Source organism: Thalassiella azotivora (assembly GCF_054781695.1).
Map to the genome: position 1 here is coordinate 57,672 of NZ_BAAGTX010000001.1, position 57,041 is coordinate 114,712.

Here is a 57,041-nt window from a genome sequence, read left to right on the forward strand (position 1 = left end):
AGTGAGCCCACGCACCCTGCGCCGCGGTATGAACCTCTGGCCGCCGTTCCTGTTCAGCGGCGTCCGCGTCGACCACATCGCCGACGACTGGACCAGCGCCTCGGTCTCCCTGCGCCTGCGCCGGTTCAACCGCAACTACGTCGGCACCCACTTCGGTGGGTCGCTGTTCGCGATGACGGACCCGTTCTGGATGCTGCTGCTCATGCACCGCCTCGGCCCGACCCACCTCGTGTGGGACCAGCGCGCCGAGATCGAGTTCCGCCGTCCCGGCCGGGGGACGGTCCGCACCCGGTTCGAGCTGGACGACGCGCGCGTGCAGGAGGCGGTCGACCTCACCGCCGGCGGCGAGAAGGCCCTCCTGTGGTTCGCCAACGACGTGGTCGACGCCGCGGGGGAGGTCGTCGCCACCGTCCGCAAGCAGGTCTACGTGCGGCGCAAACCCGACCGGCGCGCCCCGGTCACGACCGGGGCGTAGGCCGCGCGGCGGGCGGGCGGGCGGGGACGGGCGGGGGGCCCGTGGCGGACCCACGCGCTCAAGGGGGACGGGTCACCTGCCGAGGGTGTGTGAACGCACCCGCCTCCCGGCACGGTGCGCCCACCGATCCGTGGAGGGGCCGATGCCCGCCGACGCGCGCACCGCACCGCAGCGACCCGAGCCCGCAGGCACCGCCGACGGCCCGCACGCCGGTCAGACCGCTGGCCCGACGGCTGCGCTCGTCGCGGCCGGTGCGCTGGCGCTGGTCGCCGGTGGCCTCGCCGCCCGGTCCGGCGTCCCGCTCGTCGCGGCGGTGGTGCTGCTCGCCGGCGCCCTGACGCTCGGCGGGGTGTGGTGGCTGCGCCGGACCGTCCTGGTCCCGCTGCGGGGTCTGCAGGGTGCGGCCGAGCGCCTCGCCGCCGGTGACCTCACCGTCGACCCGGAGCGGGACGCCCACCTGGTCCAGGCCGCCGGACCCGTCCTGCGGCCGCTGGCCCTGTCGCTACGGGCTGCCGCCGACCGCACGCGCGACGTCGTCCGGGTGGTCACCGACTCCGGGGCGTCCCTGGGCTCCTCCGCCGAGCAGCTCGCCGCCGCCAGCGGCGAGATGGCCGAGGGGTTCGCCCGCACCAGCGCCCGCACCGCGGGCATGAGCGCGAGCGCCCAGCAGGTCTCCGAGCACGTCGGCGCCGTGTCGGCGGCGTCGCACCAGCTCGACGCGTCCGTCGCGGAGGTGGCGCGCAGCACCCACGAGGCGGCGAGCGTCGCCCAGGAGGCGGTCACCGCGGCACGGGACACCGCCGACGTCGTCCGCCGCCTCGGCCGCTCGTCCGCCGAGATCAGCGACGTCGTCCGGCTCATCACCTCCATCGCCGAGCAGACGAACCTGCTGGCGCTCAACGCCACCATCGAGGCGGCGAGGGCGGGGGAGGCGGGCAAGGGCTTCGCGGTCGTCGCCGGTGAGGTCAAGGACCTCGCCCAGGAGACGGCACGCGCCACCGACGACATCACCCGTCGGATCACCGCGATCCAGGCCGACACCAGCGGCGCCACCGGCGCGATCGACCGGATCCAGGAGGTCATCGGCCGGATCGCCGGGCACCAGGGCACCATCGCCGGGGCCGTGGAGGAGCAGTCCAGCACCACCGCGGCGATGAGCCGCAGTCTCACCGAGGCCGCCGCGGGGTCGGCTGAGATCGCCGGGCACGTCGACTCGGTCGCCGGCGCGTCCGACGCGGCCCGCGCGCAGGTCGACCGGACCCGGGGCGCCGCCTCGGAGATCGCCACCCTCGCCCGGGGGCTGCGCGGTGCCGTCGAGGGCTTCCGGCTCCCGCAGCCGCAGGTGCTCCGCCACGAGCCGGGCCCGCAGGGCGGCGTCGTGCTCGACGTCCCCGGGGTCGTCAGCGTGACGTGGGCCCCCGCCGTCAACGCGGTGGTGGTCCGCTGGCTGCGCTACGACGACTTCGCCGTCAAGCCGGCGCTGACCGAGCAGCTGCAGCAGATCCGCCGGCACGGCCTGACCGCCGTGATCGTGGACTCGCGGGAGGCCGTGGGCTCCTACTCCCCGGAGATGACCCGCTGGATCGGCGAGGACTTCGTCCCCCGGATGTCGGGGACGCGGGTCCGGCGCCTGGTGACGGTCGTGCCCCGCAGCTCCCTGGCCGCCCTGTCGAACCAGGAGTGGCAGGACGGCGGGGCGCGCTCCGGGCTGCAGATGCTCGAGGTCGCGTCCGTCGCGGAGGCCGAGCGGCTCGCGGCCGAGGTGGCACCCGCCAGGAGCCGCGCGAGCACCTGACCGGGCAGGTGCCGCGTCCCGGCCCGTGCGGGCCCCCCGCGCGGCCGCCGTGGACTGACCGCGTCGAGCCCTGGTGCGGTCGCGGCCGGGGTGGTAGACCGGTTCGGTCCGATTCGCACCGATCGGCGTGCCGGTCGGCTGGATCCCGGAGGCCGCCGTGGCCCGACGTCCCGTCCGACACCCGCAGCCCGCCACGCGGCTGACGCTCGCCGCCGCTGCGCTGGCGCCGGCCCTCGCCCTGGGGCTGCTGGCCACCGCGCCGAGCGCCCAGGCCGCCCCGAGGCAGACGGAGAAGGTGCCGCTGGCCACCGGCACCGGGGGAGCGGTCTCCACGGTCGACCCGGAGGCGACCAGGATCGGCCTGGACGTGCTGCGCCGGGGCGGCAACGCGGTGGACGCCGCGGTCGCCGCCGCCGCCACGCTCGGGGTGACCGAGCCGTACTCGGCGGGCATCGGCGGGGGAGGGTTCATGGTGGTCTACGAGGCCGCCACCGGTCAGGTGCACACGCTCGACGGGCGGGAGACCGCACCGGCGGCGATGGGCCCGGACGCGTTCGTCGAGGACGGCGAGCCGATCCCGTTCGGGGAGGCGGTGACCTCGGGTCTGTCGGTCGGCGTCCCCGGCACGGCGCGGACCTGGGAGGTCGCCCTGGAGGAGTGGGGCACGATCGACCTGCGTCGGGCCCTGGCCGGGGCGACCCGGGTGGCGCGCCGCGGTTTCGTCGTCGACCAGACGTACCACGACCAGACCGCCGCCAACGCCGAGCGGTTCGCCGCCTTCACCTCCACCCGCGACCTGTTCCTGCCCGACGGGGCCCCGCCGCCGGTGGGCTCGGTCGTGCGCAACCGGGACCTGGCCGAGACGTACTCGCTGATCACCCGTTACGGCGCGGACGTCCTGTACACCGGCGAGGTCGGCGACGACGTCGTGGCCACCGTCCAGGAGCCCCCGGTCGTCCCCGGCACCGAGCGGGTGGTGCGTCCGGGGCTGATGACCTCCGCGGACCTGGCCGCCTACGAGGCGCCGCTGCGCGAACCGACCCGTGTCGGCTACCGGGGTCTGGACGTGTACGGCATGGCGCCGCCGTCGTCGGGCGGGACGACCGTGGGCGAGGCCCTGAACGTCCTCGAGACGTTCGACGTGCCCGGTGCGGACGACACCACGGCGGCGCACCTGTACCTGGAGGCCAGTGCGCTGGCTTTCGCCGACCGCAACCGGTACGTCGGGGACCCCGACGTCGTCGACGTCCCGGTCGAGTGGCTGCTGTCCGACGAGCTCGCCGCCCACCGCGCCTGCGAGATCGACGTGGACCAGGCGCTGAGCAAGCCGGTCGCGCCCGCCGAGCCGGGGGCGACCGGTGGGTGCTCGTCGGCGTCGGGCCCGCCCACGACGGACGGCGGGGTGTCCACCACGCACCTGACCACGGCGGACCGCTGGGGCAACGTCGTGGCGTACACGCTGACGATCGAGCAGACCGGCGGCTCGGGCATCGTGGTGCCCGGCCGGGGCTTCCTGCTCAACAACGAGCTGACCGACTTCAGCTTCACCGACACCCAGGGCGGTGAGGACCCGAACCTGCCGGGGCCGGGCAAGCGCCCCCGCAGCTCGATGGCCCCCACCATCGTCCTGGACGACGGCCGGCCGGTCCTCGCGCTGGGGTCACCGGGCGGCTCGACCATCATCACCACCGTGCTGCAGGTCCTGGTCGCCCACCTGGACCGCGGGCTGCCGCTGCTGGACGCCGTGGCCGCTCCACGGGCGACGCAGCGCAACACCCCCGCCGTGGTCGCGGAGGACGGCTTCCCGCGAGCGGACCTCGAGGCCCTCGGGCACCGGTTCACCGCGACGGGGGAGATCGGCGCCGTGGCGGCGGTCAGGGTGCTGCCCGGCGGGCTCCTGCAGGCGGTGGCGGAGCCCGAGCGTCGCGGCGGGGGCAGCGCGGGCGTGGTGCGACCGGTGCCGTGAGCACCGGCCGGTCGCGGGCCGGGACGGCTCAGGTGAGCGGCTCGAACGTGGCGACGAAGACGGGACGTCCGCTGCGGGTGCGGTCGACCTCGATCCGCATCCGGCAGGGCAGCTCGCGCCCCGACGCATGCAGCGCGGGCAGCTCGACGGTGCGCCCGAGGATGCGCCGACGGCCGTTGACGAGGTGCTGCGTGAAGCCGGCGACGTGCGCCTCGCGCAGCCGGTCGGGGACCAGGGCGACGACCCGCCGGCCGACGAGGTCCTCGACCGCCCACCCGAGGAGGCGGGCCGCACCGGCGCTGACGGCGACCAGCCGGTTGCGCTCGTCGGCGGCGACGACCGCGGCCGGGGACTCGCTCACCGCGGTGGCGTCCCACTCGGTGGTGACGTCGACGGCCAGCTCCTCACCGCAGCCGACGCCCTCCCACGCCTTCGCCGGCACCCCCTGCACCTGCGCCACCACCTGACCGCAGCACCAGTCGCGCAGGGCGACGACCTCCGGCAGGCCGGGCAACGCCAGCAGGTCCCCGTCCTCGGCGAGCCGCTCGGCCTGGTCCAGCACGTCCTGCAGCACGGCGATCCCGGGCAGGGTCCGCACGTCCGCCACCAGGTGCACGTCGACCACGTCGGCGCCCGGCTCGGCCGCCACCGCGTCGTCCACGGCCGTGACGAGGAGCGTCAACGCGGTGTCCGCCTCGGCCAGGTCGTCGTGCGGACGCAGCGGCTCCGCGGCGAGCGCCTCCATCCGGTGCAGCAGCAGCTCGCGCAGCATCGTGTCGGCGTGCTGCTGGGCGGCGGCCCACAGGCGAACCGGCAGGTCCCGCAGCACGACGGGGACGCCGGGCTCCTCGGGCTGCTGCGGGACCGTCCAGGCGGCGCGGGACCGGGGGCAGCCCTGGTCGTCCGGGTCGTCGGGGTCATCGGAGTCCGGTCGCAGCTCGAACCACAGGGTCTTGCCGTCCTCGCCGTGCGGCTCGACCCCCACGGCGTGCGCGAGGTCGGCGACCAGCTGCAGGCCGCGTCCGGTGGACGCGAGCGCCTCGTACGCCTTCGGCACCGGGGGAGCGGGGTTGTCGTCGCGCACGCAGATGCGGGCGCCTGCCCCCAGGGGCCGCACGCTGACCTCGACACCGCTGCGGCTGTGCACGAGCGCGTTGGTCACGAGCTCGCTGACGGCGAGCTCCGCGGCGTCGACCAGCCCCGGGCAGCCCAGGTCCGTCAGGACCGCGGCGACGAAGCGGCGGGCGCGCGAGGCGCTGGCCGGCTCGGCGGGCAGGGTCGTCGCGCTCGCCGCCTGCCGCTCGGACATCCGGTCCCCGCCCCTCGTCGCGCCTGCGCGGCCGCTCCGGTCGCGCACGGCTCGGTCACTGTCCGTCACAGCCATGATGACTCCCCGTGGTCACACTGTGCAGACCGGGGACCTCCGCGTCCATGACGCGCGCCGGGCGGACGAATTCTCGCGCCCCCGCCACGGACGGCGGCGCCCACCCGGACGGGGGTGGGTCGCCCGCCGCCGAGCGGTCGCGGACCGCGGTGCCAGGCAGTAGACAGGGGCCGTGCGCCACCGCCCGGGTGGCCTCGACGAGCGGAGGACCTCGTGAGCGACACGACCGACCCCCAGCAGCACGGTCCGATGGACGGCGGCGCCGGTGACGGCGGCGCCGACGGTGGCGCCGACGGTGGCGCCGACTCGGGTGCCCACGGTCCGGCGGACGGCGGTGCCGGCGGTCAGGCCGGCGAGCACGACGGTGGTGCTGACGGCGGTGCTGACGGCGGTGCTGACGGCGGTGCTGACGGTGGTGCTGACGGTGGCGCTGACGGTGGCGCAGACGGCGGTGCCGACGGCGGCGCTGACGGCGGTGCAGACGGTGGCGCCGACGGTGGCGCTGACGGCGGCGCCGACCGCGGGGCCGGGATCTGAGTGACCGCCCCCCTGACGGAACGGGTGCCCGGCGGCGACGCCGGGCACCCGGCCCCGGGTCCCGCGCCGCACGCGCCGGCTCTGCGCCGCTGCGTCGGGGACGACCTGGACCGGTTCGCGACCGAGCACTGGGGACGCCGCGCCCACCTCGCCCGCTCCGAGGACCTGCCCCGCGACTTCACCGACCTCCTCGACGCGGACGCCGTCGACGAGCTGGTGTCCCGCCGCGGTCTGCGGACACCGTTCCTGCGCGTGGCCCGTGACGGCTCGACCCTCGGGGAGCGTGCGTTCACCAGCGGGGCGGGCGTCGGCGCGACCATCACCGACCAGCTCGACGACGACAAGCTGCTCGGCCTGTTCGCGGGTGGCGCCACCCTCGTCCTGCAGGCCCTGCACCGCACCTGGCCGCCGCTGACGGACTTCTCCCAGGCCCTCGCGGCAGAGCTCGGGCACCCCGTCCAGGTCAACGCCTACGTGACGCCGCCGCAGTCGCAGGGCTTCAGCGCCCACTACGACGTCCACGACGTGTTCGTCCTGCAGGTGCAGGGGGAGAAGCGGTGGGTCGTCCACGAGCCCGTGCACCCGAGCCCCCTGCGCGACCAGGTCTGGACCGACCGCCGCGCCCAGGTCGCCCGGGCCGCCGACGCGGCGCCGGTCCTCGACGTCGTCCTGCGCCCCGGGGACAGCCTGTACCTGCCGCGCGGCTACCTGCACGCCGCGACCGCCCTGGGGCAGGTCAGCACGCACGTGACCGTCGGCATCCACACCTGGACCGAGCACGCCCTGGCCGCCACGGTGCTGGACGCCGCGCTCGACCGGCTGGCCGAGGACCCCACCCTGCGCGCGTCGCTGCCGCTGGGCGTGGACGTCGGCGCACCCGAGGACCTCGAGCCGCACCTCGGCGCGGTCGTCGAGGCGCTGACCCGGGCCGCCCGGGACGTCGGTGCCGGCGACGTGGCCGCCCGCCTCGGCCGCCAGGCCGACCGCTCCCAGCGCCCCGCCCCCGTCGGTCCGCTGCGCCAGCTCGCCGCCGCCGCGGACCTCGCCCCCACCAGCCGCGTCGTGCTCCGCCGGCACCTGCGAGCCCGGCTCGAGGAGGACGCGAACGGGACCGGGCTGCGCACCCGCGGCACACGCCTCGCCCTGGACCCCGGTGAGGCCGACGCCGTCCGCACCGTGCTGGCCGGCCGCCCCGTCCAGGTCGACCGGCTCGGCCTGCCCGACGACGTCGCCCTCGACCTGGTGCGCCGGCTCCTGCGCGCGGGGATCGTGGAGCCGCCTGCGTGACGGTGGACGCCGCGAGCGGACCGGTCAGGGACCACGCCACGCATGAGGTGCCGCCGGGGAGGTGCCGCCGGTGAGGTGCTCCGACGCCGCGCGGCTGCGGGCGGACGCCCTCGCCGGAACCGCCGCACCCGCACGGGTGTGGCTGCTGGTCGAGCACCCGGGGCCGTGGGCGCGCGACGCGTGGGCCGGTTCCGGGGTGGCCCCGGCCGTCCGGTCGCGCCTGGACGACGCGCTGGCGGCGGCCGGGGGCCGGGTCGTGCTCGTCCGGCGCCACGGCCGGCAGGACGCCGCCCGCCAGCACCACGGGCCCTCGCACCGGGACGCCCCTGGCCCGCGTTCCTGGGCGGTGGTCGGCACCGGTGACCGCGGAGCGGTCTGGGGAGGGTGGCGGCACGACCGCGAGCTGCTGGACGCCCTCCCGCTGCTGGAGGACCCCGGCCTGCTCCCCACCGCCACGGGCCGTCCCGACGAGCTGGTGCTCCTCGTCTGCGCCCACGGCCGCCACGACGCCTGCTGCGCGGTCCGCGGCCGCCCCGTCGCCGCAGCCCTGAGCCGGCGGTGGGCCCGCCAGACCTGGGAGTGCTCCCACCTCGGCGGCGACCGGTTCGCCGCCAACGTGGTCGTCCTGCCCGGCGGGGCCTGCTACGGCCGGCTGGACGGGGAGGACGCCGTGCACGTCGTCGCCGAGCACCTCGCCGGGCGCGTCCCCGCCGAGCACCTGCGCGGCACGAGCGACCTGCCGGTGCTCGCCCAGGCCGCCCTGGTGACCGCCCACCGCGTCCGCGGTCCGGCACCCGTCGACGCCCTCGTGCCGCGCGAGCCGGAGCGCGTGGCGCCGCGGCCGGGTGCCGGACCGACCTACCAGGTCCTGGTCGACGGGCCCGGTGACCAGCCGCCCCTGGCGGTCACCCTCACCCGCCGCCGGCTGCCACCGGCCAGGCTGACCTGCCAGGCCCCCGCGGACACCCAGGCGGTGACCTGGGATGCCGTCGACGTCAGGGACGCGGTCGACGTCAGGGACGACCCCGGTCCCGGGCAGCCCGGTCGGGCAGCGGCGCCGGGCGGGTGACGGGGTGCCGGACCCCCGGGTGCCCGGGGGGCAGCGACCGCACCAGCACCCACCAGCTGACGGCGGTGCACGCCGCCACCAGCGGCCACGTCAGCGCCACGCGGGCCACGGCCAGGGTGAGCACCTCGCCGGTCAGGTAGAGCGGGACCAGCACCGCCAGCCGCAGCCCGTACTGGGCCACCCACACCCAGCTGGCCCTGCCGTAGCCGCGCAGCAGGGCGGGGTCGCGCCGCCACCGCGCCCCCTGCCCGAGCAGCGCGCCGACCACGACACCGAGGAGCGGCCACCGCACGAGCAGGCTCAGCACCCAGGTCAGGGCGCTCGCCGCGTTCGCGAGCAGCTGCAGCAGGAAGAAGTCCTGGCCGCGACCGGTCCACACCGCGACGAGCCCCGCCACGACGACGGCCAGGACGGAGGCGACCGCGGCCCTCGGTCTGACGCCCCGCCGCAGACGCCACAGCGACACGACGGCCCCGCCGGCGACCGCGGCGCCGACCGACCAGCCCACCATGCCGTCGGAGACCCACCAGACGGCCGCGAACAGGACCGGCGGGACGGTCGCGTCGACGGCGGACCGGCGCCCGCCCAGGACGTCGGCGAGGCTCTCCGTGCGGTGGGCGCGGGTGGCGGCGTCCCCGACCCTGCTGGCGGACGGCTCCCCGTCGGCGGACCCCACCCCCCGAGCCTACGCACCGGGTTGCGAGCCGCGTCGTCGCTGGCACGCTTCTCGCCATGAGCGATGACACCGTCGACGGCACCGTCACCGTCCCCCGGCCCGACTCCGGCGACGTGGTCGAGCTGATCCTGGCCGACCACCGCCTGTTCGAGGACCTGATGCGCCGCATGCGCGACGACACCCAGGACCGGGCGGCGCTGCTGGCGACGTTCTCCGACGTCCTGGTCGCCCACGGCGAGGCCGAGGAGCGGCACGTCTACAACGCGCTGGTCCGCAAGGACGCCATCGACGACGAGGACGCCGAGCACGGCGAGCACGAGCACCACGAGCTCAACGAGGCCCTCCTCGCGCTGCTCGAGGTGGACGACGTCGACTCCGAGGACTTCGGCGAGGCGCTGGAGGAGGTCACCAAGGCCCTCGCCCACCACGTCGACGAGGAGGAGCGCACGATCCTCAACCCCGCCCGCAGCGAGGTCGACGAGGGCACCAGGGACCGGCTCGGGCGGGCCTTCGCGGTCGAGCGGGCGAAGCTGCTCGACGACAACGTGGGCTCCGTCGAGTCCGTGCGGCGGATCGTGTCCTCCGGCGCCGGCCAGGACTGACCCGTGCCGGTCGAGCTCGACGAGGAGACCCTCGCCTACGCCCACCGCGTGCTCGACCTCGCGCGGCACGGGGCGGCGGCCGAGCTCGCGGCCGAGCTGGACGCCGGGCTGCCCGCCAACCTGACCAACGACCGGGGCGACACCCTGCTGCTGCTCGGCGCGTACCACAAGCACCCGGACGTCGTCCGGACGCTGCTGGACCACGGGGCCGACCACGGCCGGGTGAACGACCGCGGCCAGACGGCGCTGGGCGCCGCGGTGTTCCGCCAGGACGCGCGGACCGTGCGGATGCTGCTGGACGCAGGAGCCGACCCCCACGCGGGGAACCCGTCGGCGACCGCCGTGGCGCGGTTCTTCGACCTGCCAGCGATGGCCGGGCTGCTGGAGGGGCTGCTGGAGGGGCTGCCGGAGGAGCAGCCGGGAGAGCGGCCGGACGGGCAGCACGTCGGCCGCTGAGCGCGCTGCGCCCGCGGGGCCACGGGCCCGCCGGCGGGCGCGACGGCGGGCTCGTGGCAGTGTGGTGCCGTGCCCGACGCAGACGCCACCACCGGTGCGGCCCCCGCCTCCGCGCTCGACTCCGACAACCCCTTCGCCGCTCCCAGCGGGCTCGAGCACGAGCTGCCGCCGTTCGACCGGATCCGCGAGGAGCACTACCTGCCCGCGTTCGAGGCGGGGATGGCCGAGCAGGTCGCGGAGGTCGCCGCGATCACCGCCGGCGACGACGTCCCCACGTTCTCCGACACCATCGAGGCGCTGGAGCGCTCCGGGGAGCTGCTGGAGCGCGTCTCGGCGGTCTTCTCCAACCTCACCGCGACCGACTCGACCGAGGGGCTCCGCCGGCTGCAGGCCGAGCTGGCGCCGAGGCTGGCCGCGCACCGCGACGCGATCCTGCTCGACCGCCGGCTGTTCGAGCGGGTCGAGGCGGTGCACGCGACCCGCCACGACGGCGGCCTGGACGCCGAGCAGGTCCGCCTCGTGGAGCGGTACCGGACCGACTTCGTGCGCGCCGGTGCGGGGCTGTCGCCGACCGACCAGGACCGGCTGCGGCGCCTCAACGGGGAGCTGTCCGAGCTCACCACGCGGTTCGGGACCGAGCTGCTCGTGGAGACCAACGAGTCGGCCGTGCACGTCCTCGACCGCGCCCGGCTCGACGGGCTGTCCGACGACGCCGTGTCCGCCGCCGAGCAGGCCGCCCGCGCCCGAGGGCTGGACGGGTACCTGCTGACCCTCGGGCTCAGCACCGCGCAGCCGGTGCTGGCGTCGCTGCGCGACCGGGGGCTGCGCGAGCAGGTGCACCGGGCGTCCGTGGAGCGCGGTGCCCGCGGCGGCGAGCACGACACCCGCGAGGTCCTGGTGCGGATCGCGGCGCTGCGCGCCGAACGGGCCGGGCTCCTCGGCCACCGCGACCACGCGTCGTGGGTGGTGGCCGACCAGACGGCCGGGTCCGTCGACGCCGTGACCGAGCTGCTGCACCGCCTCGTCCCGCCGGCCGTCGCCAACGCGCACACCGAGGCCGTCAGGCTGGAGGAGGCGCTGGTCGCCGACGGGCTCGAGGCCCCGCTGCAGCCCTGGGACTGGGCGTACTACGCGGAGCGCGTCAAGGCCGACACCTACCAGGTGGACGCCGCCGCGCTGCGCCCCTACCTGCCGCTGGACCGGGTGGTCCGCGACGGCGTGATGCGGGCCGCGACCGCGCTGTACGGGCTGACGTTCACCCGCCGGGAGGACCTGACCGGGTACCACCCGGACGTGGAGGTGCACGAGGTCCACGACGAGGCCGGCGACTCCCGCGGGCTGCTGCTGGCCGACTGGTACAGCCGCGACTCCAAGCGCGGTGGGGCGTGGATGAGCTCGTTCGTGACCCAGTCCCGGCTCACGGGACGGCGTCCGGTGGTCGTGCTGAACCTCAACGTGCCCCGGCCCGCCGGCGGCGAGCCGGCCCTGCTCACCGCCGACGAGGTGCGCACCGCCTTCCACGAGTTCGGGCACGTCCTGCACGGGCTGCTCTCCGACGTCACCTACCCACGGCTGTCGATGACGAGCGTCCCGCGGGACTTCGTCGAGTACCCCTCGCAGGTCAACGAGATGTGGGCGTGGTGGCCGCAGGTGCTGGCCGGCTACGCGGCGCACCACCGCACCGGCGAGCCGCTGTCGCAGGAGGTCGTCGACCGCCTGGAGGCGTCCCGCGCGTTCGGTCAGGGCTTCGCGACCACCGAGTACCTCGCCGCCGCGGTGATCGACCTCGAGTGGCACCTGCTGCCCGTGGACGGCGCACCCGTCGCGCCGCAGGAGGTCGCGACCTTCGAGCAGGCGGTGCTGGAGAAGTGGGGGCTGACGGTGGCCGCCGTCCCACCCCGGTACCGCAGCACGTACTTCGCGCACTCGTTCACCAACGGGTACGACGCCGGGTACTACTCCTACATCTGGAGCGAGGTCCTCGACGCCGACACCGTCGACTGGTTCACCGAGAACGGCGGGCTGCGGCGGGAGAACGGCGAGGTCTTCGCCCGCGAGCTGCTGTCCCGCGGCGGCAGCGTCGACCCCATCGCGGCCTTCGAGGCCGTCCGCGGACGTCCGAAGGACGTGGCCCCGCTGCTGCGGCGCCGCGATCTCGACGGGGCCTGAGGACCCCGTGGCGCACGCGTGGCGGCCCCACGACGGGGACGCGCCCGGCACGGCCGGTCTCGTCGCCCTGCTCGCGGGCGGGCGGGTGGCCGTCCTGACCGGCGCGGGGATCTCGACGGAGTCGGGGATCCCCGACTACCGGGGCCCGACCGGTGCGCGCACCCGCTCCGGCCCGCCGATGACGTACCAGGAGTTCGTCGGCGGGCCCGCCGCGCGCCGGCGGTACTGGGCGCGCAGCTTCGTCGGCTGGCGGGCCATCACCCGCGCCGAACCGAACGACGGGCACCGGGCCGTCGCCCGCCTGCAGCGCGCCGGACTCGTCACCGGGCTGGTCACCCAGAACGTCGACGGCCTGCACCAGGCCGCGGGCTCGGGCGACGTCGTCGAGCTGCACGGGGCGCTGGACCGCGTGGTCTGCCTGGGCTGCTCCCGCAGGTCGCCGCGCGAGGAGCTGCACGACCGGCTGGCGGCCGCCAACCCGCGGTTCACCGCGGTCGGCGCCACCCGGGTCAACCCCGACGGGGACGTCGAGCTCGACGAGGACCTGGTGGCCGGCTTCCGGGTGGTCGACTGCACGGCGTGCGGCGGCCTGCTGAAGCCGGACGTCGTGTTCTTCGGCGAGAACGTCCCCCGGGACCGGGTGGAGCGCTGCTACGGGATCGTCGACGCCGCCCGGGCGCTGCTCGTCCTCGGCTCGAGCCTGACGGTCATGTCGGGGCTGCGCTTCGTGCGCCACGCCGCCCGCCACGGCATCCCCGTCGCCGTGGTGAACCAGGGCCCGACGCGCGGTGACGACCTCGTGAGCGTGCGCGTCGACGCCCCGCTGGGCGAGGTGCTCCCGCGGGTCGCGCAGGCACTGGACGCCGGCTCCCTCGGGTCGGCCGGGTCGTCCGGGTCGTCAGGGTCGGCGGACTCAGCGCACGTGGTCGCGGAGGAACTCGACCGCGCGTGACCACGCCAGCGCGGCCTGGTGCCGGTCGTAGGACGGGCGGGTGTCGTTGAGGAAGGCGTGCCCCGCCGGGTACCAGTGCACGTGCGCCTCCACCCCCGCCTCGAGGCGCAGGTTCGTGGTCAGCGCCACCACGTCCTCCCGGCTCACCGACCGGTCCCGCTCGGCGAAGTGCCCCTGGACCTGCGCGCGCACGCCCGACAGGTCCGACCCCTGCGGCGGCACCCCGTAGAACGGCACCGCCGCGGACACCCGCTCGCCCTGGTCCGCCGCGAGCAGCAGCACGAACCCGCCGCCCATGCAGAACCCGATGACCCCCACCGTCGTGGACGTCACCGCCTCGTGGGCGAGCAGGTGGTCCACCGCACCGCCCAGGTCGCGCACGGCCCGCTGCACGGGCAGCGCGCGGCGCATCCGGGCCGCGTCGTCCCGCTCGTGCGCGACCCGCCCGCCGTACAGGTCGGGTGCCAGCGCGACGAACCCCTCGGCCGCCAGCCGGCGCACCAGGTCGGCGACGTGGTCGTCCAGGCCCCACCACTCCTGCACCACCACCACACCCGGGCCGGAGCCGGACGGCGGCAGCTGCAGGTAGCCGTGCGCGGTCGCGTCCCCGCTGGCGAAGGTCACGTTCTGCCACGCCGGCCCGTCGCCGGCGCCGGACTCGGGGGCGGGGTCGCGAGGGCCTGCGGCGTCGTCGCTCATGACGGCCACCGTAGGCGAGCGCACCCGTCCGGGCACGGCTCCGGCACGACGCGCGGGCCGCCACCGCGCGTCGTACGTTGGGACGACCGCCGCGGCGCCCACGGCGCGCGGCCGACCAGCCCACCCGCCGACCCGTTCGGAGGACGCCTGATGAACCTCACGTGGCTCCAGCCCGCCGTCACCGGCAAGGGCCCCTTCACCACCGTCCACCTCGACGTCACCCGCACCGGGGCGACGTCGCCGCACGACATCGAGGTGCGCTGGCAGGGGGTCCGCGACGAGCTCGCCTCCGGCGGTGTGCCCAAGGAGCTGCTGGACGACGTCGCGAGGATCGTGCTGGAACCCACCGGCCGGGCCGGTGAGCACGGCCGCAGCGTCGTCGCCGGGCCCGACGGCGTCGTCCTCGACCGCGTGCTGTCCCGTGCCCCGCTGCGCACGAGCTGCCACCACGGGCTCGTCGCCCACCTGATGCCGCTGGTCCGGGCCATGGACGGCGCGGTCCGGTACGTCCTCGTCGAGGTCGACCGCGCCGGCGCCGACGTCCACGTCGTCGACCCGCTGGCCGACACCCGCGAGGACCACTCGGTCGAGGGGGGCCACGACGTGCTGCACCCGGTGCCGGGCGGCGGCATGTCCCACCGCCGTTTCCGCAGCCGCGTCCACGACTCGTGGGAGCGCAACGCCGAGGCCGTCGCCAAGGACGTCGACAAGGTCGTCGCCGAGCACCAGCCGGAGGTCGTCCTGGTCAGCGGGGACCCGAAGGCCCTCGCGGAGCTGACCGGCCGCCTCGGCCAGCCCGCCCGCGAGCGCCTGTCCGTCGTCGACGGCGGCGGCCGCTCCGAGGGCGTGGACGACGCCGCCTTCGCCCATCGGGTCGCCGACTCGCTCCGCAAGCACCGGCAGGTGCGCATGGGCGACGCCGTCGCCCGCTACGAGCAGGCCGCCGGCCAGGACTCCGGGGCAGCGGCCGGCCTGGCGGCCACGGTGGAGGCGCTGCGCGCCGGTGCCGTGGAGGTCCTGCTGCTGCACGACGACCCCAGCTCCACGCTCACCCTGTGGGCGGGGGAGGACCCCCTGCACCTCGGCACCAGCCGGGAGGACGTCCAGGCCCTCGGCGCCGAGCGCGTCGAGGAGGACCGTGCCGACGCGGTCCTGCTGCGCGCCCTCGTCGCCCAGCACGGCGACGTCGAGCTCGTCGACACACCTGACGTGCTGCCCGGTGGCGTCGGCGCGGTGCTGCGCTTCGACGTGCGCCCCGCCGTGCCGGGTGCCGGCGCCTGACGAGGGCGTGACCGACGGGCGAACCGGTCCCGCGGGCACCCGGCCGCAGGTGCGGGTCGGCACCTCCGGCTGGGTGTACGCGGGCTGGCGGGGGGACTTCTACCCCAGGGGGCTGGTGCAGCGCCGCGAGCTGGAGCACCTGGCCACCCGGATGCGCACGGTCGAGCTGAACGGGTCGTTCTACTCCCTGCAGCGCCCCGAGCGGTACCGGGCGTGGGCGGCGGCGACCCCCGAGGACTTCGTCTTCGCCGTCAAGGGCGGCCGGTTCATCACCCACCTGAAGAAGCTCGTCGGGGTCGACACGGCGCTGGCCAACTTCCTCGCCTCGGGCGTCCTGGCCCTGGGGCACCGGCTCGGTCCGCTGCTGTGGCAGCTGCCGGAGCGGCTGGCCTACGACCGGTCCCGGCTCGAGCCGTTCCTGGACCTGCTGCCCCGCAGCACCACCGAGGCCGCGGCCCTCGCCGCCCGCCACGACGAGAAGGTCGAGGGCCGGGCCTGGACGACCACCGACGCCGACCGGCCCCTGCGGCACGCGCTGGAGGTCCGGCACCGCTCCTTCCTCGACCCCGAGCCGTTGGCGCTGCTGCGCGCGCACGGCGTCGCGCTCGTCGTCGCCGACACGGCGGGCCGCTGGCCGTTCGCCGACGAGCGCACCGCGGACTTCGCCTACGCCAGGCTGCACGGCGACACCGAGCTCTACACCAGCGGCTACTCGCCGCAGGCGCTCGAGCAGTGGGCCGAGCGGGTCCGCCGGTGGGCCGACGACGGCCGCGACGTCTACGTCTACCTCGACAACGACGCCAAGGGCTTCGCCCCCCACGACGCCGTGGCGCTGGCCGACCTGCTGGGCGCGGGACCCAGGCAGCCCGCTCAGGCCGGCGGGTAGGGGGAGGCCCTGAGCAGCCGGGCCAGGTGCGCGGCGTTCGTCGCCAGCGTCCGGGTCGTCGTGGCCGTCATCTCCGGGACCTCGTCGAGGTCCTGGTAGTCGGTCGAGCCCATCGCCTCGCCGACCCAGTACGTGCCGCCGCCCGCGGGGATCGTGAACCCGACGTCGTCCAGCGCCTGGAACAGCTCGGCGTGCACGTGGTGCGCGCCGTCCTCGTTGCCGACGACCGCGACGACCGCCACCTTGCCCTGGGTGAGCATCCGCCCCTCGTCGTCCCGCTCGCTGATCTCGGCGTCGAGCCGCTCCAGGACGCGCTGGGCGACGCTGGAGGGGTGCCCGAGCCAGATCGGGGTGGCCAGGACGAGGACGTCGGCCTCGAGCACCTTGGCGCGGATCTGCGGCCACGCGTCGCCGTCGCCCATGTCGGTCTTCACGCCGGGCCGCACGTCGTGGTCGACCACGCGCACCACCTCGCCGGTGACGTCGTGCTCGGCCAGGGCGTCCAGCACGTGCCGGGCCATCAGGTCGCTGGACGACCGGTCGGGGGAGGGGGTCAGCGTGCAGACCAGGGCGAGGGCGCGCAGCGTCGTCTCGGGCATCCGCCCACTGTGCCCCGGCGGGCAGGACCCCACCACCGGACGGGCCGCCAGCTAGCTGCCGGGACGGCGGTGCGCGCGCCGGCGCGCGATCGCCTCCCGGATCGGCGGGACGACGACCCCGGCGGCGGCCATCCGCCGGCGCACCTTGCGCCGGGCGACGACCACGCCGGTCACGCCGACGGCCCACATGAGGAACTGCACCGACATGGCCACGCGGAAGTCGTCGAGGTCGTAGCCGGGCGCGCCGCCGGTGCGCAGGTCCAGGACGAGCCCGACGAGGAAGATCGTGACGAGGGAGGCGACGAACCCGCCCACGTTGACGATGCCGGTCGCCGTGCCGAGCCGGTTGGGCGGGTTGAACGTCCGCGCGAAGTCGAACCCGATCATGGACCCCGGCCCGGACGTCGCCAGCGCCAGGACGAGCAGCGCCAGCAGCCACACCGGCGCGGGACCGGGCCAGGCGAGCACCGCCGTCCACACGGCGGCGTTCACCCCCACGACGCCGAGCACCAGCCACGACCGGCGCAGCGGGTGGCGGGACACGAGCACCCCGAGCACCGGGCCGACGACGATCCCCGCCCCGACCAGCAGGCTCAGCACGAGGCTGGCCTGACCCGCGCTCAGGCCCTGCCCGGACACCAGGAACGGGTACCCCCACAGCAGCGCGAACACGGTGCCGGAGAACTGGGTGGTGAAGTGCGTCCACATCCCCAGCCGGGTCCCCGGGTGCAGCCAGGCGCTGCGCACGTCGGCAACGACCGAGGAGATGGGGGCGGGCGGCCCGGACAGCGACCCGGTGTCGGGGGTGTCCCGCAGCAGGGCACCCGCGAGGACGCCGACGAGCACGCCGAGCGCCGCGGCGGCGCTGAACGCGGCGGTCCAGCCCTCGAGCTGCAGGATCGCCACCAGCGGCACCGCGGACAGGATCTGCCCGAGCTGGCCGGTCAGCCCGGTGACCTGGGTGAGCACGGGGACGCGGCGGGCGGGGAACCACGCGGGGACGAGCCGCAGCACGGCCACGAACGTCATCGCGTCGCCGGTGCCGACCAGGACGCGGGCGGCCATCGCGGCGGGCACGGTCTCGGCGAGCGCCAGGAGCAGCTGCCCGACGGCCATCGTGAACGCGCCGACGGTCACCAGGGCGCGGGACCCGAACCGGTCGAGCAGCACGCCGATCGGGATCTGCATCGCGGCGTAGACGAGCAGCTGCAGGACGGCGAAGGACGCGACGACGCTGGCCCCCGCGTCGAACCGGTCGGCCGCGGCGATCCCGGCGACACCGAGGGAGGTGCGGTGCAGGACGGCGACGACGTACGCGGCGATGCCGACGCCCCACACGAGGTAGGCGCGTCGCCTCGGGGCGGGCGCGTCGGTCACGCCAGCGATCCTCCCAGCGGCCGGCCGCCGGCGCGCTCCCGACGCGCTCAGGCGGGGTAGGTGCGGACCTCGGTGGCCTTGACCGCGGCCCACACCCGCCGGCCGGGGACGAGGTCCAGCTCGGCCACGGCGGACGCCGTGACGTCGGCCAGGACGGGCGGCTCACCGGTGAGGGCGACGCGGACCGTCCCGCCGTGGCGCTCGACGGACTCCACGGCCACCGGCCACGTGTTGCGCGGGGACCCGTCGGGCCGGGTCCGGTGCAGCGCGACGGCGGCCGGCGGGTAGGCGACCAGGACGTCACCGTCCGGTGCCCCGGGGACCGGGATCCCGGTGAGCCGACCACCGCCGGCGAGGTCGACGACCCCGCCGCGCGAGCGTCCCCGGTGCAGGTTGAGCCCGACAAGCTCGGCGACGTAGTCGGTGCGGGGGTGCGCCGCGACGTGGGCGGGGGTCCCGTCCTGGACCACCTGCCCGTCCTCGAGCACGACGATCCGGTCGGCGAGGACCATCGCGTCCAGCGGGTCGTGCGTCACCAGGACGGTGCACCCGGCGTACCCGGCCAGGTGGGTGCGCAGCTCGCTGCGCACCCGGGTGCGGGTCCCGGCGTCCAGGGCGGCGAGCGGCTCGTCCAGGAGCAGCAGGTCGGGGCCGGTGACGAGCGCCCGGGCGAGCGCGACCCGCTGGGCCTGGCCGCCGGACAGGTCGCGGGGACGGCGCCGCGCGAGGTCGCCGACGCCCACCCGCTCCAACCAGCCGGACGCCGCACGTCGCGCCGCCGCGCGCGGGACGCCGCCGGCCCGCAGCCCGAAGGCGACGTTCTCCAGCACGTCGAGGTGCTGGAACAGCAGCCCGTCCTGGAAGACGACCCCGGTGCGCCGCCGTTCCGGCGGGACCAGCACGCCCCGCCCGGGGTCGTCGAGGACCCGCCCGCCCCACCGGACGAGGCCCGCGTCCACCGGCTGCAGGCCGGCGAGGACCCGCAGCGTGGTGGTCTTGCCCGCCCCGTTGGGCCCGAGCAGCGCGACGACCTCACCGGGCCGGACGTCCAGCCGCAGGTCGAGGCGGAACCGTCCGCGAGCGACGACGACGTCCGCCCTCAGCCCGTCGGGGCCCGTGGGCACCGGCACGGCACCGCGCCGCTCACGCACCGCCGCCCCCGGTCAGCCAGCGCCCGCGCAGCGCCGTCAGCACGAGCACGGCGACCACGAGCAGGACCAGGGCCAGGGCGACGGCGGCGTCCGGGTCGGTCTCCAGGGCGAGATAGACCTCCAGCGGCATGGTGCGGGTCGTGCCGGGGAAGCTGCCGGCGAAGGTGATCGTGGCCCCGAACTCGCCGAGCGCGCGGGCGAAGCACAGCACGGACCCGGCGACCACGCCCGGCGCGACGGCGGGCAGCGTCACCCGGCGCGCGACCGTCCACCGCGACGCCCCCAGCGTGCGCGCCGCCTCCTCGTAGCGCCGGTCCACCGACCGCAGCGCCCCCTCCACGGAGACCACGAGGAACGGCAGGGCCACGAACGTCTCGGCGAGGACGACCGCTGTCGTGGTGAACGGGATCGTGACGCCGAACCAGGCGTCGAGGTGCTGGCCGAGCACGCCCCGCCGGCCCAGCAGCAGCAGCAGCGCGAGCCCGCCGACGACGGGGGGCAGGACCAGGGGCACGGTGACGAGCGCCCGCACCAGCGGGGCGACGCGCGAGGTGGACCGTGCGAGCGCCCAGGCCAGGGGCACACCGAGGACGAGGCACAGCCCCGTCGCCGTCGTCGCCGTCAGCAGCGACAGCCGCAGCGCCTGCCGCACGACGGGAGCGGCCAGCAGGTCCGGCAGTCCCGCCCACGGCGTGCGCAGCAGCAGGGCGCCGAGCGGCAGCACCAGCAGCGCCAGGCCGACCGCGGCCGGGGCCAGCAGCGCACGGGGGACCCCGCCGCCGGGGACCCTCCGGGCCGGCGCCGCACGGTCCTTCGCGCGGTGCCCGGCACGGCCAGGGGCACGGTCAGGGGACGCGGAAGCCTGCACGGGTCAGGACCTCCCGCCCTGCTGGGGACAGCAACCCCTCGACGACGGCGGCGGCGCCGGCACGGTTCGGCGCGTCGGCCAGGACGGCGGCGGGGTAGCGGGTCGTCCCCTTCCCGGCCACGGCCACGGGCAGGTCGACGGTCTCCACCGTCCCTGCGGAGGCGACGACGTCGGTGCGGTAGACCAGCCCGGCGTCCACCTCGCCCAGGCGCAGCCGGGTCAGGACGGCGCGCACGTCGCTCTCCAGGGTGTCGGGACGGGCGACCACCCCCGCCGCGTCGAGCACCGCGCGGCCCGCGGCTCCGCAGGGCACCTGCTCGGCGCACAGGGCGACGTCCAGCTCCTCGCGCGCCAGGTCGGCCGGGCCGCCGACACCGGCCGGGTTGCCCGCGGGCACGGCGAGGACGACCTCGTTCTCGGCGATCACCACCGGCTTCCCGGCGACGGCGCCCGCCTCGACGGCCGGCGCCATCGCGGCCTCGCTGGCGGTGACGAGCACGTCCGCCGGTGCTCCGGCCAGCACCTGCTGGACCAGCTCGGCGCTGCCGGCGTAGGACGTGACCACCGTCAGGCCCGGGTGCTCGGCCTGCACGTCGTCCGCCACCCGGGTGACCGCGTCGGTCAACGAGGCCGCCGCGAGCACGGTGACGGTGCCCGCGGCGTCCGAGGGGCTCTCGTTCGCGGCGCCGTCTCCGGCGCCACCCGCGCCGGCGCAGGCCGCGGTCAGCCCGAGGACCAGGACGACGGCGTGGACCCGCGCGCGAGCGCGGCTCACCGGTCAGCGTCCAGCTCGACGACGACGTTGGTGGCCTTCACGCTGGCCACCGCCACGGTCCCCACCTGCAGGTCCAGCTCGTCGGCGGCCTCGCGGCTCATCAGGGACACCACCCGGTACGGCCCGGCCTGCAGCTCGACCTGCGCCATCACCGTGTCCCGGGTGACGGCCGTGACGACACCGCGCAGCCGGTTGCGTGCCGAGGCCCGACCTGCGCGGGCGTCGTCGTGCGCGGCCTGCCGTGCGCGCTCCTGCGCCAGGGCCGCGAGGTCGGCCCCGTCGACCGTCGCCGGGCCGTGCCCGTCCCGATGGGCCGCCAGCCGGCCCTGGTCGACCCACCGGCGCACCGTGTCGTCGCTGACCCCGAGCAGACCCGCCGCGTCGCTGATCCGCAGCCTCGACGTCGTCATACCGGGACGCTACCGCAGGTACGGAGATGAGCCGGGCCGGTCACCCGCATCCGCGGACGGTTTCCGTCGCAGCGCAGAGGGCCGGTCGGCGGGCACGCGCCCGGGGCGGGCGGCAGGATGACGACCATGACGTACACCGCGAGCGAGGACCGCTACGAGCAGCTGCCCTACCGCCGGTGCGGGGACAGCGGCCTGGACCTGCCCGTGGTCTCCCTGGGGTTGTGGCACAACTTCGGCGGGGACCGGCCGCTGGAGACCCAGCGGGAGATCGTGCGCCGCGCGTTCGACCTCGGGGTGACGCACTTCGACCTGGCGAACAACTACGGCCCGCCGTACGGCGGCGCGGAGGAGAACTTCGGCACCCTGCTGCGGCAGGACCTCGCGCCGTACCGGGACGAGCTCGTCATCTCGACGAAGGCCGGCTACGACATGTGGCCCGGGCCGTACGGCCAGGGCGGCGGGTCGCGCAAGTACCTGCTGGCCAGCCTGGACCAGTCCCTGCGCCGGATGGGCCTGGAGTACGTGGACGTCTTCTACAGCCACCGGTTCGACCCCACCACCCCGCTCGAGGAGACGATGGGGGCCCTCGACACCGCCGTCCGCTCGGGCCGGGCGCTGTACGCGGGGATCTCCTCCTACGGGCCGGAGCGCACCCGTGAGGCCGCGCGGATCCTGCGCGACCTGGGCACGCCCCTGCTGATCCACCAGCCGTCGTACTCGATGCTCAACCGCTGGATCGAGGAGGAGCTGCTCGACGTGCTGGAGGAGACCGGCACGGGCTGCATCGCGTTCTCGCCGCTGGCGCAGGGGATGCTCACCGACAAGTACCTGGACGGCGTGCCCGAGGGCTCGCGGGCCTCCCGCGACTCCTCGCTGTCGCCGGAGCTGCTGACACCGCAGGCCCTCGACCACGTGCGCGCGCTGAACGCGATGGCGTCCGAGCGCGGGCAGTCCCTGGCGCAGATGGCGCTCGCCTGGGCGCTGCGCGACCCGCGCGTCACGTCCGTCCTCGTCGGGGCGAGCAGCGTCCGCCAGCTCGAGGACAACCTGGCCTGCACCCGCGACCTGGAGTTCAGCGACGCCGAGCTGGCCGCGATCGACGCCCACGCCGTGGAGGCGGGCGTCAACCTGTGGGCACCGTCGCACCAGGCCTGAGCCCGGCCGGTCAGCCCGCCACCGCCAGCGCCAGCGGGAGGACGGCGTCCGCCCCGGCGAGACGCAGCGCGCGTCCCGCGACCGTCACCGTCCACCGCGAGTCGACGACGTCGTCGACGAGCAGCACCGGGCCGCGCAGGCCGTCCAGCGCCTGCCGCTGCTCGTCGGTGACGTCGAGCCGCTCCCACAGGTTGGCGAGCCGGAAGGCGCTGTTACCGCCCGGCGAGCCCGTGGGCCCGCCGTGCACCGCCGCCATCGGGCCCAGGTGCCGCAGCCGGCCCAGCTCGGCGAGCCGCTCGGCCAGGGAGGACACCAGCAGCGGACGACGCCGGGACGGGACGCTCGCCACGGCGACCGGCCGCTGCTGCCAGCCCCAGGTCGCGAGGACCTGCACGCACGCGCGCACGACGTCCTCGGGCACGGCCCGGTCGGGGGCCTGCTCGCCGAGCAGCTCGCGCAGCCGCTGCCCCCACCCCAGGTCGGTCAGCCGGGCCAGGGCACGACCGGGGGACACCTGCTCGTCGGCCGGGATCCGCCCGCGCACGGGCACACCCAGCCGGTCCGCGCCGGTCGGCCACTGGGCCCGCGGCGCGACCTCGACGCCCGCCCGGCGCAGCCGGTCGCCGGCGCTGCTCACGGCGTCCTCGGGGACCGCGGTCGGGTACCAGGGGCCGGCGCAGACGTCGCAGCGTCCGCACGGCTCGGCGGTCGGGTCGTCGAGCGCCTCCTGGAGGAAGGCCATCCGGCACGTGGTCCCGCGCTGGTACTCGCGCATGGCGTCCTGCTCGTGGCGGCGCGCCGCGTCCACGCGCGCGTAGCGCTCCGCGTCGTACTCCCACGGACGGCCGGTGACCCGCCAGCCCCCACCGACCCGCTCGACCGCCCCGTCGACGGCGAGGACCTTCAGGAGCAGCTCGAGGCGGGTGCGCCGGACGTCCGCGACGGTCTCCAGCGCCGCGGTGGACAGCGGCTTGGCGCTGCGGCCGAGCGCGTCCAGGACCGCCTCGGCCGCGTCCTCCCGCGGCATGGACGCGGTGGCGAAGTACCGCCAGATCTCGGCGTCCTCGCGGCCGGGGAGCAGCAGCACGTCGGCGCGGTCGACGGCGCGTCCGGCGCGTCCGACCTGCTGGTAGTAGGACACCGGCGAGGACGGCGCGCCCAGGTGGACGACGAAGCCCAGGTCCGGCTTGTCGAAGCCCATCCCCAGCGCGGACGTCGCGACCAGGGCCTTGACCTCGTTGCGTCGCAGCGCGTCCTCGGCGTCCCGGCGCTCGGCGTCGTCGGTGCGCCCGGTGTAGGCGCGCACCTCGTGCCCCGCCTCGCGCAGGACCGCGGCGGCGTCCTCGGCAGCGCTGACCGTCAGCGCGTAGACGATGCCGCTCCCGGGCAGGGCGGGAAGGTGCGCGGCGAGCCAGGCGATCCGCTGGGTGGCGTCGGGCAGGTCCAGGACGCCGAGCCGCAGCGAGTCGCGCGCCAGCGGCCCGCGCACCGTGGTGACGGGGACCCCGCCGGCGCCGAGCTGCTCCTCGACGTCGTGGACGACCCGGCTGTTCGCGGTGGCGGTGGTGGCCAGCACCGGGGTGCCGCCGGGCAGCGTGGTCAGCAGGTCGCGGATGCGCCGGTAGTCGGGGCGGAAGTCGTGGCCCCAGTCGGACACGCAGTGCGCCTCGTCGACGACGAGCAGCCCGCACCGCTCGACGAGGGTGGGCAGCAGCTCGTCCGCGAACCGCGGGTTGGTCAGCCGCTCGGGGGAGACGAGGAGCACGTCGACCTCGTCCGCGAGCACGGCCGCGGTGACGTCGGCCCACTCGGTCGGGTTGGACGAGCTCATCTCCACCGCGCGCACACCGGCCCGCTGGGCGGCTGCGATCTGGTCGCGCATCAGCGCCAGCAGCGGGGAGACGAGCAGCGTCGGACCGCCCCCCTGGCGGCGGCGCAGGGCCGTCGCCACGAAGTAGACCGCTGACTTGCCCCAGCCGGTGCGCTGCACGACCAGGACGCGGGCCCGGTCGGCGACCAGGGCGCGCACGGCCTCCCACTGGCCGTCGCGGAAGGCCGGTGACGGCCCGCCGGCCGGGGCGGCGACGAGCTCGGCGAGCACGCGCTGGGCCTCGGGCAGGAGCTCGTCGTCAGCCGGGGTCGCGGTCGCGGGCACGGGCGTCGGTGTCGTCACCCGGGTGACGGTACGTGGCGGGCCCGACGGTCGCCGAGGCGACCGCCGGGCCCGGGGGGCGCTCCGCGGTGGCGGCGGATCAGCCCTTGACCCCGCCCGCGAGCAGGCCGCGGACGAAGTACTTCTGCAGGGCCAGGAAGACGACGAGCGGGACGACCATCGCGATGAACGCCCCGGCGGACAGCAGGTGCCACTCCGACCCGCGCGTCCCGGACAGCTCGGCGAGCCGGACCGTGAGGGGAGCCACCTCCTGCGCCCCGCCGGCGAACGTCAGGGCCACCAGCAGGTCGTTCCAGACCCAGAGGAACTGGAAGATCGCGAAGGCGGCGATGGCCGGCACGAGGAGCGGCATCAGCACCTGGAAGAAGATCTTGACGTGCCCGGCGCCGTCGACCCGCGCCGCCTCGACCAGCGAGCGCGGGATGTCCTTCATGAAGTTGTGCAGCAGGAACGTCGCCAGCGGCAGCGCGAAGATCGAGTGCGAGAGCCACACCGTCCAGAACGACCCGGACAGGCCCCAGTCGACGTACGTCTTCAGCAGCGGGATCAGGGTGATCTGGATGGGCACGATCTGCAGGGCGAAGACGGCGACGAAGAGCAGGTCGCGTCCCCGGAAGTCGATCCAGGCGAACGCGTACGCGGCCAGCAGGGCCAGGGTGATCGGGATGACCACCGACGGCAGCGTGATGACGATCGAGTTGACGAAGAACGTGGCGAAGTTCGTCGAGCTGCCGTACAGCGCCTCCTCGTAGTTCGACAGGGTCACCTGCGGGTCGGTGAAGAACGTCCACCACCCGCTGCGCCGGATGTCCAGCTCGGGCCGGAAGGAGGTGACGAGCAGCCCGAACGTCGGGATCGTCCACAGCACGGCGATGACGACGGCCAGCAGCGACGCCCAGGGGGACGTCAGCTTGGTCTTGGCGTCGGCGGCCCGCCGCTCCGCCTTGCTGAGCTTGCGGGCCTGGCCGCGCTCGGCGGTCGTCACCGTCGCCGGGGGAGTGGGGGTGGTGGTCATCGCACGTCCTCCGAGAGCCGCATCTGCCGGATGTTGTAGACGACGATCGGGATGACCAGGACGAAGAGCAGCACCGCCAGCGACGCCCCGAGGCCGAAGTTGAACTGCCGGAAGCCCTGCACGTAGAACTCGTTGGCGACGACGCTGGTCTGGAAGTTGCCGCCGGTCATGGTGCGGACGATGTCGAACACCTTGAGCGTCGTGATCGCGATCGTCGTCAGCACCACGACCATGGCCGGGCGGATGCTCGGGACGGTGACGTACCAGAACATCCGCACGCCCCCGACGCCGTCGAGCCGCGCCGCCTCGATGATGTCGTCCGGGATCGCCTTGATGGCGGCCGACAGCACCGTCATCGCGAAGCCCGCCTGGATCCAGATCATCACCACGATGAGGAACACGGTGTTCCACGGGGCGCTGATGATGAACTGGTACGGCTCCAGGCCGAGCCAGACGAGGACCTGGTTGGCCAGCCCGATCTGGTTCACGCCCGGCTGGTCGGGCTTGAACTCGTAGATGAACTTCCAGATGATCCCGGCGCCCACCATCGAGATCGACATGGGGAGGAAGACCAGCCCCTTGGCGAGGGCCTCGAACCGGGTGCGGTCGACGAGCACCGCGTACAGCAGGCCGATGCCTGTCGCGACGACCGGCACCAGCAGCACCCAGATCGCGGTGTTGCGCAGGACGATCTGGAACTCGTCCTGGGTGAAGACCTGCACGTAGTTGTCGAACCCGATGAAGTTCTCGCCCGTGCGGTCGAGGAAGGACTCCCGCGCCGTCCGCACCGCGGGGTACACCAGGCCGAAGGCCAGCATCGCCAGCGCCGGGCCGATGAAGGCCAGCACGACGACCCACTGCGGGACCCGCTTGGGGCGGTCCACGGCCAGCAGGATCGCGCCCATCACGACCACGAAGAGCATGATCGCGAACCCCATGACGAGGAACTTCTCGCCGGTGGTGCTCGCGTCCCTGAGCCAGTCCATCCGTCCTCCTCCGTCAGCCTGCCGACCCCCGCGAGGTCGGCGCCCCCCGGGCAGGGGCGTGCCGTGCGGGCGGCGGTGCCGGGAGCACCCCCGTGAGGGCGTGCTCCCGGCACCGCGGGTGGTCCCTCAGGACCGGTGCCTCGTCATGCCGGCGTCAGGACGCCGGCCAGGACGACTCGATGCTGTCGAGGACCGCCTGGTCATCCTTGTCGTTGGCGATCCAGTTGGTCATCTCGGTCCAGAAGCTCCCGGCACCCACAGCACCCGGCATCAGGTCGGAGGCGTCGAAGCGGAAGACCGACGTCTCGTCCTGGAGGATCTCCGCGGACAGCTGGTCGATCGGGGACTCCAGGTTCTCCGGGTCGAGACCGGTGTTGGCGCTCACCCAGCCGGGTCCGGTGACCCGGGCCTTCTCGTTGGCCCAGTCGGGCGAGGCCAGGTACTGCTGGAAGGCCTGCACCTCGGGCCGGTCGGAGAAGGCGGCCACGAACTCGCCGCCACCGAGCACCGGGCGCTCGTCACCCTCGATCGGCGGCAGGTAGAAGGCGAAGACGTCGCCGTCCTCGGCCACGGTCACGCCCTCCGGCCAGTTCGCCTGGTAGAAGGACGCCTGGCGGTGCATCCAGCAGGCCCCGTCGATGATCGGGATGCCGCCCTCCTGGAACTCGGTGGAGGCGATGGACTGCACCCCGCCCAGGCCGCCGTTGACGTAGTCCTCGTTCTTGAGGATGTCCCCGACCGTGGCGAGGGCCTCCGCGACCTGCGGGTCGTTGAACGGGATCTCGTGGTTCAGCCACTGGTCGTACGCCTCCGGACCGGCGGTGCGGAGCATGACGTCCTCGAGCCAGTCGGTGGCGGGCCAGCCGGTGGCGTCACCGGAGCCGATGCCGGCGCACCACGGCTTGCCGCCGTCCGCGACGATCTGGTCGGAGATCTCGATCATCTCGTCCCAGGTCTGCGGGATCTCGTAGCCGGCCTCCTCGAACATGGCGGGCGAGTACCAGACGAACGACTTGACGTTCGCGCCGAGCGGCGCGGCGTAGAACGTGCCGTCGACGGTGCCGTAGCCCTTCCACTCCTCGCTGAAGTGCTCGTCGACCATCTGCGTGACGCCCTCGGGCGCGGGCACGACGGCGTCGGTGTCGCGCACCAGCGTCTGCAGCAGGCCCGGCTGGGGGATGTAGGCGATGTCCGGCGCGTTGCCCGACTGGATCTTCACGACCAGCTGCGCCTCGAACTCCTTGGAGCCCTCGTACTCGACCGTCGCGCCGGTGCACTCCTCGAACGGCTTGTAGGAGTCGATGTGGGGCTGGTCCTCGGGCGCGACGATCGAGGTGTAGACCGAGACGGTCGTGCCGCTCAGGTCGCCGTACTCGTCGAACGCCGAGCAGTCGATGTCGCTACCGCCGCCACCCGCGGCCGCGTCGCCGGAGTCGTCGTCCCCACCGCAGGCGGTGAGGGCGAGGAGCAGCGCAGCGCCGCCGGCGACCGCCGAGGCCGAGCGCTTCCTTCGGGTGAGTCCCATCGTGCGTCCCTCCGTGAACCTCGTGTCGTGGCGGGCGTCGCCCGCCTCGTGCCTGGATGAAAACGCTTACGGCGGGGTCGGGGCAAGGACTTCACGCAACGTGCCGGTAACGATCGCGTCACGCGCCTCGGCCGGCGGGCGCGCGGCGGCCCGGGGGACCACCTCTCACGGGTCGTCACCGCGGTTCGACCGAACGGGTCATCGACAGTGGTGAGGGTCACAGTCGGCGACCCCCGTCTCGGCGGGGGCCACCGCGGCCCGGCACCTAGAATCGGACGGGTACACGGCAGCCCGTCCAGCGCAGGAGCGGGGTCGTGGAGTGACGTTCGAGCTGAGAGGGGACCAGCATGTCGAACCCGACGGGCAGCGAGATCGCGGACGACCGCGAGAGCACGCCCACCCTGTCGACCCTGGCGAACCCGCGCCGGGTGCGGTGGACGAGCCTGCAGCAGTCCGACCGCCAGGAGTGACACCACCGCCCGGAGTGACACGGCGGTAGCACGGCTCCCCAGAGCTCGGACCCCGCAGGGCACCGCCCTGCGGGGTCCACGTGCGTCCGGGCCCGGTCGCCGGGCGCCCGGACGCGGCGCCGCGTCCCGGCTGGCAGGCTGACCGGGTGCGCGCCGTCCTCGTCGAGACCTTCGGGCACCCAGCGCGGGTGGCCGACGTCCCGGACCCCGTCCCGGCCCCGCACGGCGCGGTGGTCGCCGTCCACGCCACCGGCCTGTGCCGCAGCGACTGGCACGCCTGGGCGGGCCACGACGAGGGGGTGACCCTCCCCCTGGTCCCCGGCCACGAGCTGGCCGGGGAGGTGGTCGCCGTCGGGCGCGACGTCGGCCGGTGGCGACCCGGCCAGCGGGTCACGGTCCCGTTCGTGTGCGGGTGCGGGGACTGTCCCGACTGCCGTCGCGGCGACTCGCAGGTGTGCCCGCGCCAGACCCAGCCCGGGTTCACCGGGTGGGGGTCCTTCGCCGAGCTCGTCGCCCTCGACCACGCCGACCACAACCTGGTCGCGCTGCCACCCGCCGTCGGCGACGTGCCGGCCGCGGCACTGGGCTGCCGGGTCGCCACCGCCTTCAGGGCGCTGGTCGACCGGGCCGGCCTGCGCGCGGGGGAGTGGGTCGTCGTCCTCGGCTGCGGCGGGCTGGGCCTGGCCGCCGTGCAGGTGGCCCGCGCCGTCGGTGCCCGCGTCGTGGTAACCGACCCCGGCGGGCCGGCGCGCGAACGGGCCCGCACCCTGGGCGCCGAGCACGTCCTGGACCCCGGGACCGTGGACGTGCCGGACGCCGTCCACGACCTCACCGGCGGCGCGCACGTCGCCGTGGACGCCGTCGGCTCCCACCAGACCAGCCGTGACGGGGTGCTCAGCCTGCGCCGCCGGGGCCGGCACGTGCAGGTCGGGCTCCTGCCCTCCGCCCTCGGACCACCGACGGTGCCGCTCGACCGCGTCATCGCCTGGGAGCTCGACCTGCTGGGCAGCCACGGGATGGCCGCCCGCGACTACCCCCGGCTGCTCGAGCTGGTCGCCAGCGGGACCCTGGACCCCGCCGCCCTGGTCGGCCGGACGGTCGGGCTGGACGAGGCGGCGGCGCTGCTCCCGGCCCTGGGTGAGCGACCCGCCGACGGCGTGGTGGTGCTCGACCCGCGGCGCTGACACCGGCCCGGACCGGGCGCCCGCCGGTGTTTGGATGGGCGCATGACGACACCCGACCCCCGCGGCGGCGACCCCGCCCAGCCTGACGCCGTCCGACCTGACGCCCACCCCGCCACGCCGCGCGCCCTCGCCGACTCCTACGTCCACGAGCTGGCACGGCTCGACCCGAGCGTCTCCACCGCGCTCGGGCTCGACCCGGAGGAGGACGGCCTGCCCGACCTGTCGCCGGCCGGCCTGGACGCGCTGGCCGACCTCGACCGGCGCACCCTGCGCGCCCTGGACGGGCTGGCCGCCGACGGGGACGACGAGCGACGTTGCGCGGCCCTGCTGCGCGAGCGCCTCGGCAGCCGCCTGCAGGTCCACGAGACCGGCGAGGACCTGCGGGCGGTGCGCAACATCTTCTCGCCGGTCCACGCCGTCCGGCAGCTGTTCTCGATGATGCCGACAACCACCGCGGACGAGTGGGACGTCGTGCGCCGCCGGATGGCCCGCGTGCCCACCGCGTACGCGCAGTTCCGCGAGCGGCTCGAGGAGGGGCACCGCCGCGGCCTGCACGCGGCACCGCGCCAGGTCCGGACGGTGGCCGGCCAGCTCGACGAGTGGCTGTCCGGGCCGTCACCGTGGTTCCGCTCCTTCGCCGCCGACGCCCCCACCGGCGGCCCGGACCTGACCTCGCAGGCGCAGGCCGCCGACGAGGCCGTCGCCGACCTGCGCGACTACCTGCGCGGCACCTACCTGACCCGCACCGAGGGCACCCCCGACGCGGTCGGCGCCGAGCGGTACGCCGTCGCCGCGCGCGCCAGCACCGGCGCGGCGATGGGCCCCGACGAGCTGCGGGAGGCGTACGCGTGGGGGTGGGAGCAGTTCCTCGACCTGCGCGAGCAGATGACCGCCGAGGCGCAGCGGGTGCTGCCCGGTGCCGGGCCGGTCAAGGCGATGCGCCACCTGGACACCCACGGCGAGGCGGTCGAGGGCGTCGAGGAGGTCCGGGTCCGCCTGCAGGCGATGATGGACGACGCGATCCGCGACCTGGACGGCACCCACTTCGACCTCGACGACCGGATCCGCGTCGTGGAGGCCCGGATCGCCCCGCCGGGCAGCGCGGCGGCCCCCTACTACACGCGGCCGTCGCTGGACTTCTCCCGCCCGGGCCGCACGTGGCTGCCCACGCTCGGGCAGACCCGGTTCCCGCTGTGGAACCTCGTCAGCACCTGGTACCACGAGGGCGTCCCCGGCCACCACCTCCAGCTCGCCCAGTGGGCGCTGGTCGCCCCGCGGCTGTCGGTGTACCAGACGACGATCGGCTCGGTGTCCGCCACCACCGAGGGCTGGGCGCTGTACGCCGAGCGGCTGATGGACGAGCTGGGGTACCTGTCCGACCCCGGTGCCCGGCTGGGGTACCTCGACGCGCAGATGATGCGCGCCGTCCGCGTCGTCATCGACATCGGGATGCACCTCGGCCTGCCCGTCCCCTCCGGCTCCGACCTCGAACCGGGGGAGCCCTGGACGCCCGAGAGCGCCCGGACCTTCTTCGGCGCGCACAGCGGGCGGGACGCGGCGTTCCTCGACAGCGAGGTCGTGCGCTACCTCGGCTGGCCGGGGCAGGCGATCAGCTACAAGCTCGGTGAGCGGGCCTGGCTGGAGGGCCGCGAACGCGCCCGGTCCGCGGCCGGCGAGGGCTTCGACCTCAAGCGGTGGCACATGGCGGCGCTGTCGCTGGGCTCGCTGGGGCTGGACGACCTGGCCGGTGAGCTCGCCCGCCTGTGACCGCACGGAGACGGGGCGGGGTGACCATGCCGGTCAACCCCGCCCCGTCGTCGGGTCCTGCGGGCAGCCCCCGCTCGTCACATGCGGGCGTACCGGGCCCGCGCGAACGAGTACACCCCGTAGGCGACGAACCCCACGCCCACGGCGACGAGCAGCGCCGTCCCGAAGGGCTGGGCGGCCAGGGTCCTCAGCGCACCGTCCAGACCCCGCGCCTCGCTGGGGTCGGCCTGCCACGCCGCCAGGACGAACAGGAACCCCGTCACGGCCAGCGCCACGCCCTTGGCGCAGTACCCGGCGACACCCAGCCACGTGACGGCGTCGCCCACGGCGCCGGGACCGGTGGTGCGCAGGTCCTCGAGGAACTTCTTCGTCACGCCCTTGTAGACGTGGTAGGCGCCGACGGCGACGATCCCGACCCCGACGAGGCCGACGAGCACCCGACCCGCGGTGCTCTGCATCACCTGGGCCGTGACGTCGCTCGTCCGGCTGCCACCCGAGCCGCCGGAACCGCCGGAGCCGGTGGCGTACGTGACCGTCAGACCCGCCAGCACCAGGTACGTCACGCCCTTGGCCGCGGCCTTGACCCGCTCGGCGGTGCGCTCGTCGGCGGCCACCCGGCGGCCTCCGACGGCAGCCTCGGTGAGCTGGTAGAGGCCCAGGGCGGCCAGCGCCGCCGCGGCCACCCACAGCGCGGCCTGGCCGAACGGCGCGGAGGCCACCTGCTGCAGCGCCCCGCTCTGGTCGGGCGAGCTGCCCGAGGTGCCCAGGGCAACCTGGACGGCGATGACGCCGATGATCAGGTGCAACCCACCGCTGACCGCGTAGCCCACGCGCGCGACCACCTCCAGCGCGTGGCTCTCACCGACCTGCTGTGCCTTCTGGGAGACGTCCACGCCGCAGATCATGGCGCGACCGGCCGTCCGGCGCCCGCCGAGCGCCCGGCCCTCGCTCGGCGGAGGCCGACGGTCACGGGTCGGTGCGCGGCGGGGTGCGGCCCACGAGGCCGTCGACGTCGTCCTCGGCGACGACCCGGGCCGGCACGGCGCCGGCCGCGACCCGGCGGGTCAGCCCCCCGACCGGCAGCGGTGCGTCGGACGCGGCGACGACCGCGTTGGCGTACCGCCGTCCCCGCAGCATCGCCGTCTCGGCGACGACGGCGACGTGCGGCAGGACGTCCCGCACGGCCGCGACCTCGCCGCGCAGCCCCTCCAGCGGGGGGCGGTCGGCGACGTTGGCCAGGTACAGGCCGCCGGGCCGCATCACCCTGGCGACGTCGCGCACGAACTCCACGGTCGTGACGTGCGAGGGTGTGCTGTCGCCGGCGAAGACGTCGCGGACCACGACGTCCGCCGACGCGGCGCGGCGGGCGGCCAGGCGCTCCCGGGCGTCCCCGACCTGGATCCGCAGCGCGGGCGAGCGTGGCAGGTCGAACCACTCCCGCACGAGCCGGGCCAGGGCGGCGTCGACCTCGACGACCACCTGCCGGGACCCCGGGCGGACGGCGTGCACGTACCGGGGGAGCGCGCAGCCGGCCCCGCCCAGGTGCAGGACGTCCAGGGGGTGGTCCGCCGGGGCGTGCAGGTCCAGCGCGTCGGCCATCCAGCGCAGGTACTCGAAGTCGAGCAGCGTCGGGTCGTCCAGGTGGACGCTGGAGCTCGGGACGCCGTTGAGCAGCAGCGTCCACAGCCGCGGGTCCCCGGTGTCGGGGACGAGCTCGACGGTCCCGGTGTCGACCTCGTGCCGGCCCTCGGGTGGCGTGGGCGCCGGCCGCCCACCGGCGGGCCGGCCCGGGCGACGTCCGGCGCGGCCGCTCACGCGGCGCCCCGCCGCGCGAGCTGGTCGGCGACCCAGCCGTCGATGCGGGCCCACCACTCGTACAGCCAGCGGACCTGCTCCTCGCGCCCGGTGGGCACCTGGTCGCCGGGTACGTGGAACCACCGCATGGTGATCGGCACGTCCATCGGCAGCGCCCGCCACACGTCGGCCACCCCGAGGAGGTCCTCCACGCCGCTGTGGGCGACCCACACGACGTCGGCGCCCGGCGCGGCGTCCAGCGCGGCGACGACGCCGCCGGGCCGGGGCGCCAGGACGTGCCGCATCCGCTCGGCCTTCTCGGCCTCGCCGAGCAGCCCCTTCTCGCGCAGCCGGGTGATGGACCGGGCGCGACGCTGCTCGGTGAAGTTGCCCCCCTCGGGGAAGATCACGAACGCGTCGTCGTCGTCCAGGCCCGTCGCGAGCGCCCGGACGTGCTCCTCGGTCCCGACCCGGCCGTCGCGTGCGCCGCCCCCACCGCCGGGGCGGATGAACCGGTTCGGCAGCCGGTTGAGCAGCACGTCGATCGCCGGGTCCCACTGCAGGGTGTCCTTGAGCACGATCCGGGGCTCGCGGTCGTACCAGGACAGCAGGGCGTGCACGAGCAGGAACGAGTCCCCAGGGCCCGCGTGCCGGCTGAACACCAGCAGCGGGCGGCCCGTGGCGGCGGTGGGCTCGGGGCCCTCGACCCGCACGTCGACCTTCAGCACCCGGACGGCCTCGGTGTACAGGACCCGCAGGATCGTCAGGACCAGGTCGTAGTGGGTGCGCTCGAACGCGGGCGTGCGGATCCGCCGTCCGAAGCCCGAGGCCACCCACAGGGCGAACAGCGCGACGAGCGCGGCCGACTCCAGCATCAGGTAGAGCGCGACCATCCACAGCAGCCGCAGCGGCCGCCAGCGTCCGGGGATGAGCGGGGACAGCAGGGCGGCCGCGAGCAGCCACAGGGGGCAGGTGACCAGCAGCAGCGTCGTCAGCAGCAGGACGGCGGGGGCGAGCACGACCCGGCGCACCCACCGCGGGGGCAGCCTCACGACCCCTCCCGCGGCACGGGCCGTCGCCGCAGGGGACGACTCACGAGGGCACCCCCGCCGACTCCAGGTACCGGGCGGAGGCGGCGTGGGCGCGGGCGATGCGCGCGCGCGCCGACCCGGTGTCGCGGTAGCGCAGGTTCGCGATCGGTGCCGGCTCGTCCCCGGACGGCAGGACGTGCACCCGCACGCCCTCGGGCACCGCGGACATGTCGCGGGTGAACCGGTGCCGGCGGGCCACCTCGAAGGCGACGAGAGCCACCTCCCAGGGCCGGCGCGGGGCGGTGAGCTGCCGCTCGATCCGCCCGACCTGCAGGACGAAGACCTCGGTGGCGCCCGAGGCGACCGCCCGGCCCACGGGGACGGAGTTGACCAGCCCACCGTCGAGGTAGTGCTCGCCGTCCACGGCGACCGCGGGGAAGAGCCCGGGCACCGCGCAGGACGCCAGGACGGCGGGCAGCAGCGGACCGGAGTCGAACCAGTGCTCCTCGGCGCGTTCGATGCTGGCCGCGCAGCACTGGAACGGCACTGCCAGGTCCTCGATCCGCGGCTCGCCGAGGTGCTCGGCCAGGACCCGTCGCAGCGGCTCGTTGGAGTGGAACGCCGTCCGGGTGCGCGCGAACGTGCGGACGCGCTCCACCGGCGAGGTGCTCCACACGCCGGACGCCGAGGACGTCCAGACCTCGGTGAGCTGCTGGACCGCGGCCCAGCCGGGGTCCGCCGCCACCACGGCGCCGTTGACGGCGCCGACGCTCGTGCCCACGACGAGGTCCGGCACGACCCCCGCCTCCACCAGGGCGCGCAGCATCCCGACCTCGGCCGACCCGAGCACGCCGCCGCCGCCGAGGACGAACGCCGTGCGCGGGGCGCCGGCGGGCGGGGGACCGGTCGCCGGCCGGCCGGGGGAGGAGGGGGTCACGCCCCGATCGTGCCGCACCGAGCGGCTCGCGGCCCGGTCCGCCCCGGGTCGGCCCCGGTCCGCCCGCGTCAGTCGGTAGGCGGACGGCGCAGGCGCTTGGTCGCGCCCCGGTGCTTCTTGGCGTCCACCCGGCGCCGCTGCGACGCCCGGGTCGGGCGGGTCGGCCGGCGCGACGGGCCGGGCGGCGCCAGCGCGTCGTCCAGCAGCCGGGCCAGCCGGGCCAGCGCCGCCTGCCGGTTGCGCAGCTGGGCCCGGTGCTCGGCGGCGGTGACCGTGAGGACGCCCCCGACCAGACGCCCCGACAGGGCGGCGAGCACCCGGTCCCGCTGGCTGTCGCCGAGCACCCGGGACGCGGCCACGTCCCACGACAGCTCGACCCGCGAGTCCGCGGTGTTCACGCCCTGGCCGCCCGGGCCCGAGGACCGCGAGAAGCGCCACGACAGCTCGGCCGCGGGCACGGTGAGACCACGCGCCAGCACCAGGTCCCGGCCCGGCCCGGCGGCCCGGTCGGCTCCCGGCCGGGGGGTCCGCGCGTGCGGGCCGGTCACGCCGGGTCGCCCGGCCCGGGCCGTCCCGCCCGGGTGGTGCCGGTCCCGCCCAGCCGCATCGGCGGCGGCCGCAGCCCGCAGTCCCGCAGCTCCAGCAGGGCGAGGGAGCGCACCACGGCGGGGTCCCCGGCCCGCCAGGCGGTCACGGGGTCGTCGCTGACGCGGGCAAGCCGGTGCATCGGCTGGTTCGCCATCGCCCGCAGCGCGAACAGGGACAGGTCGGCGTCGGCGTCGATGAACCGCTGCGCCGCGGCGGCCCGGCGGGCGAAGCGGACCCGTCCGGGCACCCACACGAGGACCGCGAGCGCGATCGGGCCCACGGCGAACAGCACGCCCAGCAGCAGCGCCAGGTCCTCCACGACCTCGACCTGCCGCCGCCCCGCGGCGGCGAGGGTGTCGGCGGCCGCCCCGGCCGCGTCGAACGGCTCGACCAGCCGGTCCCCGACCAGGGGGACGCCGGAGGCCCGCTCGCCGGCGTCGCGCAACGCACCGGCCACCCCGTCGGCGCCCTCGTCGATGGCCCGGCCCGGTTCGGCCAGCCGCACCACCGCCTCGTGGACCTGCATCCCGACCCGCACCCAGACCCACACCCACGCGACGAGCAGCACGTCGCCGGTGACCTGCCAGGCCCGCCGGCCGGGGCTCTGGGCGTACGGGGTGAACGGCACGGGGGTCTCCTCGAGGTCGGGCGGGTCCGTTCGCACGGTTCGGTCGCAGGGGTCGGCCGCACAGGCGGGCCGGGCGGCGCGCCGCGTCGCCGGCGACGGCGCCGGGCACGCCACCGACACTATGGTGAGCCGGGTGAGGATCGGCGTACCCCGCGAGGTCAAGAACAACGAGTTCCGCGTCGCCCTGACACCGTCGGGGGTCCACGAGCTCGTCCGGCACGGGCACGAGGTGCTCGTCGAGGCCGGGGCCGGGGAGGGGTCCTCCGTCCGCGACGAGGACTTCCGCGCCGCCGGCGCCGACGTCCTGCGCGGCGCCGAGGACGTGTGGTCGTCCGCCGAGCTCCTGCTCAAGGTCAAGGAGCCGGTGGAGTCGGAGTACCCGCTGCTGCGCGAGGACCTGACCCTGTTCACCTACCTGCACCTCGCGGCCGACCGCCCCCTCACCGAGGCGCTGTGCGAGCGGCGCGTCACCGCCCTGGCCTACGAGACCGTCGAGCTCGCCGACGGGTCGCTGCCCCTGCTCGCGCCGATGAGCGAGGTCGCGGGGCGACTCGCCCCCCAGGTGGGCGCGCACACCCTGATGGCGGCGCAGGGCGGGCGCGGGGTCCTGATGGGCGGCGTCCCGGGCGTCTACGGGGCGAAGGTCGTCGTCATCGGCGCGGGCGTCGCCGGCACCAGCGCCGCGGCCATCGCCCTCGGCATGCAGGCGGAGGTCCTGCTGCTCGACAAGAACGTCGCCCGCCTGCGCCAGGTCGACGCCATCTACCAGGGGCACTGCCAGACGGTGGCCTCCAACACCTACGAGGTCGAGCGTGCCGTCCTGGACGCCGACATGGTGATCGGCGCGGTGCTGGTCCCGGGCGCTCGCGCCCCCGAGCTGGTGTCCAACGAGCTGGTCTCCCGGATGAAGCCGGGCAGCGTCCTCGTCGACATCTCCATCGACCAGGGCGGGTGCTTCGCCGACTCCCGGCCCACCACGCACGCCGACCCCACCTACCCCGTGCACGACAGCCTGTTCTACTGCGTGGCGAACATGCCGGGCGCCGTCCCGCACACCTCCACGTACGCGCTGACCAACGTGACCCTGCCGTACGTGCTCGAGGTCGCCGACCACGGCTGGGCCGAGGCCGCACGGCGCGACCACGCGCTGGCCCGCGGGCTGAACACCCACGCCGGGACCGTCACCTACCAGCCCGTCGCGCACGCGCACGACCTGCCGGGGACGCCCCTGGACGAGGTGCTCCGCTGACCGCTCGCACCGCCACCTCCACGACCCCCCGGTCCACGACCGGGGCCGGGCCGGCCCGCGGGACGGCGATGGAGCGCGCCGTGCGCGGCTACCTCGAGCACGTCGCCGTCGAGCGCGGCCTGTCCGCCAACACCCTCGGCGCCTACCGCCGCGACCTGGGCCGCTACACCGGCTTCCTCGCCGCCCGCGGTGTGGACGACGCAGACGGCGTCCGCGAGCGAGACGTCACCGACTTCCTCGCCGCGCTGACCACCGGCGACGACGGCCGACCCGCCCTGACCGCGTCCTCGGCCGCCCGCACCGTCGTCGCCGTCCGCGGCCTGCACCGGTTCCTCGCCCTGGAGGGCACCACCCGCACCGACCCCGCCCAGCACGTGCGACCCCCCACGACGCCCAAGCGCCTGCCCAAGGCCATCGGCGTCGACGCCGTCACCCGTCTGCTCGAGGCCGCCTCCGTGGGGGACACCCCCGCCGCCCTGCGCGACCGCGCGCTGCTGGAGGTCCTCTACGGCTCCGGCGCCCGCATCAGCGAGGCCGTCGGGCTGGACGTCGACGACGTGCTCGGCGCGCAGCCGGCCGACCCGTCCCTCCAGGACGTGCCCGTGGCGACCGTCCGCCTGCTCGGCAAGGGCGGCAAGGAGCGCCTGGTGCCGCTCGGGTCGTACGCGGTCACCGCCCTGGAGGCCTACCTCGTCCGCGGCCGACCCGCCCTGGCCGCGGCCGGTCGCGGGACCCCCGCCGTCTTCCTCAACACCCGCGGCGGGCGGCTGTCCCGCCAGAGCGCCTGGTCGGTCCTGCGCGCGGCGGCCGAGCGCGCCGGTCTCGGCGCGAACGTCTCACCGCACACGCTGCGGCACTCCTTCGCCACCCACCTGCTCGAGGGCGGGGCCGACGTCCGCGTCGTCCAGGAGCTCCTCGGGCACGCGTCCGTCACGACCACGCAGGTCTACACGCTCGTCACCGCGGACACCCTGCGCGAGGTCTACGCCGCCGCCCACCCCCGCGCCCGTTGACAGGCCCACCCGCGACACGCCGCCAGGGCACCGCCCACCTGCCTTGATGCCCTGTTCGGGCGCACACTAGGGTCGCCTGGACCCAGGTACGGGCCCGACCCCGAGACCCAGCGGCTCGACGACATGGAGACGACGGCGCAGTGAGCATCGAGATCCCCGGCACGGTGCCGGCCGAGGACTCCCTCGGCCCGACCGGTCGCCCGATGCCCGTCTTCGACGTCCCGGCACCGCTGACCGCCCACGGCCCCGCCCGGATCATCGCCATGTGCAACCAGAAGGGCGGGGTGGGCAAGACCACCACGACCATCAACCTCGGCGCGGCGCTCGCCGAGTACGGGCGCCGGGTCCTGCTGGTGGACTTCGACCCCCAGGGCGCCCTGTCCGTCGGCCTGGGCATCAACCCGCACGAGCTCGACCTGACGGTCTACAACCTGCTCATGGACCGCTCGGTGGACGCCCGTTCCGTGGTCCGCAAGACCGACGTCGCCGGTCTCGACCTGCTCCCGGCGAACATCGACCTGTCCGCGGCCGAGGTCCAGCTCGTCGGCGAGGTCGCCCGCGAGATGGTGCTGGGCCGCGCGCTGCGCGAGATCGCCGACGACTACGACGTCGTCCTCATCGACTGCCAGCCCTCGCTGGGCCTGCTCACCGTCAACGCCCTCACGGCCGCCCACGGGGTCGTCATCCCGCTGGAGTGCGAGTTCTTCGCGCTGCGCGGGGTGGCCCTGCTCGTCGAGACCATCGAGAAGGTCCAGGACCGGCTCAACCCGCGCCTGCAGGTCGACGGCATCCTCGCCACCATGTACGACAGCCGCACGCTGCACTCCCGCGAGGTCGTCGCCCGGGTGGTCGAGGCCTTCGGTGACCAGGTCTTCCACACCGTCATCGGTCGCACCGTGAAGTTCCCCGACGCCTCGGTGGCCGCCGAGCCGATCACCACGTACGCCTCCGGCCACGCCGGGGCGGACGCCTACCGCCAGCTGGCCCGCGAGCTCATCGCCCGCGGCGACGCGGCCTGAGCTCGGCGCCCGCTCGTCGCGACGACGACCGCCACGACACCGACGGACCACCATGGACCAGCCCAGCAGCGCCCCGGACGGCGCACCGACCGTGACGGTGGGTGACGGCGCCGCGACCGAGGCGGTGACCGGGCGACGCGGCTCGTTCGAGGTCCACCTGGAGAACTTCAGCGGCCCGTTCGACCTGCTCCTCGGCCTGATCGCCAAGCACAAGCTCGACATCACCGAGGTCGCGCTCGCGGCCGTCACCGACGAGTTCATCGCCCACATCCGCGCGCACGAGGACGACTGGGACCTCGACCAGGCCAGCGAGTTCCTCGTCGTCGCCGCCACCCTGCTCGACCTCAAGGCCGCCCGGCTGCTGCCGACCGGCGAGGTCGAGGACGACGAGGACCTGGCCCTGCTCGAGGCCCGCGACCTGCTGTTCGCGCGGCTGCTGCAGTACCGGGCGTTCAAGCAGGTCGCGACCACGCTGGGCGAGCGGCTGCACGCGGAGTCGCTGCGCTGCGCGCGGTCCGTGCCGCTCGACCCGCACCTGGCCGACCTGCTGCCCGAGCTCGTCCTGGGCATCGGGCCCGAGCAGCTCGCCGCCGTCGCCGCCCGCGCCATGGCCCCGCGCCCCGCGCCGCCGGGCGTCGGGCTCGACCACCTGCACGCCCCGCCGGTGAGCGTGCGGGAGCAGGCGGGTGTGCTGGTGGACCGGCTGCGTCGCCAGCGCAGCGCGACCTTCCGGCACCTGGTCTCCGACGCCGACGGGACCATGGTCGTCGTCGCCCGCTTCCTCGCGGTGCTGGAGCTGTTCCGCGAGGGCGTCATCGGCTTCGACCAGGTGTCGCCGTTGGGGGAGCTGACGATCCGCTGGACCGGCGGGGAGGACGACGAGGTGACCGTGACCGACGAGTTCGACGAGGACGACGCGGGAGCGCAGCTCCCGACGGCCGACGTCGCGCAGGAGCAGACGTGAGCGACCCCGCACCCGAGCCGCAGGCATCCGAGCCGCAGGCACCCGAGCCGCAGGCACCCGAGCCGCAGGCACCCGAGCCGCCCCCGGGCGACGGCGGCGGCCCCGTCGCCGAGGGCCTCGACCTCGACGTCCTCCCCGGAGGAGCCCGCGCCGCCCTGGAGGCCGTGCTGATGGTCGTCGACGAGCCGGTGAGCGAGCTGACCCTGGCCGCGACGCTGGTGCTCCCGCGGGACCGGGTGCGGGCGCTGCTGCGCGACCTCGCCGACGAGTACGCCGCGCAGCAGCGGGGTTTCGAGCTGCGGGAGGTCGCGGGCGGGTGGCGGGTCTTCAGCCGCGCGGAGCTGGCGCCCGTCGTCCAGCGCTTCGTCCTGGACGGGCAGACGGCGCGGTTGACGCAGGCCGCGCTGGAGACGCTGGCGGTCATCGCCTACCGCCAACCCGTCAGCCGAGCGCGGGTGTCCGCCATCCGCGGCGTGAACGTCGACGGCGTGGTGCGGACGCTGACCACGCGCGGCCTCGTCGAGGAGGCCGGGCACGACCCCGAGTCCGGGGCCATCCTGTACCGGACGACGAGCTACTTCCTGGAGAAGATGGGCATGGGTGGCCTGAACGAGCTGCCGCCGCTGGCGCCGTACCTCCCCGAGGTCGAGGCACTGGACGAGCTGACGGAGGGACGCGCGTGAGCGCCGGACGAGGGACGTCGGGCCGCGGTCGAGGCGGCGACGCCGAGCGCGGTCGAGGAGGGGCCGGCCGCTCCGGCGGCAAGGGCGCCGGTCGCGGCGGGGCCGGGGCGGGCAAGCCGGGTGCCGGCGCGTCGGGCTCGGGCAAGCCGGGCACCGGCCGGTCGGGAGCGGGCAGGTCCGGATCGGGACGGGGGGCTGCCGCGCCGCGGGGTGCCGACCCGACGGCGGCGCGCCGGGCCTTCCTGGACCGTGCCGCCTCCAAGCGGGCGAGCACGCGCTCGGCCGCCGGTCGCGGCACGGGCCGTGACGTCCACGAGCCGCAGGGGGTGCGCCTGCAGAAGGTGCTGGCCCAGGCGGGGGTGGCCTCCCGGCGGGCCAGCGAGGAGCTGATCGCCGCGGGCCGGGTCACCGTCGACGGCCAGGTCGTCCGCGAGCTCGGCGTGCGCGTGGACCCCGAGCAGGCGGTGATCCACGTCGACGGCATGCGCCTGCAGCTCGACACCACCCGGGTGTACCTCGCGCTCAACAAGCCCCGTGGCGTGGTCGCGACGATGAGCGACCCGGAGGGCCGGCCGTGCGTGGGTGACCTCGTGGCCGACCGGACCGAGCGGCTCTTCCACGTCGGCCGCCTGGACGCCGAGACCGAGGGCCTGCTGCTGCTGACCAACGACGGTGACCTCGCGCACCGCCTCCAGCACCCCTCCTACGGGGTGGAGAAGACGTACCTGGCGGAGATCCCCGGCCCCGTGCCCCGCGACCTCGGCCGCCGGCTGCGCGCCGGCGTCGACCTCGAGGACGGGCCTGTGGTCGTCGACTCGTTCCGGCTCGTCGACTCCCGTCCCGGCCGCGCCCTCGTGGAGATCGTGCTGCACGAGGGTCGCAACCACGTCGTGCGCCGGCTCCTCGCCGAGGTCGGCCACCCGGTGATGCAGCTCGTCCGCACCCGCATCGGCCCCGTGCACCTCGGGGACCTGCTCCCCGGACGCAACCGCCCCCTGACCCGCGACGAGCTGGGCGCGCTGATGACCGAGGCGGGGATGTAGGCACGCCGCGCCGCCCGGACGCACCGTCCGCACCCGGTCTCAGCGGGTGACCACCGCCGCCGCGTCGCGGACCCCGGCGGATACGGTGCGACCACCCAGCACGACGGGAGGACGACCGTGGCGGTACGGGCCATCAGGGGAGCGATCCAGCTCGACGAGGACGAGCGGGAGCACCTCCTCGCGTCCACGCGCGAGCTCGTCACGGCGGTCATGGACGCCAACGAGCTGACCACCGACGACCTCATCTCCATCGTCTTCACCGTCACGGCCGACCTGCGCAGCGAGTTCCCCGCCCTCGCGGCCCGCGAGCTGGGGATGGGCGACGTCCCGCTGCTGTGCACCGTCGAGATCGACGTGCCCGGGGCGCTGCCACGGGTGGTGCGGCTGATGGCGCACGCCGAGATGGTCCGCCCGCGCGGCGAGGTCCAGCACGTGTACCTGCGGGGGGCCACCGCCCTGCGCAGGGACCTCGCCCAGTGAGCACCCCACCCGCCGGCCCGCACGCAAGGCGGTCCCAGGAGCCCGCGGCGGCGCCGCCGCGCACGCGCGGACCCGTCCACGTCGTCGGGACCGGCCTGCTGGGAGCCAGCGTCGGCCTGGCCCTGCGCGCCCTGGACGTGGACGTCGTCCTGCACGACCCCTCACCGACCGCGGTGGCGATGGCCCGCGACGTCGGCGCCGGCCGCCTCCCCGCCGACGACGAGGCGCCGGCCCGGCTCGTCGTCGTCGCGGTCCCACCGGACGTCACCGCCCGGGTGGTGGGCGAGGCGCTGAACCGGCACCCGCACGCCGTGGTCACCGACGTCGCGAGCGTGAAGGTCCTGCCGTGGGCCGAGCTGGAGACCCACCTCGGCGCCGACGCGCTGGCCCGGTACGTCGGCAGCCACCCGCTCGCGGGCCGCGAGCGGTCCGGTGCGGTCGCCGCCCGCGCCGACCTGTTCGCCGGCCGACCCTGGGTGCTGACGACCCGGCCCGAGCTGGAGGCCGCGACGCTGGGCGCCGTCCGCGACCTCGTCCTGGACCTGGGGGCGACACCGGTGCCGATGAGCGCCCCGGCCCACGACGCGGCGGTCGCCCGCGTCTCCCACGTGCCGCAGGTCGTGTCCAGCCTGGTCGCCGCGCGACTGCGGGACGCGGCCCCGGACGCGGTCGCGCTCGCCGGACAGGGGCTGCGGGACGTGACCCGGATCGCCGCGAGCGACCCGACCCTGTGGGTCCAGATCCTCGGCGCGAACGCGGGGCCCGTGACCGAGGTGCTGCAGGCGCTGCGCGACGACCTCGACGAGGTCGTGACGGCGCTGCGGGCGCTGGACGCCGACCCCGCGGCCCCCGGCGCACGCGCGACCGTCGCCCGGGCGATCCGCGACGGCAACGAGGGGCAGGCCCGCATCCCGGGCAAGCACGGCGCGCCGGCGACCCGGTACGAGGTGGTCACCGTGCTCGTCCCCGACAGCCCGGGGGAGCTGGCGCGGCTGCTCCACGAGGTCGGCCAGGCCGGCGTCAACCTGGAGGACCTCCACCTCGAGCACTCCCCGGGGCAGCCCGTCGGCCTCGCCGAGCTGTCCGTGGTGCCGTCGGCGCGCAGCCACCTGGAGGGTGAGCTGGCGGCGCGAGGGTGGACGCTGGCGGGCTGAGCGCGCCCCGCCGGTCGCGGTGACGGCCGGGCCGCCGCCACGCACTACCCTCGCCGGGTGCGTCCAGACCAGCCCGACAGCCCCCCGCAGCCCGCCGTCCCCGAGGGGAGCCGCCACCCCCTGGTGCCGGAGCCGGTCGCCGGCGGTGACGTGACGCCCCTGGCCGGCGACCCGGTCGTCGTGGCCGTCGACGGGCCGTCCGGTTCGGGCAAGTCGAGCGTCTCCCGGGAGGTCGCCCGCCGCCTCGGCCTGGAGTACCTGGACACCGGGGCCATGTACCGGGCCGTGTGCTGGTGGTGCCTGGAGCGCGGGGTCGACCTGGCGGACCAGGAGGCGGTGGCCGAGGCCGCCCGCACGGTGCCGCTGCGGATGGGGACGGCGCCCACCGACCCGCGCACGGAGGTCGACGGCGAGGACGTGGCGGTCGCCATCCGGACCACCCGGATCTCCACCGCCGTGTCCGCCGTCGCCACCAACCTCGCCGTCCGCGCCGAGCTGCAGCGCCGGCAGCGCGAGATCATCGCGTCGGCCTGCAGGCCGCCCGCACGCGGGTGCGTCGCCGAGGGCCGCGACATCACCACCGTCGTGGCCCCGGACGCCGACGTGCGGGTCCTGCTGACGGCGTCCGAGGACGCCCGGCTCGCCCGCCGCGCCGCCGAGGTGCACGGTGCCGTGGACGACGTCGCCGTCGCCGCGACCCGCGACCAGGTCCTGCGCCGCGACGCCGACGACTCCACCGTGTCCCGCTTCCACGAGGCGGCCGACGGCGTGCACACCGTCGACTCGTCGTCCCTGACGTTCCTGCAGACCGTCGAGGCCGTGCTGGAGCTCGTGCGCGCCAGCCGGTGACCGGACGCGAGCCCGCCGAGGCCGGTGTCGCCCACGCGCGGCGCACGCCGAGCGGCGCGGGTTGGGCCCACGCGGTCTCGCGCCGCGTCGTCCCGGTGGTCTGGTCGACCCGGGTCCTCGACGCGCGCAACGTCCCGCCGGGTGGCCCGGTGCTGCTGGCGGCCAACCACCTGGCGCTGCTCGACGGACCGCTGGTGCAGTCGGCCAGCCCGCGGCCCGTCCACTTCCTCGTCAAGCGCGAGGCCTTCGTCGGGCCGCTCGGGACGCTGCTGCGCGCCGCCGGGCAGGTGCCGGTCGACCGGGCGGGGGACCGCTCGGCGCTGCTGGCCGCGGTGGACGTCCTGCGGGGCGGGGGAGTGGTGGGGGTCTTCCCCGAGGGCACCCGCGGGACCGGCCGTCTGACGAGCCTGCACGCCGGGGTCTCCTGGCTCGCGCTGCAGACGGGCGCAGCCGTCGTCCCGGTCGCCGTCCTGGGGACCCGGCGCCCGGGGGAGCGCTCGGCCGGGCTGCCCCCGCCGCGACGGCGCACCCACGTGGTGTTCGGCGCCCCCGTCGAGCTGGCGGCGGCGCCCGGGGTGCCGAGACGGACCGCGCTGCGCCAGGCCCACGCGGCACTGCACGCGGCGATGCAGGATCATGTCCGCACGGCGGTGCGACGCACCGGCCAGCAGCTGCCTGAGGACTCGGGTGGTCATCCGAACCGATCGGCACGAGGAGCGCACCAGTGACGGAACAGCCGCAGGACCAGGGCGCGACGACCGGGCAGGACGGCGCCCAGCGGCACGACGTCGACCGGGAGCCCGTCGAGCAGGAGTACGTCGACCCGACCCAGGCGCTGCTCGCCGGCCTCGAGGACTACGACCTGACCGAGGACGACGTCGCGCTGATCGAGGGCGAGGACGAGCTCGACGACGGGTCGGCCGCCCCCCTGCCGGTGCTCGCGGTCGTCGGGCGTCCCAACGTGGGCAAGTCGACGCTCGTCAACCGCATCCTCGGCCGGCGCGAGGCGGTGGTCGAGGACGTCCCGGGGGTCACCCGGGACCGGGTCTCCTACCGGGCGAACTGGGCGGGCCGCGACTTCACCCTCGTCGACACCGGTGGCTGGGAGCGCGACGTGCACGGCCTGGACCGCCGCGTCGCCGACCAGGCGGAGATGGCCGTCGAGCTCGCCGACGCCGTGGTCTTCGTCGTGGACAACACCGTCGGCGCCACGGCGACCGACGAGGCCGTCGTCCAGATGCTGCGCCGGTCGGGCAAGCCGGTCGTGCTGGCCGCGAACAAGGTGGACGACGCCCGCGGGGAGGCCGACGCCGCCGCGCTGTGGGCGCTGGGGCTGGGGGAGCCCTACCCGGTGTCGGCGGTGCACGGCCGCGGTTCGGGGGACCTGCTCGACGCGGCCGTCGCGGCCCTGCCGGAGGTGTCGCACGTCGCCGCCGCCCGCCCGGGGGGACCGCGCCGGGTGGCGCTGCTGGGTAAGCCGAACGTCGGCAAGTCCAGCCTGCTCAACAAGCTCGCCGGTACCGACCGGGTCGTCGTCGACGCGGTCGCCGGCACCACCCGCGACCCGGTGGACGAGCTGATCGAGCTCGGCGGCCGGCCGTGGATGTTCGTCGACACGGCGGGCATCCGCCGACGCGTGCACCAGACCAAGGGCGCCGACTTCTACGCGTCCCTGCGCACCCAGTCGGCGCTGGAGAAGGCCGAGGTCGCCGTCGTCCTCGTCGACAGCAGCGAGACGCTCACCGAGCAGGACACCCGGATCATCTCGATGGTCACCGAGGCCGGCCGCGCCCTCGTCATCGCGTACAACAAGTGGGACCTGATGGACGAGGAGCGCCGCCGCTACCTCGAGCGCGAGATCGAGCAGGACCTCGTCCAGGTCCGCTGGGCGCCGCGCGTCAACGTCTCGGCCCGCACCGGTCGGCACGTCGAGAAGCTCGTCCCCGCCCTCGACCTGGCGCTCGACTCGTGGGACACCCGCATCCCCACCGGACGGCTCAACGCCTTCCTCGGCGAGATCGTCGCCGCGCACCCGCACCCGGTGCGCGGCGGCAAGCAGCCGCGCATCCTGTTCGGCACCCAGCCGTCGACGCGACCGCCGCGGTTCGTCGTCTTCGCCTCGGGGTTCCTCGAGGCCGGGTACCGGCGCTTCATCGAACGGCGCCTGCGCGAGACGTTCGGCTTCGAGGGCTCGCCCATCGAGGTCAGCGTCCGGGTGCGCGAGAAGCGCCGTCGCTGAACGGACCCCGCCGGGGCGACCCGGGGGTGCGCACGCACGTCCCGTCGTCTAGTAGTCTTCTGGCTGCCCCGCGAGGGGCGCCGGGACGTGGCGCAGCTTGGTAGCGCACTTGACTGGGGGTCAAGGGGTCGCAGGTTCAAATCCTGTCGTCCCGACGGCGTGAGAGGGCCTCTCACCAGCGGTCACCCGCTGGGGAGAGGCCCTCTCACCTGTCCGGGGCACCGCGGGGTCGGCGACGGGCCCGCCGTCGAGCGGACCGGACGCGCTGACCGCAGACGCGTGCACGGGCCCGACGCCGCCGCGCCGTAGTCTGCTCCACGACGGTGTGCCGGTAAGAGACAGGTGCGGGGAGGCGACGTGGCGGGTGCTGGGGCCGGCGCGCGGGTGCCGGACGCCCGCGACCGCGTGCTGACCGTCCCCAACCTGCTGAGCCTCGCCCGGCTGCTCCTGGTGCCGGTGTTCGCCTGGCTCATCGTCGTCGGCCACGACGGGTGGGCCCTGCTGGTCCTCGCGTTCTCGGGCTTCAGCGACTGGCTGGACGGCTACCTGGCACGCCGGTGGCACCAGGAGTCCCGCGTCGGCCAGCTGCTCGACCCCGCGGCCGACCGGCTGTACATCCTCACCACGCTGCTCGGGCTCGCCTGGCGCGACCTCATCCCCTGGTGGCTGGTGGCCCTCATCGTGGCCCGCGACGTCCTGCTCTCCTTCACCCTGCCGCTGCTGGCACGGCACGGCTACGGGCCGCTGCCGGTGCACTTCCTGGGCAAGGCGGCCACGTTCAACCTGCTCTACGCGTTCCCGCTGATCCTGCTCAGCGACGGCGGAGGCGTCGTCGCCGACGTCGCCCGTCCCCTCGGCTGGGCCTTCGCGTGGTGGGGCACCGCCCTGTACTGGTGGGCCGGTCTGCTGTACCTGCGGCAGGTCCGGGACGTCGTGACCGACGCCGAGGCCGATGTCGAGGCCGCCCCGCCGGCCGCCCCGCCGGCCGCCCGCGACCCCCGGCCGGGGACCGTGGGGGACCGCGGATGACGTCGGCACCAACCCGTCACGGCCCGTCGAGGCCCGCGCGCGACGCCTCCATGACCCTCCTCAAGGAGGTGATGGAGAGACCGCTGGACCCCGGCTACGCCGCCGCCGCACGGCGACGCGCGGAGGGTCCGCCGGACGGCGGACGCCGACGGCTGCCCGTGACCGCGGTCCTCGCCGCAGTCGCCGGTGTCCTGCTCGTCGCCGCCGTCGTCGAGCTGCGCGTCCCGGCGTCGCAGGGCTCCAGGGCGGTCCTCACCGACGAGATCGAGCAGCGCACCGCGGACGTCGACAGGCTCGAGGACGAGGTCGTCGCCCTGCAGGCCGAGATCGACGGCATCGGGGAGCGGGCGCTGGCAGGGTCCGAGGACGCGACCGTGGAGCAGGCCCAGCTGTACGCGCGGGTCACGGGGGCGGCGCCGGTGACCGGACCGGGTGTGCGGGTGGTGCTCGCCGACGCCAGCTCGGGTGCCGTGGACGGCTCCGACCCCCGGCAGGTCGAGCAGAGCGACCAGGGCCGGGTCCGCGACCGTGACCTCCAGGTGGTCGTCAACGGGCTGTGGGAGGCGGGCGCCGAGGCGATCGCGGTGAACGGCCAGCGGCTGACCGCGACGTCGTCGATCCGCGAGGCCGGCGCCGCCGTCCTCGTGAACTTCCGGCCGCTGTCCCCGCCGTACGACATCCAGGCCATCGGCGACCCCCAGGGGCTGCAGGTCCGCTTCGCCTCCTCCCTGGCGGGGCGCTACCTCGCCGGGATCCAGCAGAACTACGGTGTGCGTGCGTCGGTGACCGGGGCCGCAGAGCTCCAGCTGCCCGGTGCCACCGGCGTCAGGCTGCGGTACGCCGTCCCTGCGCCGTCCGGCCAGACGGTCGACGACGGCGCGGTCCCGGCGACGGACCTGCCCACCAGCCAGACCCCCAGCGAGACCATCCCCAGCGAGACCGACGCCCCGGAGGAGAGCCCGTGATCGCCGCGCTCGGACTAGTGGTGGGCGTCGTGCTCGGCCTCGTGCTGCAGCCGACGGTGCCACCGGTGCTCCAGCCCTACCTGCCGATCGCCGTCGTCGCGGCGCTGGACGCCGTCTTCGGCGGGCTGCGTGCCGTCCTCGACGGCATCTTCGACGACCGGGTGTTCGTCGTGTCGTTCCTGTCGAACGTGCTGGTCGCCGGGTTGATCGTGTACCTCGGCGACCAGCTCGGGGTCGGCTCGCAGCTGTCCACGGGGGTGGTCGTCGTCCTCGGCATCCGGATCTTCTCGAACGCGGCGGCCATCCGCCGGCACCTGTTCCGTGCCTGAGGGGCAGCGAGTGACACCGGACCGGGACGCCGCGCGCCCCGCGTCCGCCCAGCAGCCGGAGCAGGGGTCGTCGGGTCCCGAGTCGTCGGGTGCCGAGTCGCCGGGTCCCGAGAAGGTCGACGGGCCCACGCAGCCAGCGGCCACCGAGGCCACGCACCCAGCAGGCACCGAGGCCACCGTTGGGCAGCAGCCGGCGCCCGTCACCGAACCGGTGCCCGAGGCTCCGCCGGAGCCCGCCTCCGACCCCGCGCCGGAACCGGCACCCGAACCAGCAACGGCACCCGAACCAGCACCCGAACCAACACCGGCACCCGAGCCGGAGCCGCCGGCGAGCGAGCCGGCCCCCCCGTCACCTCCGCCCGCAGCGGACCGGCCCGTCGAGCGGACGGCCGTGCAGCCCTCTGCTCCCGTGGCGGCCCCCGCGGACGAGCCGGCCCCTCCGCTGCCCACGCCGGAGCCGGCTTCCCCGCTGCCCACTCCGGAGCCGGACGCCGCGACGGTCCGCCGCAGGCTGGCGTCGGCGCTGACCCCGAAGGTCAACCGGGGGCAGGTGCTCGCCGCGCTGCTGTGCGCCGTCCTCGGCTTCGCGCTGGTCGTGCAGGTCCGCCAGACCCAGGACGACAACCTCGACACCCTGCGGGAGACCGACCTGGTCCGGATCCTCGACGACCTGGGGCAGCGCGGGGAGCGGCTGGAGGCGGAGCTGTCCGAGCTGCGGTCCACCCGGGACCAGCTCCTCAGCAGCAGCGACCAGCAGCAGGTCGCCCAGGAGGCCGCCCAGGAGCGGCTCGACGTGCTGGGCATCCTGGCCGGCACGGCGCCGGCGACCGGCCCGGGCATCGAGCTGACCATCGCCGACCCGCAGGGCCGGGTGGAGGCGGTCAACCTCCTGGACGCGGTGCAGGAGCTGAGGGACGCCGGGGCGGAGGCCATCCAGGTCGGCGACGTCCGCGTCGTGGCCAGCACCGCGTTCACCGACGCGGAGGACGGCGTGCTCGTGGACGGGCGGCTCGTGCGGCCCCCGTACGTGTTCACAGTGATCGGCGACCCCGACACCCTCGCCCCGGCCCTCGGCATCCCCGGCGGCGTGCTGGCGAGCGTCAGCAGCCGCGAGGGGGCCCGGGCCAACGTGCAGGAGCTCGACACCGTCGTGGTCGACGCGTTGCGGCCGGTCTCGGAGCCTCAGTACGCTCGCCCGGCCGAGACGCCGCCCGCCGGGTCGACGCCCTGACGCGCACCCCGGACGGACCCACCACCCGACAGTGAGGACGCTGCCCCCATGGCCGACTTCGAGTTCCCCGCCGACCTGCGGTACACCGCTGAGCACGAGTGGGTGCGCGAGGGCGGGACGGGGACGGTCCGGATCGGGATCACGTCGTACGCGCAGGACGCGCTGGGCGACATCGTCTACGTCCAGCTGCCGGACGTCGGTGCCGAGGTGACCGCGGGGACCACCTGCGGCGAGGTGGAGTCCACCAAGAGCGTCAGCGACGTGTACGCCCCGCTCACCGGCACGGTGACGGCGCGCAACGAGGCCCTCGACGGCAGCCCGGAGCTGATCAACTCCGACCCGTACGGCGAGGGCTGGATGTTCGAGATGTCCGTGCCCGACGCGTCCGCCGTGCAGCAGCTGATGGACGTCGACGCGTACCGGTCGACCGTGCAGTGATCCGGCGGGCTCGCCCCCGGCGTGCGGGGGAACCGGCCCTGGACCGGTCCCGTCTCGACCTCTCGTCGAGGTCTAGGGTGAGATCGGTTGCCGTGTGGGCGTCGCCCGACCGGTGACCGTGGGCCGGCCGCCTGCAGGGCACCTGACGACCAGAGTGGAGAACGTGATGGTGGACAGCGGGGAGTCCCGGACGCCGGGCGAGGGCGCCGACGCGCCCCGTCGCGCGCCCGACACGACGATGACGTTCTCGACGGTGCCGGCCGCCGAGAGCGAGGCGGCGGCCGAGAGCGGCCTGTCGCAGGACGAGTCGGCGGCCGTCGACGCGCTGCCCCTGGGGTCGGCCCTGCTGGTGGTGCAGCGCGGGCCGAACTCCGGCGCCCGCTTCCTGCTCGACTCCGAGCGCACCACCGTCGGCCGGCACCCGGACAGCAACATCTTCCTGGACGACGTGACCGTCTCCCGCAAGCACGCCGAGTTCGTCCGGGACGGGCAGGGCTTCCGGGTCAGGGACGTCGGCAGCCTGAACGGCACGTACGTCAACCGCGACCGGGTGGACGACGTCCCCCTGCGCTCGGGTGACGAGGTGCAGGTGGGCAAGTACCGGATGACCTACCACCCCAGCCCGCGGGCAGGTGGGTCCTCGTCGTGAGCGCGGTGGCGGGCCGCGCGCACGACCGCGCGCGGGCGCAGCTGCGGTCCATCGGGGAGGTCCTCGCCGAGCTCAAGCCGGAGTTCCCCGAGCTGTCGCACTCCAAGCTGCGGTTCCTGGAGGACCGTGGGCTCGTCACGCCGCAGCGCACGCCCTCGGGGTACCGCAAGTTCAGTCCGGCAGACGTCGAGCGGTTGCGGCTGGTACTGGCCCTGCAGCGCGACCACTTCATGCCCCTGAAGGCGATCGCGGAGTACCTGGACGCCCTCGACCGGGGGCTGGAGCCCCCGGACCTGCCCGGGGGACGCCCCCGCGCGCCGCGCGTCGTGCACGACGCCTCGGGCGACGAGCGGCCGCGTGAGCTGCGGCTGCGCCGTCCGGAGCTCGCCGACGCCGCCGGCGTGGACGACGACCTGCTGACCGCGTTGGAGTCCTTCGGGCTGCTCGTCCCGTCCGTGAGCGGCTACTACGGCGCGCACGACGTGGAGATCGCCCGGGCCGCGGGTGAGCTGGCGGCGTTCGGGATCGAGCCGCGGCACCTGCGCGCGTTCCGCACCGCCGCGGACCGCGAGCTCGGGCTCGTCGAGCAGGTCGTCGCCCCGATGCGGCACCACCGGGGCGCCGCCTCCTCGGCGCAGGCGCACGACACGGCCCGCGAGCTGTCGTCCCTGTGCGTGCGCCTGCACGCGGGTCTGGTCCGCGCGGGCCTGGACCGCACCCGCGGCTGACCGCGGGGGCCAGCCCGGCACGCCCGCACGCCCGCTCGGGACGGGGAAGCGCCCGGCTGACGAGCGGGTTACGGTGGGCGCGTGCGAGAGCTCGAGGTGGTCGGAGTCCGGGTCCAGATGCCCGACAACCAGCCGATCGTGCTGCTGCGCGAGCGCGACGGCGACCGCTACCTGCCGATCTGGATCGGCCCCCCGGAGGCCAGTGCGATCGCCTTCGCCCAGCAGGGCGTGGTGCCACCCCGGCCGCTGACGCACGACCTGCTGAAGAACGTGCTCGAGGCGTTCGGCCACGAGCTCGAGCAGGTGCGCATCACCGAGATGCGCGACAACGTCTACTTCGCCGAGCTGGCCTTCGTCGGGGGTGCCGTGGTCGAGTCCCGGACGTCCGACGCGATCGCCCTCGCCCTGCGGGTGGGGTGCCCCATCCTCGGCGCGGACGACGTCCTCGACGAGGGCGGGATCCCGGTGCCGGAGGAGGACGAGGACGAGGTCGAGAAGTTCCGCGAGTTCCTCGACCAGGTGAGCGCCGAGGACTTCGAGCAGCCACCGCCGCCCGGTGAGGCGGGTCCGCAGAGCCGATCGGGTGACTGAAGGGTCCGCCTGCGAACCCCACCTCACCCTCGACCTGAGGTCGAGACCCAGCTGACGGGGCGACACGCCGTCACCTGGGTGACGGGTGTCGTTGACCGGGGCACCGGCCGTCCGTACCGTCGCTGGAAGACGTCCCCGTCGTAGTTCCACCGGTGTAGGTCCCGCTCGGACCGCGCGGGTCCGGACCTGCTTCCCCCGGGGGCCCGAGAAGGAGGCCGTCGTGAGCACCACCGGTGACGCCGAGGACACCGCGCAGCAGGTGCCGGGCCCGGCGCAGGGCCTGTTGTTCAGCGAGGACCTCCCGGTCCTGGACGAGACGGCCGGCTACCGGGGTCCCACGGCGCAGAAGGCGGCCGGGATCACCTACCGGCAGCTGGACTACTGGGCGCGCACGGGCCTGGTCGAGCCGAGCATCCGACCGGCGACCGGGTCGGGGACCCAGCGGCTCTACTCCTTCCGCGACGTGCTCGTCCTGAAGGTCGTCAAGCGGCTGCTCGACACCGGGGTGTCGTTGCAGCAGATCCGCAGCGCCGTCACGCACCTGCGCGAGCGGGGCGTCGAGGACCTCGCCCAGATCACCTTGATGAGCGACGGTGCGAGCGTGTACGAGTGCACGTCGGCCGACGAGGTCATCGACCTCGTCCAGGGCGGCCAGGGCGTGTTCGGCATCGCCGTGGGTCGCGTGTGGCGCGAGGTGGAGGGTTCCCTGGCGGAGCTGCCGAGCGAGCGGCCGGGCGCCGACGGCGTGGCGTCCGCGGACGACGAGCTCGCCGCCCGGCGGGCTCGGCGCACCGGCTGACCGCAGGGGTGCGCCGGGGGTCGGCGCACGGCCGGCCGGCCGCCTCACGGTGCTAGTCTCACCGTGCTGCTCGAGCCCGCGTGGGAGAGCCCCGCACCCGTCGCCGCGACGCCGGCACGGACCCGCGGGCGCCGAAGGGGCAAACTCCCCGGAACCTCTCAGGCGCCAGGACCACGCGGGCGAGGCGACTCTGGAACCACCCGGTGACAGAGGGGGAGGCACGCGACCGCGTCGTCCGACGTCGCCGAAGGAGCCTCCGGCATGGCCACCACCTCGCCCCGTCCGCAGGACGGGTCCGTCCCCGCCGCCACGGCGTTCGTCGACCGCCACGTCGGCCCCCGGGCCGACGAGGTCACCCGGATGCTCGCGGCGGTCGGCTACGACAGCCTGGACGCCCTGGCCGAGGCCGCCGTCCCCGCGTCGATCCGCGACCGCGAGGCCCTGGACCTGCCGCCCGCGATGAGCGAGCCCGAGGCGGTCGCGACCCTGCGCCGGTTCGCCGCCGCGAACACCGTCAACCGGTCGATGATCGGGCTCGGGTACCACGGCACCCACACCCCGGCCGTGGTGCGACGCAACGTGCTGGAGAACCCGTCCTGGTACACGGCGTACACGCCCTACCAGCCGGAGATCAGCCAGGGCCGGCTCGAGGCGCTGCTGAACTTCCAGACGGCGGTCGCCGACCTGACCGGCCTGGCCACCGCCAACGCGTCCATGCTGGACGAGGCCACCGCCGCAGCAGAGGCGATGACGCTGCTGCGGCGTGCCTCGAAGGTCGGTCGGGACGCCGTGTTCGTCGTCGACGCCGACGTCCTGCCGCAGACGCTGGCGGTGGTCCGCACCCGCGCCGAGTCGATGGGCATCCCGCTCGTCGTCCGCGACACCCGCGAGGGCCTGGGTGAGGAGGAGCTGTTCGGGGTGCTGCTGCAGTACCCCGGCGCCAGCGGCGCGGTCGTCGACCACGCCGAGCTGGTGTCGCAGGCCCACGAGCGCGGCGCCCTGGTCGCCGTGGCCGCCGACCTGCTCGCGCTGACCCTGCTGCGCCCGCCGGGGGAGATCGGTGCCGACGTCGCCGTCGGCACCTCCCAGCGCTTCGGCGTCCCGATGGGCTTCGGTGGCCCCCACGCCGGCTACCTCGCGGTGCGCGCCGGGCTGGAGCGGTCGCTGCCCGGCCGGCTCGTGGGCGTCTCCCAGGACGCCGAGGGCCGGCCTGCCTACCGCCTGGCCCTGCAGACCCGTGAGCAGCACATCCGGCGCGAGCGCGCGACGTCGAACATCTGCACCGCGCAGGTCCTGCTCGCCGTCATGGCCTCCATGTACGCCGTCTACCACGGGCCCGAGGGCCTGCGCGCCATCGCCACGGGCGTCCACGACCGTGCGGTCGCGCTGGCCGCCGGGGCGCAGGCCGCGGGTCTGACGCTGGTGCACGACCACTTCTTCGACACCGTGCAGGTGCGGGTCCCCGGTGCGGCCGCAGCCGTCGTGGCCCGCGCCCACGAGGCGGGCTACCTGCTGCGGCAGGTTGACGCGGACACCGTGGGCGTCGCCTGCGACGAGACGACGACCGACCACGACGTCGCGGCGGTCCTCGCCGCCCTCACCGGGCAGGACGTCGGTGAGCTGGCGGCCCCGGGGCACCGGCTGCCCGCGGACCTGGTCCGCCGCAGCGACTTCCTCACCCACCCGGTGTTCCGCACCCACCGCAGCGAGACCTCGATGCTGCGCTACCTCAAGCGCCTCGCCGACCAGGACTACGCGCTGGACCGGGGGATGATCCCGCTCGGCTCGTGCACGATGAAGCTCAACGCCACCACCGAGATGGAGGCGATCACCTGGCCCGAGCTGTCGGACCTGCACCCCTTCGCCCCCGCGCAGGACGTGCTGGGCATCACCGGCCTGGTCGGCCAGCTCGAGGCGTGGCTGGCCGAGGTCACCGGCTACGACGCCGTGTCGGTCCAGCCGAACGCGGGCAGCCAGGGGGAGCTGGCGGGGCTGCTGGCCATCCGGGCCTACCACCGCGCCAACGGCGACGACCAGCGGACGGTCTGCCTCATCCCCACCTCGGCCCACGGGACGAACGCCGCCAGCGCGGTGATGGCCGGTCTGCGCGTCGTCCCGGTCGGGACGGACGACCTGGGCAACGTGGACGTCGACGACCTCAAGGTCAAGATCGAGGCGCACCGCGACCAGCTGGCCGCGATCATGGTCACCTACCCCTCGACCCACGGCGTGTTCGAGGAGTCCGTCACCGACGTGTGCGCGATGGTCCACGACGCCGGCGGCCAGGTGTACGTCGACGGCGCCAACCTCAACGCGCTGCTCGGCCTGGCGCGGCCCGGCCGGTTCGGGGCCGACGTGTCGCACCTCAACCTGCACAAGACGTTCTGCATCCCCCACGGCGGTGGGGGACCGGGCGTCGGGCCGGTCGCCGTGCGCCGGCACCTCGAGCCCTACCTGCCGTCCAGGGACCTGCACCACACCCTCGCCGAGTCCCAGGCGGACCGGCACCCGGTCGGGGCGGTCTCCGCGGCCCCGCACGGGTCGGCGTCGATCCTGCCGATCTCGTGGGCGTACATCGCGATGATGGGCGCCGACGGGCTGACCAGGGCGACCCAGGTCGCGGTCCTGGCGGCCAATTACGTCGCGACCCGACTGCGCGACCACTACCCGGTCCTCTACACGGGCCGCAACGGGCTGGTCGCCCACGAGTGCATCCTGGACCTGCGGCCGCTGACCAAGGCGACGGGCATCACCGTCGACGACGTCGCCAAGCGGCTCATCGACTACGGCTTCCACGCCCCGACGATGTCGTTCCCCGTCGCGGGCACGCTGATGGTCGAGCCGACCGAGAGCGAGGACCTCGCCGAGCTGGACCGGTTCTGCGACGCGATGGTCGCCATCCGGGCGGAGGCCGACCGCGTG

Annotated in this window: 56 protein-coding genes, 1 tRNA gene and 1 riboswitch (1 of these 58 only partly in view); of the genes, 38 read left to right on the plus strand and 19 right to left on the minus strand. The window is 75.5% G+C overall.

The features are described from left to right. Nucleotide 1: 1 nt before the first annotated feature. The 3 genes from ACYVQV_RS00215 (at nt 2) to ggt (ending at nt 4,236) form a co-directional block, all read left to right on the plus strand. A complete protein-coding gene (locus ACYVQV_RS00215) occupies nt 2-475 on the plus strand; it encodes a DUF4442 domain-containing protein (RefSeq protein WP_461021242.1) in 474 nt (157 codons plus the stop codon). Nucleotides 476-617: 142 nt separating this feature from the next. Then, nucleotides 618-2,270 carry a methyl-accepting chemotaxis protein gene (locus ACYVQV_RS00220; RefSeq protein WP_461021243.1) on the plus strand — a complete coding sequence of 551 codons (1,653 nt, stop codon included), beginning with the start codon at nt 618-620 and terminating at the stop codon, nt 2,268-2,270. Nucleotides 2,271-2,427: 157 nt separating this feature from the next. Further along, nucleotides 2,428-4,236 (plus strand): gamma-glutamyltransferase, encoded by a 1,809-nt coding sequence (gene ggt, locus ACYVQV_RS00225; RefSeq protein ID WP_461021244.1) that lies wholly within the window; start codon nt 2,428-2,430, stop codon nt 4,234-4,236. Nucleotides 4,237-4,264: 28 nt separating this feature from the next. Here ggt and ACYVQV_RS00230 read toward each other — a convergent pair whose 3' ends face one another. Continuing rightward, nucleotides 4,265-5,545 (minus strand): ATP-binding protein, encoded by a 1,281-nt coding sequence (locus ACYVQV_RS00230; protein WP_461021245.1) that lies wholly within the window; start codon nt 5,543-5,545, stop codon nt 4,265-4,267. A 385-nt stretch (nt 5,546-5,930) separates the two neighbouring features. On the opposite strand from ACYVQV_RS00230, the gene ACYVQV_RS00235 reads away from it, so the two are divergent. From ACYVQV_RS00235 to ACYVQV_RS00245, 3 genes are all read left to right on the plus strand, one after another. Next, complete coding sequence (locus ACYVQV_RS00235; RefSeq protein WP_461021246.1) at nt 5,931-6,161, plus strand: hypothetical protein; 231 nt, start codon at nt 5,931-5,933, stop codon at nt 6,159-6,161. Continuing rightward, on the plus strand, nt 6,158-7,444 hold the full coding sequence (locus ACYVQV_RS00240; protein ID WP_461021247.1) for a cupin domain-containing protein: 1,287 nt from the start codon (nt 6,158-6,160) through the stop codon (nt 7,442-7,444). The genes ACYVQV_RS00235 and ACYVQV_RS00240 overlap by 4 nt, the downstream gene beginning before the upstream one ends. Nucleotides 7,445-7,514: 70 nt before the next feature. Continuing rightward, nucleotides 7,515-8,513 carry a sucrase ferredoxin gene (locus ACYVQV_RS00245; RefSeq protein WP_461021248.1) on the plus strand — a complete coding sequence of 333 codons (999 nt, stop codon included), beginning with the start codon at nt 7,515-7,517 and terminating at the stop codon, nt 8,511-8,513. Here ACYVQV_RS00245 and ACYVQV_RS00250 read toward each other — a convergent pair. After that, nucleotides 8,458-9,189, minus strand: coding sequence for a DUF3159 domain-containing protein (locus tag ACYVQV_RS00250; RefSeq protein ID WP_461021249.1), 732 nt, complete (start codon nt 9,187-9,189; stop codon nt 8,458-8,460). The two genes, ACYVQV_RS00245 and ACYVQV_RS00250, sit on opposite strands and share 56 nt — an antisense overlap. Nucleotides 9,190-9,245: 56 nt before the next feature. Between ACYVQV_RS00250 and ACYVQV_RS00255 the strand changes: the two genes are divergently transcribed. From ACYVQV_RS00255 to ACYVQV_RS00270, 4 genes are all read left to right on the plus strand, one after another. After that, a complete protein-coding gene (locus ACYVQV_RS00255; protein ID WP_461021250.1) occupies nt 9,246-9,791 on the plus strand; it encodes a hemerythrin domain-containing protein in 546 nt (181 codons plus the stop codon). Nucleotides 9,792-9,794: 3 nt separating this feature from the next. Then, nucleotides 9,795-10,247: an ankyrin repeat domain-containing protein gene (locus tag ACYVQV_RS00260; protein WP_461021251.1), complete on the plus strand. Its 453-nt coding sequence runs from the start codon at nt 9,795-9,797 to the stop codon at nt 10,245-10,247. 69 nt (nt 10,248-10,316) lie between these two features. Further along, complete coding sequence (locus tag ACYVQV_RS00265; protein WP_461021252.1) at nt 10,317-12,416, plus strand: M3 family metallopeptidase; 2,100 nt, start codon at nt 10,317-10,319, stop codon at nt 12,414-12,416. A 7-nt stretch (nt 12,417-12,423) separates the two neighbouring features. Beyond that, nucleotides 12,424-13,368, plus strand: a complete 945-nt coding sequence (locus ACYVQV_RS00270) for an NAD-dependent protein deacetylase (RefSeq protein ID WP_461021253.1) — start codon at nt 12,424-12,426, stop codon at nt 13,366-13,368. Here ACYVQV_RS00270 and ACYVQV_RS00275 read toward each other — a convergent pair. Further along, a complete protein-coding gene (locus ACYVQV_RS00275; RefSeq protein ID WP_461021254.1) occupies nt 13,330-14,067 on the minus strand; it encodes a dienelactone hydrolase family protein in 738 nt (245 codons plus the stop codon). The genes ACYVQV_RS00270 and ACYVQV_RS00275 overlap by 39 nt on opposite strands. A 150-nt stretch (nt 14,068-14,217) precedes the next feature. Here ACYVQV_RS00275 and ACYVQV_RS00280 point away from each other — a divergent pair, with 150 nt between their 5' ends. Beyond that, on the plus strand, nt 14,218-15,348 hold the full coding sequence (locus ACYVQV_RS00280) for a baeRF2 domain-containing protein (RefSeq protein WP_461021255.1): 1,131 nt from the start codon (nt 14,218-14,220) through the stop codon (nt 15,346-15,348). 7 nt (nt 15,349-15,355) lie between these two features. Continuing rightward, nucleotides 15,356-16,234, plus strand: coding sequence for a DUF72 domain-containing protein (locus ACYVQV_RS00285; protein WP_461021256.1), 879 nt, complete (start codon nt 15,356-15,358; stop codon nt 16,232-16,234). Here ACYVQV_RS00285 and ACYVQV_RS00290 read toward each other — a convergent pair. Genes ACYVQV_RS00290 through ACYVQV_RS00315 form a run of 6 tightly spaced genes read right to left on the minus strand, consistent with a single transcriptional unit; the run spans nt 16,219 to nt 21,414 of the window. Then, nucleotides 16,219-16,833 carry a flavodoxin family protein gene (locus tag ACYVQV_RS00290; RefSeq protein WP_461021257.1) on the minus strand — a complete coding sequence of 205 codons (615 nt, stop codon included), beginning with the start codon at nt 16,831-16,833 and terminating at the stop codon, nt 16,219-16,221. The genes ACYVQV_RS00285 and ACYVQV_RS00290 overlap by 16 nt on opposite strands. Nucleotides 16,834-16,884: 51 nt before the next feature. Further along, the gene (locus ACYVQV_RS00295) at nt 16,885-18,210 is read right to left on the minus strand and encodes an MFS transporter (RefSeq protein ID WP_461021258.1); all 1,326 of its coding nucleotides are present in this window, start codon (nt 18,208-18,210) and stop codon (nt 16,885-16,887) included. Nucleotides 18,211-18,257: 47 nt separating this feature from the next. Next, nucleotides 18,258-19,361: an ABC transporter ATP-binding protein gene (locus ACYVQV_RS00300; RefSeq protein ID WP_461021259.1), complete on the minus strand. Its 1,104-nt coding sequence runs from the start codon at nt 19,359-19,361 to the stop codon at nt 18,258-18,260. Further along, nucleotides 19,354-20,229 carry an ABC transporter permease gene (locus tag ACYVQV_RS00305; protein WP_461021260.1) on the minus strand — a complete coding sequence of 292 codons (876 nt, stop codon included), beginning with the start codon at nt 20,227-20,229 and terminating at the stop codon, nt 19,354-19,356. Before ACYVQV_RS00305 ends, ACYVQV_RS00300 begins: the two co-directional genes overlap by 8 nt. Beyond that, nucleotides 20,207-21,004 (minus strand): molybdate ABC transporter substrate-binding protein, encoded by a 798-nt coding sequence (gene modA / locus ACYVQV_RS00310; RefSeq protein ID WP_461021261.1) that lies wholly within the window; start codon nt 21,002-21,004, stop codon nt 20,207-20,209. The genes ACYVQV_RS00305 and modA overlap by 23 nt, the downstream gene beginning before the upstream one ends. After that, nucleotides 21,001-21,414 (minus strand): TOBE domain-containing protein, encoded by a 414-nt coding sequence (locus tag ACYVQV_RS00315; protein WP_461021262.1) that lies wholly within the window; start codon nt 21,412-21,414, stop codon nt 21,001-21,003. The genes modA and ACYVQV_RS00315 overlap by 4 nt, the downstream gene beginning before the upstream one ends. A gap of 126 nt (nt 21,415-21,540) precedes the next feature. Between ACYVQV_RS00315 and mgrA the strand changes: the two genes are divergently transcribed. After that, nucleotides 21,541-22,569 (plus strand): L-glyceraldehyde 3-phosphate reductase, encoded by a 1,029-nt coding sequence (mgrA, locus tag ACYVQV_RS00320; protein ID WP_461021263.1) that lies wholly within the window; start codon nt 21,541-21,543, stop codon nt 22,567-22,569. A 10-nt stretch (nt 22,570-22,579) separates the two neighbouring features. Here the strand turns inward: mgrA and ACYVQV_RS00325 are convergent, their stop codons facing one another. The 4 genes from ACYVQV_RS00325 to ACYVQV_RS00340 form a co-directional block, all read right to left on the minus strand. After that, nucleotides 22,580-24,742 carry a RecQ family ATP-dependent DNA helicase gene (locus ACYVQV_RS00325; protein ID WP_461021264.1) on the minus strand — a complete coding sequence of 721 codons (2,163 nt, stop codon included), beginning with the start codon at nt 24,740-24,742 and terminating at the stop codon, nt 22,580-22,582. Nucleotides 24,743-24,821: 79 nt separating this feature from the next. Further along, nucleotides 24,822-25,757: a carbohydrate ABC transporter permease gene (locus ACYVQV_RS00330; RefSeq protein WP_461021265.1), complete on the minus strand. Its 936-nt coding sequence runs from the start codon at nt 25,755-25,757 to the stop codon at nt 24,822-24,824. After that, a complete protein-coding gene (locus tag ACYVQV_RS00335; protein WP_461021266.1) occupies nt 25,754-26,743 on the minus strand; it encodes a carbohydrate ABC transporter permease in 990 nt (329 codons plus the stop codon). Before ACYVQV_RS00335 ends, ACYVQV_RS00330 begins: the two co-directional genes overlap by 4 nt. A gap of 154 nt (nt 26,744-26,897) precedes the next feature. Next, nucleotides 26,898-28,268, minus strand: coding sequence for an ABC transporter substrate-binding protein (locus ACYVQV_RS00340; RefSeq protein ID WP_461021267.1), 1,371 nt, complete (start codon nt 28,266-28,268; stop codon nt 26,898-26,900). A 347-nt stretch (nt 28,269-28,615) separates the two neighbouring features. Here ACYVQV_RS00340 and ACYVQV_RS00345 point away from each other — a divergent pair, with 347 nt between their 5' ends. From ACYVQV_RS00345 to ACYVQV_RS00355, 3 genes are all read left to right on the plus strand, one after another. Further along, nucleotides 28,616-28,738 carry a hypothetical protein gene (locus ACYVQV_RS00345; RefSeq protein ID WP_461021268.1) on the plus strand — a complete coding sequence of 41 codons (123 nt, stop codon included), beginning with the start codon at nt 28,616-28,618 and terminating at the stop codon, nt 28,736-28,738. A 146-nt stretch (nt 28,739-28,884) separates the two neighbouring features. Continuing rightward, nucleotides 28,885-29,922 carry a zinc-dependent alcohol dehydrogenase family protein gene (locus tag ACYVQV_RS00350; protein WP_461021269.1) on the plus strand — a complete coding sequence of 346 codons (1,038 nt, stop codon included), beginning with the start codon at nt 28,885-28,887 and terminating at the stop codon, nt 29,920-29,922. Nucleotides 29,923-29,964: 42 nt separating this feature from the next. After that, nucleotides 29,965-31,689, plus strand: coding sequence for a DUF885 domain-containing protein (locus tag ACYVQV_RS00355; protein ID WP_461021270.1), 1,725 nt, complete (start codon nt 29,965-29,967; stop codon nt 31,687-31,689). A gap of 77 nt (nt 31,690-31,766) precedes the next feature. Here ACYVQV_RS00355 and ACYVQV_RS00360 read toward each other — a convergent pair whose 3' ends face one another. The 6 genes from ACYVQV_RS00360 to ACYVQV_RS00385 form a co-directional block, all read right to left on the minus strand. Continuing rightward, nucleotides 31,767-32,582, minus strand: coding sequence for a DUF1206 domain-containing protein (locus tag ACYVQV_RS00360; RefSeq protein ID WP_461021271.1), 816 nt, complete (start codon nt 32,580-32,582; stop codon nt 31,767-31,769). Between the two features lie 73 nt (nt 32,583-32,655). Continuing rightward, nucleotides 32,656-33,504, minus strand: a complete 849-nt coding sequence (locus ACYVQV_RS00365; RefSeq protein ID WP_461021272.1) for a spermidine synthase — start codon at nt 33,502-33,504, stop codon at nt 32,656-32,658. Beyond that, entirely contained in the window at nt 33,501-34,535 is a 1,035-nt protein-coding gene (locus ACYVQV_RS00370; RefSeq protein ID WP_461021273.1) for a 1-acyl-sn-glycerol-3-phosphate acyltransferase, read from the minus strand. The genes ACYVQV_RS00365 and ACYVQV_RS00370 overlap by 4 nt, the downstream gene beginning before the upstream one ends. Nucleotides 34,536-34,575: 40 nt before the next feature. Then, nucleotides 34,576-35,451, minus strand: coding sequence for a patatin-like phospholipase family protein (locus ACYVQV_RS00375; RefSeq protein WP_461021274.1), 876 nt, complete (start codon nt 35,449-35,451; stop codon nt 34,576-34,578). A 68-nt stretch (nt 35,452-35,519) separates the two neighbouring features. After that, nucleotides 35,520-35,933, minus strand: a complete 414-nt coding sequence (gene arfB / locus ACYVQV_RS00380; protein ID WP_461021492.1) for an alternative ribosome rescue aminoacyl-tRNA hydrolase ArfB — start codon at nt 35,931-35,933, stop codon at nt 35,520-35,522. Between the two features lie 62 nt (nt 35,934-35,995). Then, nucleotides 35,996-36,667 (minus strand): hypothetical protein, encoded by a 672-nt coding sequence (locus ACYVQV_RS00385; RefSeq protein WP_461021275.1) that lies wholly within the window; start codon nt 36,665-36,667, stop codon nt 35,996-35,998. Between the two features lie 133 nt (nt 36,668-36,800). On the opposite strand from ACYVQV_RS00385, the gene ald reads away from it, so the two are divergent. The 22 genes from ald to gcvP form a co-directional block, all read left to right on the plus strand. Then, the gene (gene ald / locus ACYVQV_RS00390; protein ID WP_461021276.1) at nt 36,801-37,916 is read left to right on the plus strand and encodes an alanine dehydrogenase; all 1,116 of its coding nucleotides are present in this window, start codon (nt 36,801-36,803) and stop codon (nt 37,914-37,916) included. Between the two features lie 68 nt (nt 37,917-37,984). Next, nucleotides 37,985-38,929 (plus strand): site-specific tyrosine recombinase XerD, encoded by a 945-nt coding sequence (locus tag ACYVQV_RS00395; RefSeq protein WP_461021277.1) that lies wholly within the window; start codon nt 37,985-37,987, stop codon nt 38,927-38,929. Between the two features lie 203 nt (nt 38,930-39,132). Then, nucleotides 39,133-39,948: a ParA family protein gene (locus ACYVQV_RS00400; RefSeq protein ID WP_461021493.1), complete on the plus strand. Its 816-nt coding sequence runs from the start codon at nt 39,133-39,135 to the stop codon at nt 39,946-39,948. 52 nt (nt 39,949-40,000) lie between these two features. Next, nucleotides 40,001-40,912, plus strand: a complete 912-nt coding sequence (locus ACYVQV_RS00405; RefSeq protein ID WP_461021278.1) for a segregation and condensation protein A — start codon at nt 40,001-40,003, stop codon at nt 40,910-40,912. Further along, nucleotides 40,909-41,595, plus strand: coding sequence for an SMC-Scp complex subunit ScpB (scpB, locus tag ACYVQV_RS00410; protein WP_461021279.1), 687 nt, complete (start codon nt 40,909-40,911; stop codon nt 41,593-41,595). The genes ACYVQV_RS00405 and scpB overlap by 4 nt, the downstream gene beginning before the upstream one ends. Further along, entirely contained in the window at nt 41,592-42,638 is a 1,047-nt protein-coding gene (locus tag ACYVQV_RS00415; RefSeq protein WP_461021280.1) for a pseudouridine synthase, read from the plus strand. The genes scpB and ACYVQV_RS00415 overlap by 4 nt, the downstream gene beginning before the upstream one ends. Nucleotides 42,639-42,755: 117 nt before the next feature. Next, nucleotides 42,756-43,118: a chorismate mutase gene (gene aroH, locus ACYVQV_RS00420; RefSeq protein ID WP_461021281.1), complete on the plus strand. Its 363-nt coding sequence runs from the start codon at nt 42,756-42,758 to the stop codon at nt 43,116-43,118. Further along, entirely contained in the window at nt 43,115-44,272 is a 1,158-nt protein-coding gene (locus tag ACYVQV_RS00425; RefSeq protein WP_461021282.1) for a prephenate dehydrogenase, read from the plus strand. The genes aroH and ACYVQV_RS00425 overlap by 4 nt, the downstream gene beginning before the upstream one ends. Before the next feature lie 159 nt (nt 44,273-44,431). Beyond that, nucleotides 44,432-45,121 carry a (d)CMP kinase gene (gene cmk / locus ACYVQV_RS00430; RefSeq protein ID WP_461021494.1) on the plus strand — a complete coding sequence of 230 codons (690 nt, stop codon included), beginning with the start codon at nt 44,432-44,434 and terminating at the stop codon, nt 45,119-45,121. Continuing rightward, on the plus strand, nt 45,118-45,849 hold the full coding sequence (locus tag ACYVQV_RS00435) for a lysophospholipid acyltransferase family protein (RefSeq protein ID WP_461021283.1): 732 nt from the start codon (nt 45,118-45,120) through the stop codon (nt 45,847-45,849). The genes cmk and ACYVQV_RS00435 overlap by 4 nt, the downstream gene beginning before the upstream one ends. Further along, nucleotides 45,846-47,360 (plus strand): ribosome biogenesis GTPase Der, encoded by a 1,515-nt coding sequence (der, locus tag ACYVQV_RS00440; RefSeq protein ID WP_461021284.1) that lies wholly within the window; start codon nt 45,846-45,848, stop codon nt 47,358-47,360. Before ACYVQV_RS00435 ends, der begins: the two co-directional genes overlap by 4 nt. Before the next feature lie 81 nt (nt 47,361-47,441). Then, nucleotides 47,442-47,515 (plus strand) — tRNA-Pro (locus ACYVQV_RS00445). A 202-nt stretch (nt 47,516-47,717) separates the two neighbouring features. Next, complete coding sequence (locus tag ACYVQV_RS00450) at nt 47,718-48,389, plus strand: CDP-alcohol phosphatidyltransferase family protein (RefSeq protein ID WP_461021285.1); 672 nt, start codon at nt 47,718-47,720, stop codon at nt 48,387-48,389. A gap of 50 nt (nt 48,390-48,439) precedes the next feature. Further along, nucleotides 48,440-49,354 carry a DUF881 domain-containing protein gene (locus ACYVQV_RS00455; protein WP_461021286.1) on the plus strand — a complete coding sequence of 305 codons (915 nt, stop codon included), beginning with the start codon at nt 48,440-48,442 and terminating at the stop codon, nt 49,352-49,354. Continuing rightward, nucleotides 49,351-49,683, plus strand: coding sequence for a small basic family protein (locus ACYVQV_RS00460; protein WP_461021287.1), 333 nt, complete (start codon nt 49,351-49,353; stop codon nt 49,681-49,683). The genes ACYVQV_RS00455 and ACYVQV_RS00460 overlap by 4 nt, the downstream gene beginning before the upstream one ends. Nucleotides 49,684-50,074: 391 nt before the next feature. Further along, nucleotides 50,075-50,914, plus strand: a complete 840-nt coding sequence (locus ACYVQV_RS00465; protein WP_461021288.1) for a DUF881 domain-containing protein — start codon at nt 50,075-50,077, stop codon at nt 50,912-50,914. A gap of 48 nt (nt 50,915-50,962) precedes the next feature. Then, entirely contained in the window at nt 50,963-51,352 is a 390-nt protein-coding gene (gene gcvH, locus ACYVQV_RS00470; RefSeq protein WP_461021289.1) for a glycine cleavage system protein GcvH, read from the plus strand. 166 nt (nt 51,353-51,518) lie between these two features. Beyond that, the gene (locus tag ACYVQV_RS00475; protein ID WP_461021495.1) at nt 51,519-52,001 is read left to right on the plus strand and encodes an FHA domain-containing protein; all 483 of its coding nucleotides are present in this window, start codon (nt 51,519-51,521) and stop codon (nt 51,999-52,001) included. Further along, on the plus strand, nt 51,998-52,729 hold the full coding sequence (ftsR, locus tag ACYVQV_RS00480) for a transcriptional regulator FtsR (RefSeq protein ID WP_461021290.1): 732 nt from the start codon (nt 51,998-52,000) through the stop codon (nt 52,727-52,729). Before ACYVQV_RS00475 ends, ftsR begins: the two co-directional genes overlap by 4 nt. An 81-nt stretch (nt 52,730-52,810) precedes the next feature. Further along, nucleotides 52,811-53,320 carry a bifunctional nuclease family protein gene (locus ACYVQV_RS00485; protein WP_461021291.1) on the plus strand — a complete coding sequence of 170 codons (510 nt, stop codon included), beginning with the start codon at nt 52,811-52,813 and terminating at the stop codon, nt 53,318-53,320. Nucleotides 53,321-53,540: 220 nt separating this feature from the next. Then, on the plus strand, nt 53,541-54,119 hold the full coding sequence (locus tag ACYVQV_RS00490) for a MerR family transcriptional regulator (protein WP_461021292.1): 579 nt from the start codon (nt 53,541-53,543) through the stop codon (nt 54,117-54,119). 71 nt (nt 54,120-54,190) lie between these two features. Next, nucleotides 54,191-54,303: riboswitch (glycine riboswitch) on the plus strand. Between the two features lie 77 nt (nt 54,304-54,380). Beyond that, nucleotides 54,381-57,041: the 5' portion of an aminomethyl-transferring glycine dehydrogenase gene (gcvP, locus tag ACYVQV_RS00495; protein ID WP_461021293.1), read on the plus strand. It continues 231 nt past the right edge of the window; 2,661 of the gene's 2,892 nt are visible here — the first part of the coding sequence; its start codon is at nt 54,381-54,383; its stop codon lies beyond the right edge, outside the window.

Bases quoted from the DNA above. Each gene is read 5' to 3' on its own strand.
- ACYVQV_RS00255 (WP_461021250.1), top strand. From the start codon at position 9,246: ATGAGCGATGACACCGTCGACGGCACCGTCACCGTCCCCCGGCCCGAC.
- ACYVQV_RS00275 (WP_461021254.1), bottom strand. From the start codon at position 14,067: ATGAGCGACGACGCCGCAGGCCCTCGCGACCCCGCCCCCGAGTCCGGC.
- ACYVQV_RS00315 (WP_461021262.1), bottom strand. From the start codon at position 21,414: ATGACGACGTCGAGGCTGCGGATCAGCGACGCGGCGGGTCTGCTCGGG.
- ACYVQV_RS00230 (WP_461021245.1), bottom strand. From the start codon at position 5,545: ATGTCCGAGCGGCAGGCGGCGAGCGCGACGACCCTGCCCGCCGAGCCG.
- ACYVQV_RS00345 (WP_461021268.1), top strand. From the start codon at position 28,616: ATGTCGAACCCGACGGGCAGCGAGATCGCGGACGACCGCGAGAGCACG.
- gcvH (WP_461021289.1), top strand. From the start codon at position 50,963: ATGGCCGACTTCGAGTTCCCCGCCGACCTGCGGTACACCGCTGAGCAC.
- ACYVQV_RS00330 (WP_461021265.1), bottom strand. From the start codon at position 25,757: ATGACCACCACCCCCACTCCCCCGGCGACGGTGACGACCGCCGAGCGC.
- ACYVQV_RS00455 (WP_461021286.1), top strand. From the start codon at position 48,440: ATGACCCTCCTCAAGGAGGTGATGGAGAGACCGCTGGACCCCGGCTAC.
- ACYVQV_RS00475 (WP_461021495.1), top strand. From the start codon at position 51,519: ATGGTGGACAGCGGGGAGTCCCGGACGCCGGGCGAGGGCGCCGACGCG.
- mgrA (WP_461021263.1), top strand. From the start codon at position 21,541: ATGACGTACACCGCGAGCGAGGACCGCTACGAGCAGCTGCCCTACCGC.
- ACYVQV_RS00405 (WP_461021278.1), top strand. From the start codon at position 40,001: ATGGACCAGCCCAGCAGCGCCCCGGACGGCGCACCGACCGTGACGGTG.
- ACYVQV_RS00280 (WP_461021255.1), top strand. From the start codon at position 14,218: ATGAACCTCACGTGGCTCCAGCCCGCCGTCACCGGCAAGGGCCCCTTC.
- ACYVQV_RS00395 (WP_461021277.1), top strand. From the start codon at position 37,985: ATGGAGCGCGCCGTGCGCGGCTACCTCGAGCACGTCGCCGTCGAGCGC.
- ACYVQV_RS00290 (WP_461021257.1), bottom strand. From the start codon at position 16,833: ATGCCCGAGACGACGCTGCGCGCCCTCGCCCTGGTCTGCACGCTGACC.
- ACYVQV_RS00355 (WP_461021270.1), top strand. From the start codon at position 29,965: ATGACGACACCCGACCCCCGCGGCGGCGACCCCGCCCAGCCTGACGCC.
- ACYVQV_RS00220 (WP_461021243.1), top strand. From the start codon at position 618: ATGCCCGCCGACGCGCGCACCGCACCGCAGCGACCCGAGCCCGCAGGC.
- ACYVQV_RS00335 (WP_461021266.1), bottom strand. From the start codon at position 26,743: ATGGACTGGCTCAGGGACGCGAGCACCACCGGCGAGAAGTTCCTCGTC.
- ACYVQV_RS00400 (WP_461021493.1), top strand. From the start codon at position 39,133: ATGCCCGTCTTCGACGTCCCGGCACCGCTGACCGCCCACGGCCCCGCC.
- ACYVQV_RS00340 (WP_461021267.1), bottom strand. From the start codon at position 28,268: ATGGGACTCACCCGAAGGAAGCGCTCGGCCTCGGCGGTCGCCGGCGGC.